At 63.0% G+C, this 57,671-nt stretch carries 48 protein-coding genes, 4 tRNA genes and 1 pseudogene (1 of these 53 running past the window's edge); 27 read left to right on the top strand and 26 right to left on the bottom strand.

The genetic code is table 11. The features are described from left to right. On the bottom strand, nucleotides 1-412 hold the 5' portion of the coding sequence (locus tag FWD29_00265; protein MCL2802378.1) for an AI-2E family transporter. The gene continues 683 nt to the left of window position 1, outside the view; 412 of the gene's 1,095 nt are visible here — the first part of the coding sequence; the start codon lies at nucleotides 410-412; the stop codon falls past the left edge of the window. Between the two features lie 78 nt (nucleotides 413-490). Between FWD29_00265 and FWD29_00260 the strand changes: the two genes are divergently transcribed. Continuing rightward, a tRNA-Leu gene (locus FWD29_00260) sits at nucleotides 491-576 on the top strand. A 36-nt stretch (nucleotides 577-612) separates the two neighbouring features. Here FWD29_00260 and FWD29_00255 read toward each other — a convergent pair. After that, nucleotides 613-963: a S4 domain-containing protein gene (locus FWD29_00255; protein ID MCL2802377.1), complete on the bottom strand. Its 351-nt coding sequence runs from the start codon at nucleotides 961-963 to the stop codon at nucleotides 613-615. 60 nt (nucleotides 964-1,023) lie between these two features. Between FWD29_00255 and proC the strand changes: the two genes are divergently transcribed. The 4 genes and pseudogenes from proC to FWD29_00235 all read left to right on the top strand — a co-directional run bounded on the left by proC (nucleotide 1,024) and on the right by FWD29_00235 (nucleotide 3,924). Continuing rightward, nucleotides 1,024-1,827 (top strand): pyrroline-5-carboxylate reductase, encoded by an 804-nt coding sequence (proC, locus tag FWD29_00250; GenBank protein ID MCL2802376.1) that lies wholly within the window; start codon nucleotides 1,024-1,026, stop codon nucleotides 1,825-1,827. A 77-nt stretch (nucleotides 1,828-1,904) separates the two neighbouring features. Next, a pseudogene (locus FWD29_00245) lies at nucleotides 1,905-2,318 on the top strand (low molecular weight phosphotyrosine protein phosphatase). Beyond that, nucleotides 2,316-3,290 (top strand): NUDIX domain-containing protein, encoded by a 975-nt coding sequence (locus tag FWD29_00240; GenBank protein ID MCL2802375.1) that lies wholly within the window; start codon nucleotides 2,316-2,318, stop codon nucleotides 3,288-3,290. Before FWD29_00245 ends, FWD29_00240 begins: the two are co-directional and overlap by 3 nt. Nucleotides 3,291-3,312: 22 nt before the next feature. Beyond that, a complete protein-coding gene (locus tag FWD29_00235) occupies nucleotides 3,313-3,924 on the top strand; it encodes a GNAT family N-acetyltransferase (GenBank protein MCL2802374.1) in 612 nt (203 codons plus the stop codon). A gap of 64 nt (nucleotides 3,925-3,988) precedes the next feature. On the opposite strand, the gene FWD29_00230 is transcribed toward FWD29_00235, so the two are convergent. Further along, nucleotides 3,989-5,263, bottom strand: a complete 1,275-nt coding sequence (locus FWD29_00230; GenBank protein ID MCL2802373.1) for a sodium:proton exchanger — start codon at nucleotides 5,261-5,263, stop codon at nucleotides 3,989-3,991. A gap of 227 nt (nucleotides 5,264-5,490) precedes the next feature. Between FWD29_00230 and FWD29_00225 the strand changes: the two genes are divergently transcribed. Beyond that, nucleotides 5,491-6,810, top strand: coding sequence for a M20/M25/M40 family metallo-hydrolase (locus tag FWD29_00225; GenBank protein MCL2802372.1), 1,320 nt, complete (start codon nucleotides 5,491-5,493; stop codon nucleotides 6,808-6,810). Between the two features lie 54 nt (nucleotides 6,811-6,864). Continuing rightward, on the top strand, nucleotides 6,865-7,155 hold the full coding sequence (locus FWD29_00220) for a hypothetical protein (GenBank protein ID MCL2802371.1): 291 nt from the start codon (nucleotides 6,865-6,867) through the stop codon (nucleotides 7,153-7,155). A gap of 29 nt (nucleotides 7,156-7,184) precedes the next feature. Here FWD29_00220 and FWD29_00215 read toward each other — a convergent pair whose 3' ends face one another. Continuing rightward, nucleotides 7,185-8,135, bottom strand: a complete 951-nt coding sequence (locus tag FWD29_00215) for an aldo/keto reductase (protein MCL2802370.1) — start codon at nucleotides 8,133-8,135, stop codon at nucleotides 7,185-7,187. 32 nt (nucleotides 8,136-8,167) lie between these two features. Here FWD29_00215 and FWD29_00210 point away from each other — a divergent pair, with 32 nt between their 5' ends. Together FWD29_00210 and mshC are read left to right on the top strand one after the other, a co-directional pair. After that, nucleotides 8,168-9,028 (top strand): undecaprenyl-diphosphate phosphatase, encoded by an 861-nt coding sequence (locus FWD29_00210; protein ID MCL2802369.1) that lies wholly within the window; start codon nucleotides 8,168-8,170, stop codon nucleotides 9,026-9,028. Nucleotides 9,029-9,038: 10 nt separating this feature from the next. After that, on the top strand, nucleotides 9,039-10,301 hold the full coding sequence (gene mshC, locus FWD29_00205; GenBank protein ID MCL2802368.1) for a cysteine--1-D-myo-inosityl 2-amino-2-deoxy-alpha-D-glucopyranoside ligase: 1,263 nt from the start codon (nucleotides 9,039-9,041) through the stop codon (nucleotides 10,299-10,301). A gap of 59 nt (nucleotides 10,302-10,360) precedes the next feature. On the opposite strand, the gene FWD29_00200 is transcribed toward mshC, so the two are convergent. Further along, the gene (locus FWD29_00200) at nucleotides 10,361-11,200 is read right to left on the bottom strand and encodes a PAC2 family protein (GenBank protein MCL2802367.1); all 840 of its coding nucleotides are present in this window, start codon (nucleotides 11,198-11,200) and stop codon (nucleotides 10,361-10,363) included. Between the two features lie 62 nt (nucleotides 11,201-11,262). On the opposite strand from FWD29_00200, the gene FWD29_00195 reads away from it, so the two are divergent. The 10 genes from FWD29_00195 to ribH are packed head-to-tail and all read left to right on the top strand — an operon-like array spanning nucleotide 11,263 to nucleotide 24,345. Next, nucleotides 11,263-14,832 carry a homocysteine S-methyltransferase family protein gene (locus tag FWD29_00195; protein MCL2802366.1) on the top strand — a complete coding sequence of 1,190 codons (3,570 nt, stop codon included), beginning with the start codon at nucleotides 11,263-11,265 and terminating at the stop codon, nucleotides 14,830-14,832. Next, nucleotides 14,833-15,513, top strand: coding sequence for an HAD family phosphatase (locus FWD29_00190; GenBank protein ID MCL2802365.1), 681 nt, complete (start codon nucleotides 14,833-14,835; stop codon nucleotides 15,511-15,513). A gap of 48 nt (nucleotides 15,514-15,561) precedes the next feature. Further along, nucleotides 15,562-17,676, top strand: coding sequence for a primosomal protein N' (locus FWD29_00185; protein MCL2802364.1), 2,115 nt, complete (start codon nucleotides 15,562-15,564; stop codon nucleotides 17,674-17,676). A 9-nt stretch (nucleotides 17,677-17,685) separates the two neighbouring features. Beyond that, nucleotides 17,686-18,630, top strand: a complete 945-nt coding sequence (gene fmt, locus FWD29_00180; GenBank protein MCL2802363.1) for a methionyl-tRNA formyltransferase — start codon at nucleotides 17,686-17,688, stop codon at nucleotides 18,628-18,630. Continuing rightward, complete coding sequence (locus FWD29_00175; GenBank protein ID MCL2802362.1) at nucleotides 18,627-20,180, top strand: rRNA small subunit methyltransferase B; 1,554 nt, start codon at nucleotides 18,627-18,629, stop codon at nucleotides 20,178-20,180. Before fmt ends, FWD29_00175 begins: the two co-directional genes overlap by 4 nt. Nucleotides 20,181-20,190: 10 nt before the next feature. Further along, complete coding sequence (gene rpe, locus FWD29_00170; protein MCL2802361.1) at nucleotides 20,191-20,919, top strand: ribulose-phosphate 3-epimerase; 729 nt, start codon at nucleotides 20,191-20,193, stop codon at nucleotides 20,917-20,919. A gap of 4 nt (nucleotides 20,920-20,923) precedes the next feature. Further along, the gene (gene ribD / locus FWD29_00165; GenBank protein MCL2802360.1) at nucleotides 20,924-21,946 is read left to right on the top strand and encodes a bifunctional diaminohydroxyphosphoribosylaminopyrimidine deaminase/5-amino-6-(5-phosphoribosylamino)uracil reductase RibD; all 1,023 of its coding nucleotides are present in this window, start codon (nucleotides 20,924-20,926) and stop codon (nucleotides 21,944-21,946) included. 10 nt (nucleotides 21,947-21,956) lie between these two features. Continuing rightward, nucleotides 21,957-22,562, top strand: a complete 606-nt coding sequence (locus FWD29_00160; protein MCL2802359.1) for a riboflavin synthase — start codon at nucleotides 21,957-21,959, stop codon at nucleotides 22,560-22,562. After that, nucleotides 22,559-23,866, top strand: a complete 1,308-nt coding sequence (gene ribA, locus FWD29_00155; GenBank protein MCL2802358.1) for a GTP cyclohydrolase II — start codon at nucleotides 22,559-22,561, stop codon at nucleotides 23,864-23,866. The genes FWD29_00160 and ribA overlap by 4 nt, the downstream gene beginning before the upstream one ends. Further along, complete coding sequence (gene ribH, locus FWD29_00150) at nucleotides 23,863-24,345, top strand: 6,7-dimethyl-8-ribityllumazine synthase (GenBank protein MCL2802357.1); 483 nt, start codon at nucleotides 23,863-23,865, stop codon at nucleotides 24,343-24,345. Before ribA ends, ribH begins: the two co-directional genes overlap by 4 nt. A gap of 41 nt (nucleotides 24,346-24,386) precedes the next feature. Here the strand turns inward: ribH and hisG are convergent, their stop codons facing one another. The 3 genes from hisG to FWD29_00135 are packed head-to-tail and all read right to left on the bottom strand — an operon-like array spanning nucleotide 24,387 to nucleotide 26,742. Further along, on the bottom strand, nucleotides 24,387-25,235 hold the full coding sequence (gene hisG / locus FWD29_00145; protein ID MCL2802356.1) for an ATP phosphoribosyltransferase: 849 nt from the start codon (nucleotides 25,233-25,235) through the stop codon (nucleotides 24,387-24,389). After that, nucleotides 25,236-25,499 (bottom strand): phosphoribosyl-ATP diphosphatase, encoded by a 264-nt coding sequence (locus tag FWD29_00140; GenBank protein ID MCL2802355.1) that lies wholly within the window; start codon nucleotides 25,497-25,499, stop codon nucleotides 25,236-25,238. A 10-nt stretch (nucleotides 25,500-25,509) separates the two neighbouring features. Then, complete coding sequence (locus FWD29_00135) at nucleotides 25,510-26,742, bottom strand: DUF3866 family protein (protein ID MCL2802354.1); 1,233 nt, start codon at nucleotides 26,740-26,742, stop codon at nucleotides 25,510-25,512. Between the two features lie 26 nt (nucleotides 26,743-26,768). Between FWD29_00135 and FWD29_00130 the strand changes: the two genes are divergently transcribed. From FWD29_00130 to lnt, 5 genes are all read left to right on the top strand, one after another. Next, nucleotides 26,769-28,763, top strand: coding sequence for a WYL domain-containing protein (locus tag FWD29_00130; protein MCL2802353.1), 1,995 nt, complete (start codon nucleotides 26,769-26,771; stop codon nucleotides 28,761-28,763). A gap of 11 nt (nucleotides 28,764-28,774) precedes the next feature. Continuing rightward, nucleotides 28,775-29,098, top strand: a complete 324-nt coding sequence (locus FWD29_00125; protein ID MCL2802352.1) for a hypothetical protein — start codon at nucleotides 28,775-28,777, stop codon at nucleotides 29,096-29,098. A 22-nt stretch (nucleotides 29,099-29,120) separates the two neighbouring features. Beyond that, on the top strand, nucleotides 29,121-30,050 hold the full coding sequence (locus tag FWD29_00120; GenBank protein MCL2802351.1) for a diacylglycerol kinase family lipid kinase: 930 nt from the start codon (nucleotides 29,121-29,123) through the stop codon (nucleotides 30,048-30,050). A gap of 65 nt (nucleotides 30,051-30,115) precedes the next feature. Beyond that, complete coding sequence (locus FWD29_00115; GenBank protein ID MCL2802350.1) at nucleotides 30,116-32,395, top strand: DEAD/DEAH box helicase; 2,280 nt, start codon at nucleotides 30,116-30,118, stop codon at nucleotides 32,393-32,395. A gap of 288 nt (nucleotides 32,396-32,683) precedes the next feature. Continuing rightward, entirely contained in the window at nucleotides 32,684-34,393 is a 1,710-nt protein-coding gene (lnt, locus tag FWD29_00110) for an apolipoprotein N-acyltransferase (protein ID MCL2802349.1), read from the top strand. An 18-nt stretch (nucleotides 34,394-34,411) separates the two neighbouring features. Here lnt and FWD29_00105 read toward each other — a convergent pair whose 3' ends face one another. Further along, nucleotides 34,412-34,762: an RNA polymerase-binding protein RbpA gene (locus FWD29_00105; GenBank protein MCL2802348.1), complete on the bottom strand. Its 351-nt coding sequence runs from the start codon at nucleotides 34,760-34,762 to the stop codon at nucleotides 34,412-34,414. A 531-nt stretch (nucleotides 34,763-35,293) separates the two neighbouring features. Between FWD29_00105 and FWD29_00100 the strand changes: the two genes are divergently transcribed. After that, nucleotides 35,294-35,731 (top strand): DUF4065 domain-containing protein, encoded by a 438-nt coding sequence (locus FWD29_00100; protein ID MCL2802347.1) that lies wholly within the window; start codon nucleotides 35,294-35,296, stop codon nucleotides 35,729-35,731. A gap of 42 nt (nucleotides 35,732-35,773) precedes the next feature. Here the strand turns inward: FWD29_00100 and FWD29_00095 are convergent, their stop codons facing one another. The 10 genes from FWD29_00095 to FWD29_00050 form a co-directional block, all read right to left on the bottom strand. After that, a complete protein-coding gene (locus FWD29_00095; protein MCL2802346.1) occupies nucleotides 35,774-36,043 on the bottom strand; it encodes a DUF3467 domain-containing protein in 270 nt (89 codons plus the stop codon). 1,118 nt (nucleotides 36,044-37,161) lie between these two features. Further along, nucleotides 37,162-37,488: a hypothetical protein gene (locus FWD29_00090; protein MCL2802345.1), complete on the bottom strand. Its 327-nt coding sequence runs from the start codon at nucleotides 37,486-37,488 to the stop codon at nucleotides 37,162-37,164. Nucleotides 37,489-37,655: 167 nt separating this feature from the next. Then, nucleotides 37,656-37,865, bottom strand: coding sequence for a hypothetical protein (locus FWD29_00085; GenBank protein ID MCL2802344.1), 210 nt, complete (start codon nucleotides 37,863-37,865; stop codon nucleotides 37,656-37,658). 672 nt (nucleotides 37,866-38,537) lie between these two features. Further along, nucleotides 38,538-38,738, bottom strand: coding sequence for a hypothetical protein (locus tag FWD29_00080; GenBank protein ID MCL2802343.1), 201 nt, complete (start codon nucleotides 38,736-38,738; stop codon nucleotides 38,538-38,540). A 237-nt stretch (nucleotides 38,739-38,975) separates the two neighbouring features. Then, nucleotides 38,976-39,051, bottom strand: a tRNA-Asn gene (locus FWD29_00075). Between the two features lie 26 nt (nucleotides 39,052-39,077). Continuing rightward, on the bottom strand, nucleotides 39,078-39,620 hold the full coding sequence (locus FWD29_00070; protein ID MCL2802342.1) for a hypothetical protein: 543 nt from the start codon (nucleotides 39,618-39,620) through the stop codon (nucleotides 39,078-39,080). Nucleotides 39,621-39,642: 22 nt separating this feature from the next. Next, a tRNA-Ile gene (locus tag FWD29_00065) sits at nucleotides 39,643-39,716 on the bottom strand. Between the two features lie 50 nt (nucleotides 39,717-39,766). Then, complete coding sequence (locus FWD29_00060; GenBank protein MCL2802341.1) at nucleotides 39,767-40,132, bottom strand: hypothetical protein; 366 nt, start codon at nucleotides 40,130-40,132, stop codon at nucleotides 39,767-39,769. A 40-nt stretch (nucleotides 40,133-40,172) separates the two neighbouring features. Beyond that, nucleotides 40,173-42,212 (bottom strand): DNA primase, encoded by a 2,040-nt coding sequence (dnaG, locus tag FWD29_00055; protein MCL2802340.1) that lies wholly within the window; start codon nucleotides 42,210-42,212, stop codon nucleotides 40,173-40,175. 83 nt (nucleotides 42,213-42,295) lie between these two features. After that, the gene (locus FWD29_00050) at nucleotides 42,296-43,546 is read right to left on the bottom strand and encodes a deoxyguanosinetriphosphate triphosphohydrolase (GenBank protein MCL2802339.1); all 1,251 of its coding nucleotides are present in this window, start codon (nucleotides 43,544-43,546) and stop codon (nucleotides 42,296-42,298) included. Between the two features lie 351 nt (nucleotides 43,547-43,897). On the opposite strand from FWD29_00050, the gene FWD29_00045 reads away from it, so the two are divergent. Continuing rightward, the gene (locus tag FWD29_00045) at nucleotides 43,898-45,256 is read left to right on the top strand and encodes a peptidoglycan DD-metalloendopeptidase family protein (protein MCL2802338.1); all 1,359 of its coding nucleotides are present in this window, start codon (nucleotides 43,898-43,900) and stop codon (nucleotides 45,254-45,256) included. A 128-nt stretch (nucleotides 45,257-45,384) separates the two neighbouring features. On the opposite strand, the gene uvrA is transcribed toward FWD29_00045, so the two are convergent. The 7 genes from uvrA to FWD29_00010 form a co-directional block, all read right to left on the bottom strand. Beyond that, nucleotides 45,385-48,246, bottom strand: a complete 2,862-nt coding sequence (gene uvrA / locus FWD29_00040; GenBank protein MCL2802337.1) for an excinuclease ABC subunit UvrA — start codon at nucleotides 48,244-48,246, stop codon at nucleotides 45,385-45,387. A gap of 51 nt (nucleotides 48,247-48,297) precedes the next feature. Further along, nucleotides 48,298-50,355 carry an excinuclease ABC subunit UvrB gene (uvrB, locus tag FWD29_00035; protein MCL2802336.1) on the bottom strand — a complete coding sequence of 686 codons (2,058 nt, stop codon included), beginning with the start codon at nucleotides 50,353-50,355 and terminating at the stop codon, nucleotides 48,298-48,300. Between the two features lie 57 nt (nucleotides 50,356-50,412). Then, the gene (gene coaE, locus FWD29_00030) at nucleotides 50,413-51,015 is read right to left on the bottom strand and encodes a dephospho-CoA kinase (GenBank protein ID MCL2802335.1); all 603 of its coding nucleotides are present in this window, start codon (nucleotides 51,013-51,015) and stop codon (nucleotides 50,413-50,415) included. Between the two features lie 4 nt (nucleotides 51,016-51,019). After that, nucleotides 51,020-52,498 carry a 30S ribosomal protein S1 gene (gene rpsA, locus FWD29_00025; protein ID MCL2802334.1) on the bottom strand — a complete coding sequence of 493 codons (1,479 nt, stop codon included), beginning with the start codon at nucleotides 52,496-52,498 and terminating at the stop codon, nucleotides 51,020-51,022. 241 nt (nucleotides 52,499-52,739) lie between these two features. After that, a complete protein-coding gene (locus FWD29_00020) occupies nucleotides 52,740-53,762 on the bottom strand; it encodes a 6-phosphofructokinase (protein ID MCL2802333.1) in 1,023 nt (340 codons plus the stop codon). A gap of 273 nt (nucleotides 53,763-54,035) precedes the next feature. Next, nucleotides 54,036-56,771 carry a DNA polymerase I gene (gene polA / locus FWD29_00015; GenBank protein ID MCL2802332.1) on the bottom strand — a complete coding sequence of 912 codons (2,736 nt, stop codon included), beginning with the start codon at nucleotides 56,769-56,771 and terminating at the stop codon, nucleotides 54,036-54,038. Between the two features lie 67 nt (nucleotides 56,772-56,838). Further along, nucleotides 56,839-57,447: a response regulator gene (locus FWD29_00010; GenBank protein ID MCL2802331.1), complete on the bottom strand. Its 609-nt coding sequence runs from the start codon at nucleotides 57,445-57,447 to the stop codon at nucleotides 56,839-56,841. Nucleotides 57,448-57,473: 26 nt separating this feature from the next. Between FWD29_00010 and FWD29_00005 the strand changes: the two genes are divergently transcribed. Next, a tRNA-Leu gene (locus FWD29_00005) sits at nucleotides 57,474-57,547 on the top strand. Nucleotides 57,548-57,671: the final 124 nt, after the last annotated feature.

Raw genomic sequence — 57,671 nt, 5'->3', positions numbered from 1 at the left:
GCGACTGGCCAAGCTGAGCCAGATCGAACCCCTCAGCCCGCCAGGGCAGGCGCTGGATCCAGGCATCAATTTCGCCTAGGCCAGACAGCAGCTCGTTCCACAACTGCTGGAATTGGTTCGAAACGGACATAGTAATGAAAATGCCGATCCCACCTAAGCCGGCCAGGGCGATGACATAGGCCAGCACAGTGGCCAAGGCTCTGGGCATGATGCGGTCTAGCAGGTCGGCCAGGGGCCGCAAGGCGGCGGTGATGACGGCTGCCAAGAACATCGACACCGCCACAAGCTGGACCATAGAGACGGCGTAAACCACCACGCCGACGGCCGCCGCGATGACCAACAGGCGCCAGGCGTAACCAGCCGAAAGCCGCAGCCCCCTAGGCACATCAGAGCTGGGTGGCGCAGTTGTCACGCAGCCAGTTTGCCCCAGCGCCGGCGGGGGTGGAGGCGCGGCGCGCCGTGGTATGTTGTCCTGGCTCACCGCAGGTCAGTCCGAGTGGCGGAATTGGCAGACGCGCTAGCTTGAGGTGCTAGTGCCCTAAACGGGGCATGGGGGTTCAAGTCCCCCCTCGGACACCGCTCTGATCAGGCGAAACATGGTGGAGTTGGGGATCAATTGGACGAACGGCCGCGCAGCTTGTCGAGCTGGCGGCGCTGGGCCTTGGTGGGCCGGCCGCTGCCGGGTTGGCGCACGGCGAAGGTAGCGCCTTCCCGGCTGGAGCGCCCAGGCGGCGGGGGAGAGTGGTCATCGTAGGCCTCGACCGCCAGAGCCGCACCGACCCGTTTCACCAGTAACTGCCTTGCCACCACGATCCGCTCGCGCCGCCCACCGCGAACATGAACCTGGTCACCCAAGCCCACGCCGGTAGCCGGTTTGGCCCGTTCACCATTGACCCGGACGTGACCGGCTTTGCAAGCCGCAGCTGAAGCCGAGCGGGACGGAAACAACCGCACCGACCACATCCACGAATCGAGCCTGACCTTTTCCACCACACCATTGCACCACAACGTAGAGTTGGCGCCATGCGATACGGATTCATTGGAACCGGCGCCATGGCTGGGGCCATCATCGGCGCCCTGGTCAACGACGGTTATGCCCTGCCCAGCGAAATCTGCGCTTATGACCTTGACGAGGGTCGCCTGCAGCAAGTCGCCTCAAGCACAGGTATTGAGGCCATGGCCGGAAACCAAGAAGTGGCCGAGGCCAGCCCAACGGTTATCTTGGCGGTCAAACCGGCCTTCATGGACCAGGTCTTGCGCGAAATGGCGACCCAAATCGTGGCCCGGCGCCGCTTGGTCGTTTCAATTGCCGCCGGAGTCAAGCTGGCCAGGCTGGAGAGTTGGCTTAGCCCAAAGGTCCCGATCATCAGGGCCATGCCAAACCTAAACGTCAAGGTGGGCGCCGGTATGACCGCGGTGGCGCCTAATGCCGCCGTAAACCCAGCTCAGGTCAGGGACACACTTGAGCTGTTCGCCGGCATGGGCCAAGCAGTCCAAATCGAAGAACGCCTTTTCGGCGCTTTCACCGCCGTGGCCGGGTCGTCACCAGCTTGGGTTTTCCTCATGGTTGAGGCCCTGGCGCGAGGTGCCCTGGCGGCCGGCATGTCCAAGGCCCAGGCCCTTGAGGTCGCCACCCAAGCCGTGCTCGGCTCAGCCAAACTGCTCAGCGCCAGCCAACTTCACCCCTGGGCGCTGATTGACCAGGTCTCCTCACCCGGCGGCACTACGGTGGCCGGTTTGACCGAGTTAGAGGAGCGTGGCTTTTCCGCGGCGGTAGTGGCGGCGGTGGCCGCCACGGTCAAGCGCGAAGCCGAACTGGCCGGATAGGGGCCCAGGTCACGTGGAAGAATGATTCGGTGATCCAGCTACAGGCGGTATGCACAGGCAACATTTGCCGTTCGCCTATGGCCGAGGTAGTCATCCAAGCCAACCTGGAGCGCCAGGGGCTTTTGGAACAAGTGGCAGTGGCCTCGTCGGGTATCTCCAGTGAAGAACACGGCAACCCAATCGACCCCAGGGCGAAACGCGCCTTGGCCGCCAGGGGCTACAGCCTTCCCGCGGGCCATCAGGCCCACCGGATCACCGACAGCGAACTGGCCACCACAGACGTTATTTTGGCCATGACCTACCACCATTATCAAGCCCTGCTGCGCCGCGGGGCCGACCCGTCGCGTCTGCGCATGCTGCGCCAATTTGACCGGTCGCTGCCGGGCCAAGTGCCTAGCGCCGCCATCGACATTGACGACCCTTGGTACGGCGGGCCTGATGATTTCGAAGCCGCCCTGGACCAGATCGAAGCAGCCATGCCAGGGGTCATGCGCCGGGTCAATCACCTCATTTCCAGAGCCAAGTCGAACCAGGTTACGGTCGACCCGGCCGACGGCTGGCACTTTTGCGCCGATTGCGACAACTACCACTGGGGCCAATTCGGCGCTGCCGGTCTGCTGATCCATTTCGACGGCTCAGTCCTACTTCAGCTCAGGTCGCCGGCCTCGCATCACGGTTCGACCTGGGGACTTCCAGGCGGTGCCCGCCAGCAGGGCGAAAAACCCCTGGCCGCCGCGCTTCGCGAAGCTGGAGAGGAGATCACGTTCGACCTAAACCAGGTCCAAGCCGAATCGTGGTCGATCGCCCAGCATGATGGCTGGTCCTACACCACGGTGGTGGCCCGAGCCTCCAACCGGTTCGAGTCCCAGGCGGGTAACTGGGAGACCTCCGAGGTCCGCTGGTTTGAGGCCGCTGAGCTGGCATCCCACCAGCTTCACCCCGGTTTCGACCAGGCCTGGCCGTCTTTGCAGCCGCTATTGGGGGCCAGCGCCTGCTTGATTGTGGACGGCGCCAACCTGGTTGGCTCCAAGCCCGATGGCTGGTGGAAAGACCGCGCCGGCGCGGCAGTCAGGCTGCGTGACGAACTGGCGGTGATGGCGCAGCGCGGTTTGGCGGCGGCCAGTTTGCCGCAGTCCGATGCCGCTTTCTCACCTAATCGAGCCATCTTGCCGCCGGCGGAGCAACCTTTGGGGTTAACAGCGCCGGCCGGTTGGTGGCCCAGGATTGTACTGGTACTCGAAGGCCAGGCCCGTGGCGCCGGTCAACTGCCGGGCCTGAGAGTGGTCGACGCCCCAGGCGAAGGCGACGCGGAAATTGTCCGCCAAACCGAACTGGCCCTGGCTGACGCGACCAATTCCGCCGGTCCGGTGGTCGTGGCCACTGCCGATAAGGCCCTAATCGCACAGGTCACGGCCGCCGGGGCCTCAGTCATTTCGCCCGGCGCGTTGCGCCGCGCAATGTGACCTGGTGATTTAGGCTTGAGGCGTGAACCCATACGGCCTTTCGGCCCGGTTGTGCGAGTTGACGCCAATCATCCCTGCGGATGCCGACCGGGTTTACGAATACTGCCAGGATCCCGAAATCCAGCGCTGGACCGAAGTGCCAGTACCCTACCGGCTGGAGGACGCCGCCAGGTTCACAGTCGACACCTGCGCTAAAGGCTGGGACAACCCGATGACCTCTGTGCGGGTTTGGGGTATCCGGGTGCCGGACGAAAGCGGTCGGCCGGTTCTGGCCGGTAGCGTTGGGCTAAAACCAGACGGCCCCAGCTCGGTCGAGATTGGTTACTTGATAGCGCCGGAGTTTAGGGGCCAAGGAATCTGCACTGCGGCAGTCCAAGTGGTTGTGGCCCACGCGCTTGAACCCGAGCCGGACGGTCTTGGCATGCGACGGGTTCTGTGGCAAGCCATGGTTGGCAACTGGCCGTCCAGGGTGCTGGCTGTGCGTTGCGGCTTCACAGTCGAGGGCACAATTCGGTCACACTGCATTAGCCGGGGCGAGGGCGTTGACATTTGGATTGGCACGCTCCTGGCTTCTGACCTCGAGTCGATGCCGGACCTGTGGGAGCAGCACAACTTGGTGCGCCCCTGGCTCTGATCGGTACCCGCCCAGGTGTAGGATCCGCCGCCAAAGCCAGCTGGAACGGTCTGGAAGCAGGGCGCTAGCTGGCGCTGACAGCCTTGCGGCGGCTCCGGAAGACCCGAAGTGGCTCGGTCACAAGCTGCGGCAAGTGGCGGGCGTGGATCACCAACATGACCAGGGCGACCGCGCCATTGACCGCCGCCACGGTCAGCCGGGCATGTCGATCCGGCAAGGCGAACTCGGCCACAAACGAAGCCAGGATGTACCAGCAAGCCCAACTTGGGATGCGTAGCGAGACCAGAAAGGCGATTACCAACAAGGTCAGCGATGCTGTCAGGGCGAACTCCTGCATCTGGCGACCGGATTCCATGGTCAAGGGCAAAGCCCAACCGCCGCCACCCAACTTGAAGGCGATTGGCAATGAGCCAACTAAGGCCGACCACTGGTTGACAACAGCCGTGGTCAACATGGCGACCGCTGCCGCCGTGCGTCCATGGGCCGCCAGCGTCAAGGCGATAATGAACTCAGGCGCCTCGCTGGCCAACGGAGCCAGCCACTGGATCAACAAGTAGTTGGGCAAACCGAATTGCTCACCAACACTGCGCAACGATTCGACAAACGGGTCGGCCACCAGCAAAATCGTCACGGCGGCCAGCACAAACATGGCCGTGATGACGGTCCAGCGCCGTCGCTTGGCCAGGGCGCCAATCACTTCCGCCACCCCGACCAGCTCAGGTTCTTCAACCTCACCTTGGCTGGCATGCCACAAGAAAAAGGCAAATACCAGGATCAGCACCAGGCCCAGAATGATGTGGATCCGCCCGGTCGCCACGCCCAGCATGGCAACCAAGCTGGCCAAAACCGCGAAGGCCTGAATCGAGCGCTGCTCCGCCGGGATCTCCAGGCTGGCGAAACGTGGCGGCTTGGCCTGAAGCGGCGATAACCCGCTGGCCTGAGGGCTTTGGGCCCGGCGACGTTGCCGCCTGAGACCGAGCAGCACCACTAGAGGCAGGCCCAGTCCAATCACCAGCCTGGTGGCGCCGTTCATATTGGCCGAGGCCTCGGGTATGCGCGAAGGGTCAGCACCAGCTTTGTAAGCCAGTAACACATCGACAACATATTCCGGCAGTAGGGCCACGATCGCCACCAGGGCCAAAGCCAGTGCTCCGGCAATGTCCAATTCAGCTACTTCGACCGCCCAGCCAAGCATGGTCGCAGCGCACCAAACAGCCAGCCCAAAAGCAGCTAGTGCCAGCAGTGGCGGCACCTGCCAAGGGCCCACAGCCAGCGCCAGGCCCGGTATCAAGCCACCAAGGGCCATTGCGATTCTGAGCAGGGCTCCTGAGGTGCGCAACTACTCTCCCAACGGCATTATTCGGCGCGGCCAGACGCCCCAGCCTAACACCGAGGGCGGTGGTCATCGCGGCGCGCCTGACCCCTCTGGGCGGCCAAGGGCCTGAGGTGGGCGGCGCGCAGGCAGCGCCTTGATTGGGGCCGATGCCGGGCGCTGCGGTCAGACGGTTCGGGGCCGTGCCGAGTGGTACCGGCTGGTGGCGATTGGCCAGCCGGTAGGGTGGCCAAGTGGAATCCGATTCGACCGACTTGGCTGCCCAGACGCTGTCGATCTGCCGCGACCTGATTCGGATTGACACCACCAATACCGGCGATGACGGCTCAGTCGGGGAGCGCCTGGCGGCCGAATACGTCCTTGGTTTGCTCCAGGACTTGGGTTATGAACCGCATCTAGTTGAATCAAGACCGAAACGGGCTTCGGTTCTACTGCGGATCGAGGGTAGCCAGGGAAGTAGGCCGGCCTTGGTTTGGCACGGCCACCTTGACGTGGTGCCGGCAATTGCCCAGGAGTGGCAGGTCGACCCCTTCGGAGCCGAGGTCATTGACGGAATACTCTGGGGCCGCGGCGCGGTCGACATGAAAAACGTCGACGCCATGATGTTGGCCGTGGTCAAGCAGTGGGCCTTAACCGGCACCAAGCCGCCGCGGGATATCTTGTTGTGCTTCTTTGCCGATGAGGAATCCGGCGGCAAACTGGGCGCCCATTGGCTAGTTGACCACCAAAGGGAGTTTTTCGAAGGTGCCAACGAGGCCGTCGGCGAGGTGGGCGGCTTTTCGACCAGCTTGGCCGGGCGGCGGACCTACCTGATCCAGACGGCCGAAAAGGGCATTGCCTGGCTACGGCTGGTGGCGAAGGGCACGGCCGGCCACGGTTCTGCCCAAAACCCCGACAACGCTGTCAACCACCTGGTCGATGCCCTGTCCCGGATCGCCCAAGTATCCTGGCCAAGAGAGTTGACACCGACAATGACAGCCCTGCTCGAAGGTGCATCTGAGTTGACCGGCTTGAGGTTTGAACCGGACGACCCAGCCGCCATTGACCAGATCATTGCCGCCTTTGGCCCGGCCGGACGCTGGGTGGCACCTTCGCTTAGCACCAGCTGCAACCTCACTGGGCTTGACGCTGGGTCCAAGGTCAATGTGGTGCCGGGCCGGGCCCAAGCCATGATCGACATTAGGCCCCTGCCCGGCCAGCGTGACCTAGTCTTCGAAACCGTCACCGACCTGGCCGGGCCGCAGGTCAAGGTCGAAACCATCAACGACGACGTGGCCGTCCAAGCCCCCCTGGACCGACCGTTGGTTAGCGCCATGAAAGCGGCGCTGAAAAGGGCCGACCCAAGCGCCGGCATCGTGCCATATATGCTGCCAGCCGGAACTGACGCCAAAGCTCTCAGCCGCCTTTCACTAGCCTGTTACGGTTTCGCACCCCTGCGCCTGCCGGACGGGTTCGACTTCACAGCCATGTTCCACGGAGTCGACGAGCGTGTGCCAGTTGAGGCCCTGGCTTTTGGCGCTGAAGTGCTAGCCGATTTCCTGGCGCAGTGCTGATACTGATGCTCTAGACCTCTGGCTCTAGCGGCCCCGGCGCGGTAGCGTCATGGCATGAACGTCGAACCGCGCGCCGCCTTGGACCGACTGATCGCCGCTCTGGACCAGCACTTTGCGGCCGCCGCCAGTGGCCGAGGTGAAGACGATCCCTCCTTTGTCAGTGCCTATCAGACCCTGATTGATGCGTTCGAGACCTACGACGAAGCGCTCTACGAGGCCCACGGAATCGACACCCCCTTCTTGGTATACGACGAAGATGATGAAGACGGTGGCGACGAGGCCGGTCACGACGAAGACGAAGACGACGAAGACTTCGACTTCGACGAGGAGGAAAACGAAGACTAGCTGACTGGCCGGGCTTAGGTGGGGGCGGCCTAGGCTTCAGGCCCGCTGACCTCGCTGAGAGCCTCATTGATGGCCTGCGGCAGGACCAGATCCGCTTGTTTGAGGGCCACCCTTAGTTGAGGAGCGGTCCGTGCCCCAACAATGGCACTAGCCACTCCTGGCCGGCCGCGGACCCAGGCCAAGGCCACATCGAGTGGCGCCAAAGCCAGCCCTTCGGCTGCTGCCACTACCGCATCGACCACCGCCGCGGCGGCAGAATTGAGGTAGGGCTGGACAAAACCAGCCAAATGGGCCGAGGCGGCGCGTGAATCAGCCGGGATCGAGTGGCGGTACTTGCCGGTTAGAACCCCGCGTCCCAAAGGTGACCAAGCCAGCAGGCCGATGCCGAGTGCGCCGGTGGCCGGCATCAGTTCAGCTTCGATTTGGCGGGCCAACAAGGAGTATTCATTCTGGCTGGCCGCCAGGCCAATACCGCCTTCGAGTTTGGCCGCGGCCACGGCCAGCTGCCAGGCCGGATGGTTAGACAGGCCAACGTAACGGGTCCGGCCCGAGGCCACGGCAAATTCCAGGGCTGAGAGAGTCTCATCCAGCGGGGTCTGCGGGTCTGGGCTCTGAACCAGCCAAAGATCAACGTGGTCAGTGCCAAGCCGCCTCAGTGAAGCGTCAAGGCAGTCCAGTAAGTTGCCACGTGACGCGTCAACTATGGCGCTTTGACCGCGCAGGCGAGTACCAGACTTAGTGCATATGACTAGGTCCTGGCGGCTGGCCACCGAACCTGGTGCCATCAGCTGACCCAGTAGCCTCTCAGCTGCGCCGTCACCATAGGAGGTGGCCGTGTCGACCAGATTGCCGCCTTCGGCCAGGAAATCGGCCAATTGGTCGGCCGCATCCATCTGCTCAGTGTCACGGCCCCAGGTCATGGTGCCAAGACCAATCGAGGACAACCTCAGGCCGCTGCGGCCGAGTTTGCGATACTCCACGCCGGTCAGGCTAACAAGCAAAAGGCCAGCCGGTGTGGGAGACTCGCCAGGTGCAATCCTGGCAGGCGGTGATTCTAGGCCTAATCCAAGGGCTAACCGAGTTCCTGCCTGTCTCATCGTCCGGCCACATTCGGATCTTTAGTGGGCTGTTTGGCTGGGCCGACCCAGGTGCGGCCTTTACCGCCATCATCCAAATTGGTACCGAAGCGGCGGTTTTGCTCTACTTCAGGCAGCAGGTCAAGAAAATCGCCGTGTCTTGGGGCCGGTCAGTGGTGCTGTTCAAGGGCCGGCCGGTTGATGATCACGCCAGAATGGGCTGGCTAATAATTGTCGGCACCTTGCCTGTAGTCATCTTGGGCTGGTTATTCAAAGACTCAATTGAGACCCATTTGCGCTCCTTATGGCTGGTGGCAGCGATGCTAGTGGGCTTCGCCGGGGTCTTGTGGCTGGCCGATAGTTTTCTTGGACACCGACCGGGCAAGGAGCTGAGCCAACTGGGCTGGCGAGACGGCTTGATCTTTGGGCTGGCCCAGTCCTTGGCCCTGATTCCTGGGGTTTCGCGTTCCGGCGGCACAATCTCGGCCGGGCTGTTTATGGGCTACAGCCGCTCGGCCGCGGCCCGCTATTCGTTTCTGTTAGCCATGCCGGCTGTCTTTGGCTCAGCCCTACTCGAATTGGTCCGGTCTTTGGGCGAACCAACAGACGCCAACTTCCCCGGCTGGGGTGGCACCGTGGTGGCGACGATTGTGTCATTCGTGGTTGGCTACTTCGTCATCATCGCCTTCCTCAAGATAGTCTCGACCTTCTCTTTCAAACCGTTCGTCTACTACCGGGTGGCGATTGGCTCGCTAGTGTTGATATTGCTGGCAGCAGGGGTGCTCGCCGCCCAGTAGGCTTAGCTGCGTGCATGCTTGGACTGGGCCTTCGGTTAGCGTCATTCCAGGCACAGGTGATATCCCGCTTATCCTCAACGATGTCACCGGAGCCCTGGAAGCCTCGGCCATCGGAGACACAGCCTCGCTCTATGTTTGCGGCATCACACCCTATGACTCGACCCACCTGGGTCATGCCGCGACCTATTTGGCTTTCGATCTGCTGGTCCGGGCCTGGCGTGACGCCGGCCTGACCATCCAATACGCCCAATGTGTGACCGACATTGACAATCCACTGCTGGAAAGGGCCAGGTCGACCGGCCAAGAGTGGGACAAGATCGCCACCAGCCAAACCAACGTCTACCGCCGCGACATGGCCGCCTTGCGGGTCATCCCACCGGACTACTACCGCGGTGTGATTGAGTCCATGCCAGCCATGATTCAGGCGGTTGAGACTCTACTTGACCGCGGTTGGGCCTACCGCGTCCCGGTTTGGGGCGCCGGTCCTGGTGCCCTGGGAGACGTCTACGCCGATTTGTCGATTGATGCCGACTTTGGCGCCCTGGCCCAACTGCCGGAACACACAATGGACCGCCTCTTTGAAGAACGCGGCGGCGACCCGGACCGGCCGGGCAAACGGGCCCGGCTCGATCCGCTGCTCTGGCGGGCCGCCCGGCTGGGTGAGCCGGTTTGGGACGGGCGTACCTTGGGCAAAGGGCGGCCTGGTTGGCATGTCACCTGTTCGGTTATCGCGACGAGCGAATTGGGCTGCCCGGTTGATGTGCTAGGCGGCGGCAGCGACTTGGTCTTTCCGCACCACGAAATGTCGACCTCCCATGTTCGTGGCATCACCGGGTCTGACCAGCCGGTCCGCCTGACTATGCATACGGGCATGGTGGCCTATGGCGGTCACAAAATGTCTAAGTCTCTGGGCAATTTGGTTTTTGTGCGGGAGTTGCTGTCGCGGGGCATCAACCCAGCGGCTATCCGCCTGGCTCTACTGGCCCATCACTACCGGGACGACTGGGAGTGGACCGGCCACGAATTGGTTCAAGCCGAGGCCCGGTTGGCCCGTTGGCGCGAAGTCATTTTGTCTGGGCGTGAACAAGGCGCCTCGGCCAGCGCTATCGCCGAGATTCGCGCGGCCTTAGCCAACGACCTCGATACCCCAGGCGCTATCGCCGCCATCGATTCGTGGGTGGCGACGGCTCCAAACGCTGCCCAACGCTACCCCTATGCCGGCGCTGACCTGCGCCGCGCCGTCGACGCGCTACTTGGCATCCAGCTCTACTAGCCGCCAGGCCACCAAAAGCCAGATGGCCGCACCAGGCGCGGGCCGGCATCGGGCAGAGGCTAAATGTCCTTCTGGTGCCGGCGCAGGTAACGCTCAAACTCCTTAGCCATGGCTTCGCCGGAGGCGTCCGGCGAGTCGAGAGTGTCCTTGGCCTCCTCCAGCTTGGCGACGTATTGGGCAATCTCGTCTTCCTCGGCCGCCAGCTGGTCAACGTCCTTCTGCCAGGCCTCGGCCGCGGCTTCGAGCTCGGTTGTGAAGTAACTATCACCGGTCAGGCGGGCCACCTCTTTGACCATTGCCAACTGGGCTTTGGGGGAGGGCGCACCGCCAACGTAGTGCGGCACGGCCGCCCACAGGGCCACCGTTGGCAGGGATAGCTCGGACCAGGCGGCCAGTTCCAAGGCTGTCAGGATTCCGGCCGGGCCTTCATAGCTTGACTCCTCCAATTTCAACTGGTCGCGCAGGGCGGTGCTGAATGAAGTGGCCTGGACTGGTACCGGGCGGGTGTGGGGGACATCGGCCAGTAGTGCGCCCAAGGTGAAGAGCTGGTCTACATCGCGTTCTACCAGCACATCAAGGATTTCCTGGCAAAACTCATGCCACCTGAAGGATGGCTCAACTCCGCAGATGAAAATCATGTTCTGCTCATCGAGAGTGCTTTCAAGCAGATCAGTGGTGGGCCAGCGCAGTTCCCTCAGGCCATCGGCGTTGAAACGGGCCACCGGCCGGCTGACCTGAAAGTCGCAGTACTCCTCAGGGTCAATCAGCCCAAATCTGATGGCTTCTCGCTGCTCGGCCATCATTGTGATCGCATCGGTAGCCGCCCCACCGGCATCGTTCCAGCCAGCGAAGGCGGCCACGGCGATAGTCAGTTTTGACTGACGGCGTGATTTGCCCACGGCCCCACACTACCGATGAAAGTGGTGATCCACATCACCCGGTCATCTCTACAATGACCCTCGTGCCAACTGACACTCCAGTCCTTGTTGCCGACGGCGCCTTAGGCACCATGCTGCAACAGGCCGGCTTGACCGCGGCCGACTACCGCGGCACCGACGGCTGCTTGGAAGTGATCAACTTATCCCGGCCAGATCTGGTCCAGTCGATCCACCGGGCCTATTTGGCGGTCGGCGTTGACGCGGTGACGACCAACTCTTTCGGGGCCCATCCGCTAACCCTGGCCGAGCATGGCTTGGCCGGCCAAACTGACCAGCTCAATCGCCTGGCCGCCCAGCTGGCCCGTCAGGCGGTTGACCAGGCCGCTTCGCCTTCCAGCGCCGCCTTGGTGCTCGGCTCGATGGGGCCCGGCTCGAAGCTGCCTTCGCTGGGCCACGTCTCCTTCGCCGAAATGCGTGACGGGTATGCCCTTCAGGCCGCCGGCCTACTTGGGGGCGGCGCCGACCGGCTACTGATTGAGACTTGCCAAGATCCTTTGCAGGCCAAGGCGGCGGTCTTGGGGGCCCGCCTGGCCGATCCCGGAGCCCACCTGACCGTTCACCTCACCATAGAGACCACTGGCACCATGCTGATGGGCACGGAGACCCTGGCGGCCCTGACCACACTCGAAGCCTTGGGCGTTGACGGGATTGGTTTGAATTGCGCCACCGGGCCGGAAGAAATGTCTGAGCATCTGCGCACCCTGGCGCAGAACACTGCCTTGCCGATTAGTGCCATGCCCAACGCCGGGCTGCCCGTCATTGGACCCGACGGTCAGGCCGTCTATGACTTGACCCCTCAGCAGTTAGCCACCTGGCTTGACCGGTTCGTTGACCAATTTGGCCTGGCCATGGTGGGCGGGTGTTGTGGTACCACGCCTGAGCATCTGGCGGCAGTGGTCACACGCTTGGCCGCACGGGCCAGGCGCCCAGCTGGGGGCGACGGTGCCGGCCCGTCTAGGGCCAGCGGCATCGGCCGCGCCAGTCCCAGCCCCCACCTTTCTGCCGAGAGGGAGGTTTGGCCTACTGCCGGCCGCCTGGTGACCGAGCGCGAACCGGCTGGCCGGATTTCGTCCCTGTTCCAGGCAGTCGACCTGAAACAGGACACCAGCTACCTGGTGGTAGGGGAGCGGACCAACGCCAATGGGTCGAAACGCTTCCGCCAAGCCATGGTGGCCGGGGACACTGACACCTGCCTGGCGATTGCCCGGGACCAGGCCGTGGCCGGGGCGCATATCCTCGACCTGTCGGTCGACTATGTTGGCCGCGACGGCCCAGCCGATATGGCCAGGCTGGTCAGGGCCTTGGCCACGACCTCGACGCTGCCGCTGATGATTGATACGACCGAACCGGCCGTGGTCAAAGCCGCCTTAGACAACTACGGCGGGCGGGCCGTGGTCAACTCGGTCAACTACGAATCTGGTGACGGGGCTGACTCCCGCTTTAGGCAAACCATGGCTTTGGTCAAGGCGCATGGTGCGGCTGTGGTTGGACTGGCTATTGACGAACAAGGCCAAGCCCGTACCGCTGAGCGCAAACTGGCTGTGGCCCAACGGCTGGTCGACCAACTCTCCGGCGAGTATGGGCTGGCCCCGAGCGATATTTTGATCGACCCTTTGACCTTTCCGATTGGCACCGGCCAGGACGAAACGCGTCGCGATGGCCTGGCCACGCTTGAGGCCGTCAAAGCCATCAGGGCGGCCAGTCCCAAGGTGGGTTTGATGTTGGGCGTATCGAATGTTTCCTTTGGTCTGTCACCTCAAGCCCGAGTGGTACTCAACTCCGTCTTCTTGGACCAGGCGGTCAAAGCCGGCCTGGATGCGGCCATAGTTAGGCCCGGCGGTATCAAACCGCTGGCCCGCCTGGAGCCGGAGCTGGTTGAGCTGGCCCTTGACCTGCTCTACGACCGGCGCCGGCCTGGCTATGACCCGCTGCTCGAGCTGCTCGAGCGCTGTCAAGATTTGGACCTAAGCCCAAGCGGACCGGTCCTGGAAACCTTGCCCTTGGCCGAGCGCATCGCCCAACGCATTATTGATGGCGCTGCCGACGGGCTGGAAGCGGATCTGGCTGAGGCTCTGGCGGCCGGTCAGGCGCCGCTGGACTTGATCAACGAGCTGTTGCTTGGAGCCATGGCCCAGGTCGGAGTGCTATTTGGCGAGGGCCGGATGCAATTGCCGTTTGTCTTGCGCAGCGCCGAGGTGATGAAGCAGGCCGTGGCCTATTTGGAGGGTCGAATCGAGGCTTCGTCAGTGGGCTCGAAAGGCACGGTGGTGCTAGCGACAGTAGCCGGTGATGTCCACGACATTGGCAAGAACTTGGTCGACATAATCGTCTCCAACAACGGCTTCAAAGTGGTCAACCTGGGGGTCAAACAGCCAATTGGGCGGATCCTGGCCGCGGCGGAAGAATCCGGCGCATTGGCGATTGGCCTGTCCGGCCTGCTGGTCAAGTCGACTCAGGTGATGAAAGCCAATCTTGAAGAAATGAACCTGCGCGGGGTAGCTGGGCGGTGGCCGGTAGTTTTGGGCGGGGCTGCCCTGACCCGATCCTTCGTCGAGACCGAGCTTAGGCAGGTGTTCGAGGGTGAGGTCTACTACGCCAAAGATGCCTTCACCACCCTTGACTACTTCAACCAGTTCGCCGGCCGTGTGGCGGCGGGGACTGACGGGTCTGCTGAGCCTGCCAAAGCTGCCTCTGGCGGGCAGACGGTGGCTGGGCAGCCCCGTCATGCCAAACCTCTAACTCGCGACGAGGTGGCGGCGGGGACTGACGAGTCTGCTGAGTCTGCCAAAGCTCCCTTAGGCGGCAAGGGCGGGAGAGTGGGCCCGGCCGCGGTGCCAACGCCGCCGTTCTGGGGAACCAAGGTGACCAAAGGCATCGCTTTGGCCGCCTACGTCGACCGGATTGACCCCAGGTCGCTGTTTGTTCGCCAATGGGGGCTAAAAGCCGGTGCCGGAGAACGCAGCGTTGAAGAGCTGATCGAAACCGAAGGCTGGCCGCGCTACCGGGCGCTGATAGATGAGGTCAGAGCCAAGGCCGTGGCCCAGGCCGGGGTCATCCATGGCTACTTCCCGGTGCGGGCCGAAGCCGAGACGCTGATTCTGTTTGAACCGACCGATCACGACAGCGAACTTGGCCGTTTGACCTTTCCCCGACAGGCCAACCGCCGGCATCTTTGCCTGACCGACTACTTCGCCCGCGACCGGCTTGATGTCCTAGCTCTGCAAGCCGTCACGGTCGGGGCGGGTTTCACCAAGCTTGGCCAAGACTGGCGGGCAAAGGGACGCTACCGCGACTACGCCGAACTAAACGGTCTGGCGGCCGAGCTAACCGAAGCGCTGGCCGCCTACTGGCACGACCGAATTCGCCTCGAACTTGGCCTGGAAGAGAACCAAGGCGCCCGCTACTCGTTGGGTTACCCGGCTTGTCCTGACGTTTCCGGACGCTTACTGCTGTGCCAGATCCTCGGCGTGTCGCGCATTGGCCTCAAGTTGACCTGCGGTTATCAGCTCGACCCGGCACATGCTACCGAAGCCATGGTGGTACACCACCGAGAAGCCAGCTACTTTTCTGTCAGGCCAACGAAGGAGGCTTAGGTGGGCAGTGAAAACCCTGGCCTGAAGGCCGTCTTGTGGGATCTAGACGGCACCCTGCTTGACACCGAGCCGGCCTGGTTCGAAGCGCAGAGCGCCATGATCGAATCCTTTGGTGGCCGCTGGACGGCAGCTGACCACGCCCCTCTGGTTGGCTCCCACCTACCCGATACCGCCATTGCCCTGCGGGCTAAAGGCGTCGATTTGCCCGGTGAGCAAATCATTGAAGGGTTGCTCGACCAGGTCATCGAAAACGTCCGGCAGACCCGGCCGTTCACGCCTGGATCACTCAAGCTTGTAGCCGGCTGCCGGGCCGCCGGGTTGGCCCAGGCTCTAGTGACTATGTCTTACCGGCGGTTCGCCAACCTGGTGGAGGAAATGGTGCCAGGCGGCTTTGACGCAGTGGTCTGCGGCGATGAGGTCTTGCGCGGCAAGCCCGATGCCGAACCCTACCTGGCAGCGGCCCGCGCCTTGGGTTTAGAGCCGGCTGAATGTCTGGTTATCGAGGACTCGCCAACCGGCGTCACCAGCGCCTTGGCCGCCGGTATGGCCACTGTGGTGGCGCGCGGACTGGTGGTAGTAGATCTGCAAGCAGGGCTCTCACGTGTCGGATCACTGAAGGAGCTTGGGGTCGAGCAGTTGCGGGCCATCCACGGTGGCCTATCGGTCGACACCTGGCAATGACCGGGCCGGTCAGGGCGGCTTGTCCGTGCTTAGTGATGAAATATGACCATGACGGCCAGCCATGGTGAGCAGGGTTCCTTTCCCGGGCTAACGCCCAAACCCCGCCCTGCCCGCCGGCCCAAACCAGCCCCACAGCTGGCCTCCAAGCTGCCGGTGGCCCGCCTGGCACTTGACCTGGAACCGGCCCATCTGGACCGGCTCTTTGACTATGCCGTGCCGGCCAAGCTGTCTGATCAAGCCCAAGTGGGGGTGCGGGTGAGTGTGCGCTTCGCCGGGCGCCGGGTCAAGGGTTACCTGGTGGAGCGGGTGGCCATAAGTGACCACAAAGCCGCTTTGGCGCCACTGGAACGGGTGGTCAGCCCGCTACCGGTTTTGACCAAAGGGCTGTGGCGTCTAGTTGGTCAGGTGGCCCGGCGATATGCCGGCACCAGGGCCAGTGTCTTGCGCCTGGCGATTCCACCGCTCCACCTGGCCACCGAGACATCCCTGGCGTCAACCAATCAGCCGGCGACAACAGGTGGCCCAACTAACCCAGCGGCCGTCGAGGCCATAGCTGCCCGGCCTGAGCTTCAGACCCCGTGGTCGCCATATACCGGCGGAGCCAGCTTGCTACGCCATCTGGCCAGCGGCAGCGCCGTCAAAGTGGCCTGGCTGGCTCTACCTTGGGTGGACCTTGCCCCGGCGTCGGGTGGACCGGGCCAGGCCGCCCCGGCGAGCCTCAGCGCCGGCTTGCCGGCCGGGGTGGTGGCCGCGGTCGCCTCGGTGGCCGCCGGTGGCCGGCAGTCCCTGGTGATCTGCCCAAATGAGCGCCAGGCCAGCCGTCTGCACAAGGCCATAGCAGCCTTCGAGCTGGGCCCGGTGGCACGACTGGTAGCCAGCGATGGCCCGGCCGCCAGGATGACCGGCTACGACCAGATGCGGCGCGGTCAAGCCGTAGTTGGTGTTGGCACGCGGGCAGCGGTTTACCAGCCGATGGCCCGGCCCGGGTTGATTGTGGTGGTCGAGCCAGATGATCCGGCCATGGTTGAGCCGCATGCCCCCTATCCCCATGTCAGGCAGATCGCTGCCCTGGCGGCCAGCGAGTCGGCCTGCTCGTTGATTTACGCTTCGACCAGTCGTTCGGTCGAAATCCAAGCCTGGGTTGACAGCGGCTGGTTGGTTGACGTGGCCGCCCCCAGAGAGCTGGTGCGCCAGGCCAGCGCCCGGGTAGAGGTGCCCGGCCAAGACCGGCTCGAGGCCGAGGGGCCCAGCGGCGCCACCAGGTTGCCGGGCGTGGCCTTCAGTCTGCTGCGCCAGGCCCTGCCAAATGGACCGGTTCTGGTCCAGGTGCCAAGAGCGGGTTATGTTACGGCGCTGGCCTGCGCCAAATGCCGCCAAGTGGCTCGCTGCCCAAGCTGCCAAGGCCCGCTCAGCTTTGAGGGTGCAGATCAAGCAGCCTGGTGCCGCAACTGTGCCTCACCGGCCCCCAGCCTGCTTTGTCGCCAATGCGGTGGCTCAAGCTGGCATCATCTGACAGTTGGCGCTGCTCGCACAGCCCAGGAACTGGGCCGGGCTTTTGGCGCAGTGCCACTGGTCTTTTCGGCGGCCGAGGCCCCAGGCGGAGTGATTGACAGCCTCAGCGATTCCCCGGCCCTGGTCGTGGCGACGCCGGGATCTGAACCAGTGGTCGCCTCAGGTTATGCCGCCGCTGCCCTGCTCGACGGCGGTGCCCTGACCGGCCGGCCACAACTCGATGCCACCACCACGGCCCTGCGGCACTGGACCAGGGCGGCCAGCCTGGTGCGTCCAGCCAGCCAAGGCGGTCGAGTGCTGCTATTGGGTTGGCCTGCACCAGGACCGGCCGGGGCGCTGGTGCGCTGGGATCCCAGCGGCTTCGCCGCCCGCGAGCTGAGCGAACGCCAGCAGCTTGGCTTGCCGCCAGCGACCAAAGCGGTGGTCGTGACCGGGCCGGAACCAGCCCTAGCCACGTTCCAGTTGGGTTTGGATCTGCCCGCCTCGGTCCGCATTTTGGAACCGGGTGCTGCCCGGCCGGGTCGATTGGTTCTGTTGGCGCCCATTGAAGCCGCCGGGGAGGTGATCGATCTCAGTTACAAACGCCTAGGACAGATGCGCCAAAGCCGACCAGGCCAGCTCAGACTCCAGGTCGAGGGTCAAATCGACTAGCCTTCGCATGTGAGGATTGGCTTTGCCGGCACCCCAGAAGTGGCCGTGCCATCGCTTCGGGCACTGGCGGCCCAGCCTGGCCTGGAGTTGCTGGTGGTGATTTCGCGACCAGATGCGCCAACTGGCCGGGGCCGGGCGACCGAACCCAGCCCGGTGTCAAAAACGGCTCTTGAACTGGGGCTGGATCTGCAGCGCCCGGCCAGGCCAAGCGATCCGGCTCTGCTGGCGCGGCTCAAAGCGCTCCAGCTGGACGCCATTGCGGTGGTGGCCTACGGCGCCATGATTCCCGATCAGGCTCTGACAATTCCGCGACACGGCTGGATCAATTTGCATTTCTCGTTGCTGCCGGCCTGGCGTGGGGCGGCGCCGGTCCAGCGGGCCATTGAGCGTGGCGATGACATTGGCGGCGCCACAACCTTCCAGCTTGTTCACGAACTTGACGCCGGACCGGTCTATGGCCACCTGACCTACCGCCTACCACTCAGGGGCACCGCTGGCGAGGTACTGCAAACCCTGGCCCACGATGGGGTTCGCTTGCTGGTCGACACCTTGGCCGCTGTTGCCAATGGTTCGGCCCGGCCCCAAGCCCAGGCGGCCGCGGAGGTCAGCTACGCCCACAAACTGACCCCTGACGACGCTCGAGTCAACTGGAACCGGCCGGCCCAGGCCCTCGACCGGCAGATTCGGGCCTGCACGCCGGCCCCAGGAGCTTGGTCTGAGCACCAGGGACAACGACTGGGCTTGGGTCCACTGGCGTCTTTGGGAGACCGCTTGGCCAAGCGAGTCGACTTGGCGCTTGAACCAGGCCAATTGGACGTCACCAAACATGAAGTCTGGATTGGCACGGCCGATGCCGCCGTCCAGCTCGACCGCGTCAAACCGGCCGGAAAGCGGCCCATGCCGGCGGCTGATTGGGCTCGCGGTCAGCGTCTTAGCAGCGGAGACAGGCTGTGAGCGGCTCAAACCAGCCTGGCTCCCAGCCGCCGGGCAGCCAGGGATCAAACCGGCGCCACCAAGGCCCGTCGCGGCGATTTGAGTCACGACCTGGCGCCCGCGGGCAGGTCCGGCAGTGGGGCGGCGACCAAGTTAGGGCCCGGTCAAAACAGGCGCCATCGCAACGCCAACGCGCCGCCGATGCGCCCCGCCGCGTCGCCTTTGACCTGCTGCGGGCAGTCGACCAAGGCGCCTACGCCAACCTTTGGCTACCCAAAACGCTGAGACAGCGGGACATCTGGGGCCGGGACGCTGCCTTTGCGACCGAATTGGCTTACGGCACCACCCGCCTGCGCGGCTCCTATGACGCCGTCATAGATCAAGTGGCTGGCCGGGCCCGGATTGACCCTGAAGTGAGGGACTGCCTGCGTCTTGGAGTTCACCAGATCGCCAATATGCGCGTGCCAGATCATGCCGCCGTGGCGGCCACTGTGGCCGTGGCCTGTGAGGCCATTGGCATTGGTCCGGCCAATTTCGTCAACGCCATTCTCCGGGCCGTAACCGAGCAGGGCTACGAGGCAGTTTTGGCTGCCATTGCGCCTGACGATGGTTCGGTTGAACATCTAGCCTTGCGCCTGTCCTACCCCGAGTGGGTGGTCAGAGCCCTGCGCCAAGCCCTAATCGGTTCGGGCCGTCAACCAGGCGATCTGGCGGGAGTACTGGCAGCTGGCAATGAGCACACCGCCACCACCCTGGTGGCCAGGCCAACTCTGATTAGCCCAGAACAACTAGCAGAGCAGATTGAACAAAAAACTGGCCGGGCGGCCCAACCCGGCCGGTATTTGCCAACCGCCTTGACCATGTCTCGCGGCGCCCCAGGTGACCTGCCGGCAATTCGACACGGACAGGCCGCTGTCCAAGATGAAGGCTCACAGCTGGTCGCCTGGGCCCTGGCTCAAGCCCCCCTGGCCAGCGATCAAGGCCAGTGGCTTGACCTCTGCGCCGGACCGGGCGGCAAGGCAGCCTTCCTGGCCGGTCTGCTGGCGCAAAGCCAAAAGCCCGGCCTGACACCTCTTTTGACCGCCAACGAACCCCAAGGCCACCGGGCCGACCTGGTGAAACAGGCTCTTCGACAGTTCGAGACCGTTTGCCAGGTTACTCAGCTGGATGGCCGCGACCTGACAGGCTCCTACGACCGGGTGTTGGTCGATGTGCCGTGTACCGGTCTTGGCGCCTTGAGCCGGCGGCCAGAAGCCCGCTGGCGCCACCAACCGCAGGATCTGGGCAGTCTGCGCCCGCTCCAACGCCAGCTTTTGCGGGCCGGCATCGGCGCCACCAAAACGGGCGGATTGACGCTCTACGCCACTTGTTCGCCCCACCTGGCTGAGACCCGCCACGTCATCTCCGATGTGCTCGAGTCAAGCCAGGGCGTCGAAGTTGTTGACCTGGCTCAGGTGCCTCAGCTGGCCGCTACCGGTGCAGTTCAAAGCGATGGAATGGCGCAGTTGTGGACCGACCAGCACGGCACCGACGCCATGTTCCTGGCCCTGCTGCGCAAAGTGGGCGACTAGGCTACCTGATATGTCGATTCGGATTGCGCCTTCAATCCTGGCCGCGGATCTGTCCAACCTGACAGCTGAGATGGGCCGGGTGGCTACGGCTGACCTGATCCACGTTGATGTCATGGACGGAGTTTTTGTGCCCAACTTGACCATGGGACAGCCTGTGGTCGAGCGGCTGGGACAGGTCAGCCCATTGCCACTTGATGTGCATCTGATGATTAGCGAACCGGATCGCTGGGCCCTTGACTTCGCCCTGCCAGGGGTTGAAATGGTGACTTTCCATCTCGAAGCTGCTACGGGGCCAGTTCGCCTGGCCAACCATTTGCACCAGGCCGGTGTCAAAGTGGGTCTGGCCATCAATCCCGGTACACCAGTGGCTTGGCTCGAAGACTTGATCGACGAAATCGACGTCATCCTGGTGATGGGCGTTGAACCTGGTTTTGCCGGGCAGGATTTCATCGAACGCTCAATTGACAAACTGACCCAAGCCCGGGCCTTGGCCGCCCAAGCCAACCACCCGGTTTCGGTTGAACTTGACGGCGGCGCCAACCGCCAACGCATGGCCCGAATAGTCGCCGCCGGGGCGGATATAGTCGTGGCCGGGGCGGCCGTCTTCGGGGCCGAGGACCCGGCCGGTGAGGTGAGCGCCTTGCGCAGGGCAGTTGACGGTCCCAAACCCCGACCAGTCAACAACCACCCCAAACCCGGCCCTAGGCCAGGCCCGCCGCCGAGCCTGGCCTTTCGGTGAGGGTATGAACCTCGACCAAGCCCTCGACCGGACCTTCGAACTGGCGGCCCAGGGCCGCCCTGAGGGGCCCAATCCGCTAGTTGGCTGTGTCATCGTGTCCAATGACGGGCAGTTGCTGGGGCAGGGCTTCCACGCTGGGGCTGGCACCCAACACGCCGAGACGGCCGCGCTTGATGCCGTCAAGCAGGCCGGTTTGAGCCCCAAAGGGGCAACCCTGGTCGTCACATTGGAGCCATGCGCCCACCAGGGCCGGGTTGGACCGTGCGCGCCGGCTTTGGTCCAAGCCGGGATCCGGCGGGTGGTTATGGCCATGGCCGAGTCAAACCCAGACGCTGCCGGCGGGGCGGACCATCTGCGCAGTCACGGCGTGGCGGTGGAGCTGGCCCCAATCGCGGCCCAGGCCAGGGCGCGGGAGCTGAATTTGGCCTGGTGGCATTCGGTTTCCACCGGGCGACCTTTTGTCACACTCAAAATCGCGGCCAGCCTGGACGGTCGCATCGCCGCGCCGGATGGCACCTCGCAGTGGATCACCGGTCGTCAAGCTCGACTTCATGGCCATGGCCTCAGGGCCCAGGTCGGTGCCATCCTAATTGGCAGTGGCACGCTGAGGGCAGACGACCCGGCTCTAAGCGCTCGGGATCCAGATGGTGCGCTGGCGCGCCATCAGCCACTGCGTCTGGTCATGGGGCATCGACCAATTTGGCCCGAGGCGGCCATCTTGGGGCCTGGCGGTGAGACCATCCAGGTGGCGAGCCATGACCCAAACGACGTTTTGCAGGAGCTAGCGCCGCGACAGATCCGCCACCTTCTGATCGAAGGCGGCGCAACTGTGGCTGGAGCCTGGCTTTCGGCCGGGCTGGTCGACCGGGTAATGGCCTATCTGGCGCCGGTAGTCTTGGGCAATGGGCGTCCGGCCGTAGTACAACCCAGTGTGACCAGCCTGAGCCAAGCTTGGCGCTTGGCCACACACCAAGTCACGCAGCTGGGCTCGGATGTCCTGATCGAAGCCAGAAGGCTTGAGGACTAGAAAGGGCAAGATGTTTACCGGACTGGTTGAAGAAATGGGCACTGTGACGCGCTTTGACACGGCTGGCTCTGGCGCCCGGCTCGAGGTCCAAGGACCCGGGGTTCTGCAAGGCGCCGGCCTGGGCGATTCGATCGCCGTGTCCGGGGTTTGCCTAACCGTCTCGGAGCTGGAGGATGACCGTTTCGCGGCCGACGTCATGGCCGAGACCCTGCGCCACACCACCCTTGGCGACATGCGCGCCGGGTCAAGGGTCAACCTGGAGCGGGCACTACCGGCCAATGGGCGCCTGGGCGGCCATATTGTTCTAGGGCACGTTGACGGCACCAGCCAGCTGACTAGCCGGACTGAAGCCAAGGACTGGGATGATTTCGTGTTCGAGTTGCCGCTGGCGCTGGCGCGCTACGCCGCTCGTAAAGGTTCGATCAGCGTTGACGGTGTCTCGCTGACCATTACCGACGTGGTCGACGCTGGGCCGGGCCAGGACAGGGGCAGTTTTGGAGTCTCACTGATTCCGACAACATTGCGTCAAACCAGCCTGGGCCTTTTGCTGCCAGGTGACCGGGTCAACCTCGAAATGGACGTTATCGCCAAATACGTCGAGCGGCTGACTCAATGATCACTACCGGGACTATTGAGCAGGCCCTTGACGAGATCAAAGCCGGCCGGCCGGTCCTAGTTGCTGATGCCTCTGATCGCGAAAACGAGGCCGACGCCATAATCGCTGCTCAGGACGTTTCCGAAGACTGGATTGCCTGGATCATTCGCCACTCTTCGGGTTATCTTTGCGCCCCGATGACGGCGGGGAGGGCTGATGCCTTAGCCCTTCCCTTGATGGTGCCTAACTCCCAAGATCCGCGCCGCACGGCCTACACGGTCACCGTGGACGCCGCCAATGGAGTGACGACGGGCATTTCGGCCGGCGACCGGGCCACCACGCTGCGGGTCTTGGCTGATCCAAAAGCCGGGCCGGGCGAGCTTATCCGTCCGGGCCACGTCCTGCCGCTAAGGGCAGTACCCGGTGGCGTTTTGCACCGAGGTGGCCACACCGAGGCGGCCGTCGATCTTTGCCGCCTGGCCTCAGTCCCGCCGGTGGCCGCCATTGCCGAGCTGGTTCGGGACGACGGAGCCATGATGCGCCTACCCGAGGCCGCCCGTTTGGCCGCCCAAGAGGGCCTGATAGTCATTACCATTGCCGACCTAGTGGCTTGGCGCCGCGCCCACGGCGACTTTGCGCCGGACCTTTCAGATCAAAGCCGGCCTGGCGGCATCGGCCTCAGCCAAAACCCACCAGGCAGCGGTCTGAGCGCCGAAGCCCGCGTAGTGCGCACCAACCAGGCAGCCCTGCCCACCGCCCACGGCGATTTCGACTTGATTGGCTACCGCGACCAAGTCAGTGGCGCCGAGCATGTCGCCCTGGTGCCACCAGACCGCCCTGGCAACCTGGTCCGGGTCCACTCAGAATGCCTGACCGGTGATGCTTTCGGCTCGCAGCGCTGCGACTGCGGCCCACAGCTGGCCCGGGCCATGGCGATGGTGGCTGAACAAGGCGGGGCCGTGGTCTACTTGACCGGCCACGAGGGCCGGGGCATTGGCCTGAGGGCCAAAATCGACGCCTACGCCCTGCAAGACTCCGGGCTCGATACGGTTCAGGCCAACCTTGAACTTGGCTGGCCAGCAGATCGACGCGAATACGGTGCGGCGGCGGCCATTTTGAAGGACCTAGGCCTCGATCAGATCCGGCTGCTAACCAACAACCCAGCCAAAGTTGAAGGCCTGCGGGCCCACGGCACGGTTGTTGAGACTGTCGAACCGATTGTGGCTGGCCTCAACAGCCACAATGTTGACTACCTACGGACCAAGGCCAAGCAAATGGGCCACCGACTGACGGCCCAATTAATTAAGGAGATGACAGCAACATGAGCGGTGGGGCGGGTGTTCCTGGCATTACCGTTGAACCCGGCTGTGGCCAGGGTTTGCGCCTGGTGGTGGTGGCAGCGCAGTGGCACGCTGAGGTGGCTGAGGGGCTTCTGGCTGGCGCGCTGGCCGCGCTCGACCGCTCCGGAGCCGAGGTCGAGGTTATCCGGGTGCCCGGTGCCTTCGAGCTGCCGGTGGCGACGCTAAGGGCGTTGCAGGCCGGGGCCGATGCCGCTGTGGCCCTGGGCGTGGTCATCCAAGGCGAGACGCCGCACTTCGAGTACGTCTGCCGGGCCGCCACCGAGGGCCTAACTCAGGTCGCTTTGACCACCGGTAAAGCCGTCGGTTTTGGCGTCCTGACCGTCGACGATGCCGAACAGGCCATCGACCGGGCCGGGTTGCCGCATTCACGCGAAGACAAAGGTGGTGAAGCTGCCACCGCGGCCTTGCAAACGGCCCTGGTGCTGCGGCAACTGGCAGGCTAGGCGGGGTTTGGAAGCGCCGGCGGCGCAACGCGGTGAACCCCCTACAGGCGGCAGGCCAAGATCTTGGTGATAAGAATGGCCCGGGCGCCAACCTGATAGAGGCGATCCATCAGCTCATTGGTGGCGTTGGCCGGAACCATTGCCCTAACCGCCACCCACTGTTTGTCGTGCAGCGGCGAGACGGTTGGCGATTCCAGCCCGGGTGTGATCGAAACCGCCCGTTCGACCTGGTCAATCGGCACGTCATAGTCCATTAGGACATATCTGCGGGCCACCAACACACCCTGTAAACGCCTAAGTAGGACCTCAAAGGTGTCTGGTTGGCTCAGCGCCGCCTGGCGCCTAATCAGGATGGCCTCGGAATCCAAAATCGATTCGCCAAAGACCGTCAACCCGGCAGCCCTAAGTGTTGTGCCGGTCGAAACGACATCTGCCACGGCATCGGCCACACCCAGTTGGATGGCGCTTTCAACAGCCCCGTCGAGGCGAACTACGGCGGCGTCAATACGCCGGTTCTTCAGATAGCCGGATACTAACCCGGGATAGGCGGTGGCCACCCGCTGGCCTTGGAGTTGCTCGACCTGGTCAATTAGGCCCGGCGGTGCGGCGAAACGGAAAGTCGAGTCGCCAAAGCCCAAGGCCAGCGCCTCAGTGGCGGCCGCCCCAGAATCCATAAGCAGGTCCCGGCCGGTGATGCCGGCATCGACTGTGCCAGCGCCAACATAGACCGCCACGTCGCGAGGTCGAAGATAGAAGAATTCGACCCCGGCTGTCGGGTCGACTAAGACCAATTCGCGGCTTTCGCGCCGTTGGGCGTAACCGGCCGCTTTGAGGATGGCGACGGCCGGTTCTGATAGTGAGCCCTTGTTGGGGATGGCTAGTCGTAGCATTTAGAGCCTCTCAAAGACCATTGTCATCGGTACCGACCGGGCCACCAGGAGCAGCTGGGCGTAGTAGAGCAGCTGGGAGACCTCAAGGGCGACCTGTTCGTCGCTTTCATACTCGGCCGCCATCCAGGCCTCAGCAGCCTCTTCAACCAGCTTTTTGCCGATTTGATGTACGCCCGCATCCAGCAGCCGGGCTGACTCAGAGGTGGCTGGACGCAGCTTTTCCCGTTCGAGCAACTGCTGATATAGCTGGTCAAAGGTCTTCACAAGCTAGAGCCTAGCGGTCGAGGCCGGCAGAGCCACCACACCGCTCGGCTGGGTCGAGTGGTTGGGCGAGGTCTTGGCGCCGGCACAGCCCAGCTAGGTAGCGGCCGGCTGCCGCCGCCGCCAGGAAGGCCGCCGGGTCTTGGTCGAGGCTGCGCCCCATCGTGTTGAAGCCGATGCCGGCATCGGCCAGGGCGCGCATAGCGGCCATCAGCCCGTCAGTAGGAATCCTGACCATCCGGTGACGGCCTCGTGGCGCCACCAGATCCGCCAGGGCGGCCTCGACCGAGTGACCCAATTGGGCCAGCTCACCGGTCAGTTCAGGCAAGACCAAATCCGCCGGCATCAAGGCGACCTGCCCGTAGGCCGTGGTCGAGTGATGGGACAAACCCTGATGCCGTTGACGCCTGTCCGCCCCAGACAGCCTGAGGCAACCGACCGGGCGTCCGCCCAGAATGCCGGCCGCGTTGATGGCCTCACCGGCCGCCAAACCGGAAAAACCCCAAGGTGTGTCCGAACCGAGATTGCCCGGCCCTTGAATAACTACCGCCACATCCGCCTCAACGACGTGGCGGGCGGCCAGTAGGGCGGAGTGGACAGAAACCGCCTCGTAGTCGCCGCCAAAGGCTTGACCTGCGGTAATGACAGAATCGATGAGCCCAAAGTGGCGCAGTTGGTCAACAGCCCGGGACAAGGCCAGCGGTAGGGCGGCGCCATCGGTCATGACATAGGCAATGCGTGGCGCCGGGTGGCCATCCCAAAGCCCGGCGCAAATTGCCGGTAGCGAAGAGTGGAGATCAGCCGTCACTACCGGCATCTGGTCCAGACCCTGCGCCACTTGCAGTACGCCATGATGGGGCGAAAACGGCGAATCGACGCCTTTGGCCACCACTTGGAGGGGCGTATAGCGGGCCTTGACCAAATAGCCAGAGTCTTCGGCAGTCATCTCAGCCTTAGTTTGGCCAGGCAGAGTTGCTACCCGGTCGCTGGGTTTGGTTTTGGCTGGGCCCAGGTGGGGGAGTGGGGGGGTGAGGACAAAGGCCTGACCACCCGTTCCCAGACCCAGCTCCAACGCCCGGCAGTTGAGGTAGACCTGATCTTCAGGTCGCAGCTGTCCAACCAGATCGGTGTAGGCCAAGGCCGGCACCAGTTGGCCACCAACTTGGCAGGTCAACTCCTGGACGCCGGGACGCTCTGCCTCGATGCCCACGACTCGACCCTCCGTCCACTGAATCGGCTCGATCACGCTGACCACCGTATACGGTGGAGAGCGTGCAAGCAGAGCAGGACCCGGCCGTCCGTCTAATCAACCTGGTGGTGGCCCTGCGCGAATCAAAACATGGCCTGACCAAGCAGGCAGTTTTCGCCAAGATCCAGGGTTACGCCGCTGGCCCAGCTGGCGACAAAATGTTCGACCGGGACAAAACGTTGCTGCGGGAAATGGGACTCGGTTTGCGCACCCTGCCCGAGGCTGGCTTTGCCGGCTCAGAGCGCTACACGATTGACCCCGATGGCTACGACATGGCACCGGTTGACTTCACCGCAGAAGAAGGAGCCATCCTGGCTTTGGCCGCCCGGGCCTGGCGCGGCGGCGGATTGGACGAGACGGCCCAAGCCGCCTTGACCAAATTGCGGGCCCTTGGAGTTGAAGGCGGTTCTGGCTCAGTTGACCTGAATCTTGACCCCGCCGGTCACGTCACCGGCCAGTTGTGGCAAGCCATCCAGACCCGACAGGCGGTCGCCTTCGACTACCGCACCGCTTCGACCGGCCAGATCAAACGGCGTCAGGTTGAGCCGTGGCGTCTGATGAGGAGGACCACTGGCTGGTATTTGACCGGCTATGACCGCAGCGCCGGCGCCAGGCGGACCTTCAAGCTTGACCGGCTGGCCGGTCCCGTCACCGCCCAAGGACCCCCTGGCAGCTTTGCAGCTGTCCGGGCCGGCGCCATCGATGATCTTCCGGGCCAGGCCGGGCCGGATGGCTTGCCGGCATCGCCCAGCCAGGCCCGCGTTTTTGTCAGTGCCGAAGCCGCCAGACTACTCAAACTCAAAGGCGCTGCCATTAGGCCCCTCAAACAGCCTGCGCCTCACCCAGGCGATGCGCCTGGGGCTGGGCTGGTGGCAGAAGCAGTCTGGCAGGTCGATGATTTGGTGGCCGCCAGCCGTGAACTAGCCGCCCTAGCCCCGGCTGCCAAGGTCGAATCCCCAACCGAGCTGGCCCAGATGGTCGAGCAGCTTTGCCGCGCCGCCTTCAACCGCCATCAAGGCAAACCAAAAGAGATAAGCCGGTCAATTGCTTCGCCAAAGCCGCCACGCTCGCGCCGGGTGGATTCCACCAGCCAGCGAGTCGGGGAGATGCTCGCCCTGGTCAACTATCTAGCCAACCGCGGGCAGGTTTCTCTCGATGAGCTTGGGCGTCACTTTGACCAAAGCCCCGAAGAGATCCGCTCCTGGCTCTACCTGCTTTGGACCTGCACTGGAAGGCCCGGTTTGGCTGGTGGTGACATGGTCGACTTCCACTTCAACGAGGATGAAACGGAAGTTGCCCTGCAAGACGCCCAACTGCTTGACCAGCCAGTTCGGTTGACAACAACCGAGGCCGCCGTGCTTATGGCCACGCTCAGGGGTTGGTTGAAGGCTAGGAACCTGCCTCAAGCCGAGGCCGCCAAATCGGCTCTGGCCAAACTTGAAGCCGCCTTCGAAGCCGCCGGCCTGGGGCTCGATGTCGAGGTGCCCTGGGCGCCGCCCGCCAGCGACGTTTTGGCCACTGCCCGTGCCGCCATTGTTGATGGCCGGGCCCTGGCGATTGATTATGTTGACGGCCAAGGCCGGGCCAGCCATCGCCAGGTCGACCCACTTAGGTTATTCGCCGACCAAAACCATTGGCTTTTGGCCGCCTGGGACCGGACGGCCGATGACGAGCGGTACTTCCGCCTTGACCGAATTGTCAAAGCGCGGCAGCTGAAGAAGGCCAGTCGGTCGCATGATCCGGGCACTGGCAACCAGGCCGGTGGCTTTTCCGGGACTGGCCAGTATTTGGCCGATGTCGTTTTCGACTCGCCGGTGCGTTGGCGAGCCGAAGCCCTTGAACGCAGCGGCAGCGATGTCGAACTGGACGCAGGTGCCCTGCTGGTTCGCCTCAACGTCGCCTCCGAGGCCTGGCTTAGTGGCCTGGCCCTGGCCTTGGGTGGTCAGGTCGAGGTGCTGACCCCGTCTGTGCTGCGTCAGGCCGTGGCTGAGCGAGCCGGCCTTGGGCTGGACCAGTAGGGTTATGGATCGTGTTGTGGTTCGTCATCTGGGCAAGCTTGCTGCTTGGTTGGGCGGTGGCGGTGGCATTGTCGCTGCGCTGGCTTTGGCGACAGGCCAAAGCGCTGATGGCGGCGCTGGAGGAACTAGGTAGTGCACTTGAACGCTTGGATGGTGGTGGCAACTTCGCCGCCGCTAAGGTCCAGCCAGTCGCCATCAACTTAGACCCAACCCAACTCGACCAGGTTCGGCGTGACCTGCGTAATCGCCGGGCCAGGCGGCGCCAGCGGCGCCAGGCCGCCCACCAATCCACCTACCGCCAATGGGCTGTCCTGGCCGGTTGGCGGGACGAGTGAGGTGGGCTCAACCCTAGGGTTAGTGCTTAACCCGACCGCCGGCAAGGGCAAAGCCACTGGCAGTTGGCCCCACCTGCGGGCCAATTTTGAGGCTCAGGGCCATCGAGTCGTCGATCTGTCCGCCCCCGACCTGGCCGGCGCCACCGCCTCGGCCCGCCAAGCGGTCGTTGACGGACTCGACGCCCTGGTCGTGGCCGGGGGAGACGGTATGGTCCACTTAGGGGTCAACTTGGTGGCCGGGACGTCGTTACCGTTGGGGATTATCGCGCTGGGCACCGGCAACGACGTGGCGCGATCGCTCGGTTTGCCGCGTAGCAGCGCCAAAGCCGGGGCCGATGCCGTTTGCCAGGCTTTGGCCCAGCCGCCTTACCGAGTCGACGCGGTTGAAGTGTCGACTCCTCATCATTCAATGTCTGAATGGTTCTGTGGCGTACTTTCGGCCGGTTTCGATGCGGCAGTCAACGCCAAGGCCAACGCCCTGGCCTGGCCGCGCGGCGAATCTGTCTACGTCAGAGCCCTATTTGCCGAGCTGCGCCGCTACCAGCCCTACGGCTTTGATGTTGAACTGGATGGGCGGCCGTGCTGGTCCGGCCCGGCCGCCCTGGTGGCAGTGGCCAACGGACTCTACTTTGGCGGCGGTATGAAACTGGCACCGCAGGCCGTGATGGATGACGGCCTAATTGACTTGATGGTTGCCGGGCCGCTAACCAAGGCCCAACTTCTGCGAGTCTTCCCCCGGATCTATGGTGGCTCCCATCTGTCCCACCCGGCAGTCAACCTCTTTACCGGCAAAAGCGTCACGATCCGGCCGAGAGCCGATCTTGGAGCCAACCCACCAGATGCTCACACTGACGGTGAGAGAGTTGGCCCGCTGCCCCTGACCTGCACTGTTGTACCTGGCGCGGTCAGGATTCTGCGACCAGTTAGGTTGACGCAAAATGCGCCTCGATAGCCACCGGCGGCCCTCGACAACTGTCCGCCTGCCGCCAAAGTCGCCGGCCGGCATCGGCCAAGGCCATGACTGACCCGGCCGGGGCCTACGCCGCCTTTCGACAGCGTCAAAGCCTGGCGCCGATTGCCGCCTTTGCCGCCAGCCTGGATCTTGAACTGGACCCGTTCCAGCTCGAGGCCTGCCGGGCTTTGCTGCGCGATGAGGGAGTCCTGGTGGCGGCGCCAACCAGCGCCGGCAAAACCTTGGTCGCCCTATTTGGACTGGATCAGGCGGTCAGCCGAGGCGAACGCTGTTTCTACACCACGCCGATCAAAGCCCTGTCCAACCAAAAACACCGCGAGCTATGCGACTACTTCGGCGCCAAACGGGTTGGCCTGCTAACCGGTGACCAGTCGATTCGGCCCGAGGCCGAGGTAGTCGTCATGACCACCGAAGTGCTGCGCAACATGATGTACTCCGACCTCGACGGGCTCGACCGTCTGGGTCTGGTGGTGGTTGATGAGGTGCACTATTTGGCTGACCGGTTCCGCGGCCCGGTTTGGGAGGAAGTCTTGATCCAACTGCCCCCGGCGGTGAAGGTGGTGGCGCTCAGCGCCACAGTCTCCAACGCCGAGGAGTTTGGTGGCTGGCTCGAATTGGTCCGCGGCAATATGCAGGTGGTTGTGTCAGATCGCCGCCCGGTGCCGCTATTCCAGCACGTCATGACGCCCGGTGGGCTAAAGGACCTGTTCGTGGCTACGACCAAAGCTGAGCTTCCGGCCAGGCTCAATCCCGAATTGTTGTCCTTGCGCGGACAACCGGGCCGGCCGGGGCCAAGTGGCAGGCCACGAAGCACGGCCCGTGGCCACTCAGGTGGTCGCAGCCGGCCGGCCCGGGCCAGGCGTGGCGCCAACGGCAACCAGCCCAGAGGCGAAGTGGCCCGAGTGTTGGACCGGGCTGGCTTGGTTCCGGCCATTTATTTCGTCTTTTCCCGCTCTGGCTGTGACCAGGCGGTTGCGGCTTGTTTGCGGTCCGGGCTTGACCTGAACCAAAGCGGCGAAGCCAAACGGGTGCGTCGCATTTTCGAGACGGTGGCGGCCACCTTGCCGCCTGGAGATCTTCCAGTGGTGGGTTACCCCGAGTTGCTTCAGGCCGCCAGCCGAGGGGTTGGGGCTCATCACGCCGGCCTTCTACCCATTTTCAAAGAGGCCGTTGAACTGGCCTTTCAGGAGGGGCTAATCAAGGTGGTATTTGCCACCGAAACCCTCTCCCTGGGTATCAACATGCCGGCCCGAACCGTGGTCATGGACCGGTTGGACAAATGGGACGGGACTTCTCACGCCGACCTAACGCCGGGGGAGTACACCCAGTTGACCGGGCGGGCCGGCCGCCGGGGTCAAGACTTCCAGGGCCACGCCGTGGTGGTGTCCCACCGGGGTTTCGATCCGCAGCGATTGTTGGCCTTGGCCTCAAAGCGGACATACCGCCTGGACAGCGCCTTCAAACCGACCTACAACATGGCGGTCAATCTGATCCGGATGATGGGCACCGAACGCTCCCGGCAGGTGCTGGAGATGTCCTTTGCCCAGTACCAGGCTGACCGATCGGTGGCCCAGTTGGCTCGCGAAGTTCGCCAGCTTGACCATGCTTTGGCTGGCTACAATCAAGCCGCCCAAGGGCAACAAGGTGCCCGCTGGGCCCATCGAATTGCCAAGGCTCAGGCCAAACGTCAAGGCCTAATGAAGGCGATTGACACCCGAACTGGTTCCATTGCCCGCCAATTTGACCAGGTCCAAGCGGTGCTATTGGCCTTGGGCTACTTGGCCAGGCCCGAGGGCGCCGACGCAGCCAACCAGCTGCTTGAGGTGACCGAGGCTGGGCAGATTCTGGCCAGGATCTACTCCGAACGTGATTTGGTGATTGCCGAATGCCTTCGCCGCGGCGTTTTCGACTCCTTGAAACCGTCAGACTTGGCCGGGGTGGTCGCCGCCATGGTTTTTGAGCCTCGCGGGGATTCGACCTCAATTTCAGGCCCGGCCAATCCGGTTATGGCCGCGGCCATCAAACGGGCCGAAAGGGCTTGGCGGGCAGTTGAGGCGGCCGAACTGGCCAACCGGCACCCGGCCACGCCTGGACTGCAGCCTGGCGCCTGCCAGGCCGTCGCCCTGTGGGCGGCAGGGCGAGATTTGGCCGTGGTGTTGCCGGCCTGCGACCTGGTGCCGGGCGACTTTGTCCGCTTGGTCAAACAGGTCATCGACGTCCTTGAACAAATCGGCTTGGCCAGCGGGAATATGAACTTGACGCGGCGCTGTCAGGCCGCCGGCGACCGCCTACACCGGGGCGTAGTGGCGGCCTCAACGGCCTAAACCTCAACCAAAAACTGAGACTCGCCGTGTGACGCTCCGAAGCGTCTTGTCCGGCCAAGCCCAGATCGGTAGATTCGAATGGTGCGGCCTGGCTCGGCTTTCGGTATTGGGTTTATACCAGTCATAGCAACTCCCTGACAGGACGCTCGGACGTGCCCGCACGCCCAGTAGAAAACGACCCGCTGGGTCGGCACGAAGGGTGTGCGGGCTGTCCTCTACCTGGCGACCGGCAGCTACCTTTGGCGCTTAGGCGGGCTTGGCAATAGGCCGATGCCGTAGATTGTGCGGGTGGCAAAGCTCCTAAGTCATCGGCTCGGCACCAGGACCTGGCTGACCAGCTTGTCTCTGGCCGCGGCCGGCGGCGTAACCTGTTTTGCTGCTTTTCCTCCTCTCGACCTGTGGTACTTGGCTCCAGCGGCCTGCGCCCTGTTGGTAGCCGCTCTTGACCGAATGCCGCCGCTACGGGCCTTCCTGCCTGCTTGGTTGTTTGCCACGGCCTGCTATTTGCCGCTGTTTTGGTGGGCCCAGGCGGCGGCCGGACTGCTGCCCTGGTTGGCCCTCTCAGTAGCCTCCGGCGCGATGTTTGCCCTGGTGGGGCCGGCTTGGGCGTTGGCCCGCCGGCTTGTCAACGAGGCTCAGCCACGCCCGGGCAGGACTGCTAGAGCCAAGCCATCGGCCGGCCGTCCATCTGGGCCAAGGCCGGCTAGGGCACTGACCAACTCGGCAGGCCCGGCCCTATTCGACCGGGGCGCCAAAGGCGCACCGATTCTGGCGGCGGCAGTTTTCGCCACCGTGGTGGCCGGAGTCGATACTCTGCGCAGTTTTGTGCCATTTGGCGGCTTCGGCTGGGGCCGGTTGGCCTTTTCCCAGGCTGGCTCGCCTATGGGGCGGTGGGCCTGGCTGGCTGGCAGCCCTTGGGTCAGCTGGTCAGTTGCTTTTGCCGGCGCCCTAGTTTTCGCTGCGGCCCGGGCTGTGGCCCAGCGTCGCTTCCGCCTGGTGGCAGTAATTGGCGCTGGACTTGCTGGTGCCGTGGCTGCGCCAATTCTGTTCCCTTTGACCGATTCGGCCGAGGTGGGTCAGTTGCGACTTGGCGTGGTCCAAGGCAACGTCGCAGTAACAGATGAAGGTCTCTTCGCCCATCAGCGGGAGGTCTTAGACAACCATGTTGCCGGAACCAAGCAATTGGCCGGCGAGCCGATTGACCTGGTTATTTGGCCTGAGAACGCCACCGACATTGACCCCCAAACCGACCCCGAAGCCTGGGCCGCCATCGATAGCGCCGCCCAGTTGGTCGATGCGCCGATTCTGCTCGGTTCGATGGAGTACACCGAGACGTCCCATCGCTACAACTTGGGCATCCTTTGGCTTCCTGGCCAGGGCCCGGTGGCGAAGTACGCCAAGCGCCACCCGGCGCCCTTCGCCGAATACATCCCTGGCCGGTCGTTCTTTCGCCACTTCACCACCAAGGTCGATCTGATCGGCACCGATATGCTGGCCGGCAGTTCAGTTGGCCTGTTTGACGTGCCGATCAAGAGCCTTGGACGCGACGTGCGAGTCGGTGATGTGATCTGCTTCGAGGTCGCCTATGACTCCCTTGTGGCCCAGACCGTGCAAGGCGGGGCCGAACTGATCATTGTCCAGACCAACAACGCCTCATTCGGCCGGACCAGTGAGTCAACCCAGCAGCTGGCCATGTCCCGCTTGCGAGCCATCGAACTGGGCCGGGCGACGATCCAGGCCTCTACCGTTGGAGTCAGCGCGGCCATTAGCCCAAGTGGCCAAGTCAGCCATCAAACCGAACTGTTTCAGCCGGCTGTCTTCACCGCCACTGTGCCACTGCGTACCAGCCGCACCCCGGCCAGCGGAATTGTTGGCCCAATCAGCTGGGCCCTGATGGTCGTGGCCGGAGCCGGAGTCCTGACCGGCTTGGTTCATGGTCGCTCTCGACAACTGTCACCACCGCCACGACCGCCTAAGCCAGCCAGGCAGGCCAGCTGACTCAAGGCGAAGTAACCCCTAGTAGCAGGTGGTGGCGGGCAAACGCCCTGAGCGCAGAAGCTCGAGGCGCTCTTCTAGCAGCGCCTCGAGTTCTTCGACCGACCGTCGCTCCAGCAACATGTCCCAATGGGTTCGTTGCCTCTTGACTATGTGGTTGGTCGTTCTATCCAGGCCCCTCAAGTGTCCAATCCGGCCACAGCGGCATTGCCAGTGGTCTGGTGGTACCGCTTCGACGAATAGAGGCAAGATGATCACGTGGCCGGCAGGACAGTCATAGGTCGAGTTGAGACGCTCGGCCCACTTGACACCTTCTTTGCTCTCTAAGGACTGGCACCCAAGCCCCACACCCCGCATCGAACGTTCAGCCACTTGACTTTGCCTCCTCTCGTGGCCTTTCCATGGAAAGACCTAACGCCACGCTCCGGCAGTCAATCGAGACCCGCTGGTCACCGATTGAAAGTCCAATGATCCCATTGCGCAGAACCCGCCAGGGCGCCGGTCGGCACTGCTTCGCCGCCATGGCCCATGAATCCGGCCGCAGCCGGGCCGTAACTCCAGGTCAGCTCGCCACAGACACGGCAATATGGGCAGCAAAGTGTGACCAATCTCACAGCGACTCGATCCGTGCCAATACTGACCGATTCACCCACCCAACCACCTCGCGCCGATAATGGACATTATGTCCGTTTGGGGGAATTGGGGGCTACACCCACCTCAGGCGCCTGGCGACCACAGCCCGGATGGCCACCCTCCCCTGCGCTGTGCGCCATTTCGCGTCTGGCGGATTCGGCTTGGGCCGATTTTGCAGTTCAGGCTGGCTCGCGCTGGAATAGGCCGGGCCTGGCCGGTGTTGTGATTGGTGGTAACTACCAATTCGCGCGCCTGGCGTAGGAGGTTCTAATGGCAGCGATCCTCGATGTGGCGGCCTATATTCTGCAACAGAACGGCACCATGACAACCGCCAAGCTGCATAAGCTCTGCTACTACTGCCAAGGTCACCATCTGGCTTGGGACGGCGCTGAGCTCTTCGACTCATCGATTGAAGCCTGGGCCACCGGCCCGGTTTGCCCTGATTTGTGGGTCTGCCACCAAGGTCTTTTCCAACTGCCGCCGGGGCAAATCCCAGGCGAACCTGATCTGATCACAGGACCAGAGAAACGCACCATCAGTGCGGTTTTGGCCACCTATGGTCACCTAACCGGACGTGAACTATCCCTGATGACTCACCACGAACGGCCCTTCATCAAGGCTCGGGGCCACTTCCGTCACAACAACCGCAAACTGGCCCAGATCGACCACCAGGTCATGCGGGAGTTCTTCCAGGACCGAGTGCACTAAGCACCCCAGATGAGCACCTGGCCGGCAAAGCCAACCGCTTGGCTACTTCTTCTTGTTGGCTTCTTTTTCCCAAGCGGAAAGCTGCTGTTCTAGCGCCTTCATTAGCTCAAAGACCTGCGGCGGCGGTATGCGCACGCGCGAGACCACAGTGGCGTCAAGCACCAGGGCGTCATCCTCGTTTCGCGGCGGTTCGGTTAGAGTCGAAAAGTCGAGCACAAACGCGTCCGAGGTATGCCAGGCCCTGACAAAGTCGGCGAAGACACCACCAGCCAATTCGGTTGGAAGCTTGATCTGAATTCGTTGTTCGGGCACGAGGCTCCCCTTGTCAGCGACTACCAACTCCCCCGCTCCCGCGACTTGACCCGAACCAGTGTAGGCCCAACGTCCCTGCCAGCGGAGACAGGCGAGTGACCTGCATGTATGCAGGATTGGAGCCTACCACATGTGCCCTTGAGTGCCCTTGGGTGCCCCACCGATCAGCCACGTATCTCCCTCGAGACTGGCTAGCATTTGCAGGGCAGTAGGTGCCGCTCGTGGCCAATTGGTCCAAAGAGACTTGCCGTCAAAGAAGCTCCTGGGGTCGAATCGACACGCTCTCCAGCGGACGGTTGCGCGCACGCCGCACCGTGCCCCCAACCTAACCCACACACTCAACCAAGAGACCCTGCCCGCGCCCGCGGGGCAGGCCTACACCGCCGACCGAACCTTCACGAGCCGCGAAGACGCCAACGCCTGGCGAATCGAAGCCAAAGCTGACATGCCACGGGTGTGTCTGGCTGCCAGAACCGGGTGAGGGCGAGCTAATCATCGAGGCCATGCCCGAACGGCTGAGGCTTGCGATCCAACTCTTGCTTTGGGTTGGGCCACGCAACGGCGAAGTGGGAGCTTTACAGCGCGGCGACCCTATGCTCTCCGGGGAGAATCCCGGTCTGCTAGTCCGCCGCAACGTCACCTAGGTCAAGGGCGGCCGGCATATCGGGTCACCTACGACCAGGACCGGGCAACGGCGGGTGCCGATTCCATCGAACCTCCTCGGACCGATCCGGGGGCACTAGGACGAACCCGTCGGCCCTACCGATGGTGCTTGGCTGCTTCCCGGCCAAGGTGGACTGCCCGTCTCGGAGACCACGTTCAGGGGCCATTGAGACCGGGCCCGCCGCAAGTCTGGTATCGGCCCTGGGCAGCGAAGCCCGGACGATCCTGGCGTGACCCCTCGCACGCTGAGGCGTGATTGTGCGACCATGCTCCACGTTCACGGTGGCGCCAGTGACCGGCAGGTGATGGGGACCCCCGACCAGGTCGATCTGGGCATGGTCCGTCTGTACGTTGAGGATGTGAGATCTTCGCGGTCAGAGGCGGCAGAGCGGATGGCTAGTGCGCTCGCCAGTGTCGAAACGGGCTAGGGGAGCGCCACTCCCCCACTAGATGGGCTACCGCTTCTCTTCGACGCTGATGCTGTACCCACCAACGCCCGACGTATTGAAGTAGATGTAGTACCGGCCGGGTTCCTCTTTGGCGATCTCTTTGCCTTGGCCTCCGAAGGATTCGACGTCGACGGAGGGCACCCTGTGATTGCCGTCGGCGTCTTGGGTGAGAGTTTCGTCTTCAGGCAGGATGTAAAGCCATCCGTTGCCACCCGCGGACGTTGTGGAAATGTCATAGGTCACTGTGACCTTGTCGGCGGTGATCTCGAATACGTCGCTTTGGGCGACCTTTGCGTTGTCGCCGAAGGTGCCTTCCAGGGTGGTCAGCGTCACCTATTCTTGCGTTGCGGCGGGTTTTCCAGTGTCTGTGGTGCTGTCCGCGCCTTTCTGGGGCTGGGTCGTGACGTTGAGCGTGCATCCAGTGATTGCCAGGGAAATGCCAAGAGCGATCAAAACGACGGGGGTTCGCCTCATGGGGTAAGCCTTGTCTCGACGGCGAGTCAAGTTCGGCTTGATTCCGCCAGCCGGATGAGGTCTCTGATCGTGCCGATCAGGAAGCCGAGCCCGATAATGGCGATGACGCCGGCAATGAGCGTGATCGCTAAGAATGGGGTGGGTTCTTGCACCATCGAGGTTGAGGCATAGCCGGAGCGAAGGGTCGTCCGTTTAGACGCCGGCGCGCAAAACCCAGCGATCGCGCCAAAGACCACGGCTACCCAGGCTGACGTGCTGAACCGTTGGCCCAGGTTCTTCCGCGGTGTATGTGGGCCGGCAACTGCGCCACCCTCGTCGCCCATTCCCACATGGCGCACAAGGCGGTTGTGGGGCGCCTGCGTCGCTGTCTTTTTGGGCGGTCGGGGGAATTGCTCGCGCCGGGGGTCTCGCTCATGCGCCGAGGCTAGACCCGAACAAGATGCCTCATCGCCCAGTCTCGCCACAGGGTGACCAGCCGGGCTGTCACGTCGAGTTGTTTGGCAATCCCGCCAGGGTGGGGCCCGCAGGCACGCCCGCATCTTGGTAGTGGTCTGGGTCGATCAGTAGCTTGGCCGAGTACAGGTCGGCCTGTGTTTCGCCACGACAACGGTCGGTGCGGTTGCGCCAGTCGTGGCCGTGCTCCCGGTGGCCGCATTCGTGGGCCAGCTCGTTGCTGGCGCCTGTCGCTGAGACCTGTTTCGCCAGGCTGTTTGCCTACTGGTGCGGTGACCAGAGCCACAACGCCGCGGCGGGTGGACGCGGGGGGCGTTTTCGTCGTGGATCCGGCCAACCACTAGATCAATGGCCTGACGATACGATACGTGTCGTTGCCTTCTGCCGCTTGAACCCGGCGCTCTGTGCGCCCGCTCCAGCGGAAACGCCCCCACTCTCACATTAGCCGGGCCGCTCTAGCGGCCCGCTGGTGTCATTAGGTAAGCAGGTAGTAGTCCAGCTTGGATAGCGGCCAGACGCGCCGCCTGACCCTCAGCCAAGCCCTTGTGATAGTCGGGCGCCAGCAACTTGCCTTTGCGCGGCTGGAATGCTTCTCCATACTGGTACCCATCACGGTAGCCACTGATAGCCTGATCCTGTGGCCCTTGATTACTCATGATCCTATTGTGCCCCACGGTCGAAGAGTGACAGCCACCCTGGCTTTGGTCGCCTCTACATGGTTCTACCGCTAGAGCGGGCCACCTTGATTAGCTCGCAAGCCGCCCTGACCGTGGCCCGCCTACCGTCGCAGGTAACAAGTGCCCAAACTCGAGCGTGTCTCCCACAAATGTCCCACAGAATCCCGTGTTGCAACGCGATTCGGGGTGTCAGTGCTGGTCAGAGCTATTACGGCATGGCTCCCGCGACTGGACTCGAACCAGTAACCCTCTGATTAACAGTCAGATGCTCTGCCGATTGAGCTACGCGGGACCGGCGGGGCTGCCAAGCACAGTAGGCTACCAGGTCTGAGGTGTCAGCCCGACTCGCTCGCCCAGACGCTGACCCAGTTCTGCCACCGCTTGTTTGACCTCCGGGGCTTCGGCGTCAAGCTCGGGCGGCACGATTATCTGAATCTCCAACTCGTCGTCGTGAGCGCGGCGCAGGGCACCACGGATCTGACCACCGGGAACCTTGACGTGTTCGGTCATAACGACCGAGGCCCAGAGCCTCTCGGTCAGAACCTCGACCAGGTGATGGTCCGCTTTCGGTAAGAAAGCTCTAGTTGGCTCCGACTGGTCGATTCTGTGAACCACCAGCTCGGTGCCGACGCGCCGGCCTTTTTCGCCCCGCTGGCGCCGCACCGCTACCCGCTCAATTTCCAACCAATTGATGTGAGCCAACCGCGCCCGGCAATCTGGTCCGCTCAGGGCCAGCCCGCGCGATGTCACCACCAGCCAGCCCTCCGCGCCATCGGCCACTTCCAGGCAAACCGGGCAGGCGCACATAACCTTGGCCCCGGCCGGCAGCCCCAACGCCGCCAGGACCTTTCCTGGGGGCACGGACGGCCTAAGCTGCACCACGTGGGCCAGGTGGGGCTTGAACCCACGACCGACGGATTATGAGTCCGTTGCTCTGACCGGCTGAGCTACTGGCCCTAGGGAGCTGGTAAACAAATCCCCGGCCCCCAACCCTACAACCTCGCCGGTTAGGTAAGGAGAAGGGTGAGATGAACCGCGCCAGCCAACCCGCCAGCCAAGATCAGGCCAAATGAGACAGCGTTGTTGAAGGCATTGGCCGGATGCCTACGGAACCCAAGATGCACAACAAGGTGAGCTACCAAGAAAACGTCGATGACGTAGCTCAAGGTCCGCACGTGGCTTGACAGCAGCAGAGCCACGACCACCGCATAAAGCGGAATATGGGCCAACATGAAGACCCGATAGGCCACTTCGTCCGCCATGGACTTCAACCCGGCAAACATAAGCCATTCGCGACGGCGGATGGCATCCATTTCGTGAGCCAAAAGCAGGGCTAGTCCAAGGGCAAATATCAGGTTCGATGCGTCTGTCAAAACTGGGCCTTTCTTTCTCCTAGCAACCTGGCCAATCCGGCTAGTAGTCGCCTTGTTCCAGGCGCAAGCTGTCGCGTTGGCGCCGCAGTTCAGCCAATTGCCGCAGCATGGCCTCAGAACCGGCTTGGCCAGCCTGACCGGTGCTGCCATCGGCCTGGCGCAGCCGCCGGTCAAGATCTGCTATCTGGTGGGTCAGCCCCATCTCAACCAGCGAGTCTGTCGCCCCAATCACGTAGGCTTCCAGGCCGGCCTCGGTGGTTGGCAACGGTTCGACCGCCAGCTGGGTGATAGCCGGGCGCACTGCTTGGGCCGCTTGGTCGCTGACACGGGCCAGCCAGGCTTTGGCAACGGCATCGACCGCTGCCTGGGCCTCTGCCTTGAGCTCAGCTTCAGACGGGGTTTTGGCCCCGGCCTCGGCCGCGGCCTTGATCTTGGTTTCAACAGCGGCTTTGGCCGCGGCTTCGGCCTCAGATCTGGCCACGGCTACTCCCCTGGCCGCCTGGATGGCGTCCAAGATGGCGGCCAGGGTTGGCGTTTTTAGGTCTGAGCCGCTCAGTTGGTCAAAACTGGGCGGTACCAGGTTAGGGTGCTGCAGCGCCGCGGCGATGGCGAAGTGCTCGGCTCGGATCACCGGATCGGCTGGGATGACCCCCCGCCCAGGGCCTGATGCCGTCTCCCCCGCTTCTGAAAGCCGCTGCGGGCGACCTCGGGCCGCCTTGACCTCCCGCATTACCAGGGAGTAGTCGGCGCCAACCCAGCCGGCCAACTGCCGGGTGTAGTCCATCCGGATAACATCGTCGCGGATACCGGCCACAATTGGCGCCCCGGCTCTCAGGCCAGCCGCCCGGCCTTCTGCCGTGTCCAGATCGAGGGCATCAAGGGCCACTCGGATAGCGAACTTGAACATCGGCTGAGCCGTGGCCACCAGGTCTTTTAGCGCATCATCGCCTTGGTCGTACCAGAGATCGCATGGGTCCATGCCGCCGGGCACAATCGCCACAAAGGTCTGGGCGTAGAAGCTTTGGTCACCCTGAAAAGCCCGCAGAGCGGCCTTTTGCCCGGCCGCGTCGCCGTCAAAGGTGAAGACAACTCGCCCGCCCCGAGCTCCGCCATCGGCCGTAATGACCCCGCTAGATGGATCGCCAAAGTCGCCTAGCAGCCGCCTAACCACCCTGATGTGGTCTTGGCCAAAGGCCGTACCGCAGGTCGCCACGGCCTCACGCACACCGGCCAGGTAGGCGGCCATGACGTCGGTGTAACCCTCCACCACCACGACTTGCCGCTTAGCTGAAATATCCTGTTTGGCCAGGTTGACCCCGTAGAGGATCTGGGATTTCTTGTATAGCGGGGTCTCAGGGGTGTTGAGGTATTTGGGGCCCTGGTCATCCTCGGCCAGCCGCCGGGCGCCAAAGCCAACAACCTGATTGGTGACGTCGCGGATGGGCCACATCAGCCGCCCCCTAAAGCGGTCGTAAACGCCACGCTGTCCCTGGGTGACCAGGCCGGCTGCCAGCAGCTCGGCATGAGTAAAGCTGTTATTGGTCAGATGCCGCAGCAGCGAATCCCAGCCTTCCGGTGAGTAGCCCAGACCAAAGGTTTCGGCGTCATCTTTGCCGAAACCACGCCCGCGCAGGAAGTTGCGTCCGAGCACAGCCGCCGGGCTGTCGAGTTGTGAGGCGTAGTATTTGGCTGCCAGCCGGTTGGCCTCGAACAGCCGGGAACGGCTCGGGGCGGTCGATTCGCTGGCCGGCCCGGCGCCGGCATCGGGCCCGGTCGTTTCATAGCGCAGCTGCACGCCAAAGCGCAAAGCCAGGTATTCGACGGCCTCAACGAAACCCAGCATGTCCGAGCGCATGACGAAGTTGATGGTGTCGCCGCCCTCACTGCAACCGAAGCAGTGCCATAGCCCCACAGCCGGGCGGACGTGAAATGAGGCCGTGCGCTCGTCGTGGAAGGGGCAAAGACCCTTGAGTGAGCCGACGCCAGCGGGCTTCAGGGAGACCCTCTCCCCCACTATCACCTCGATGCGGGCAGAGCTGCGCACTTCCTCGATGTCTTCGCTGCGGATGCGCCGGGCCACGCCCTCAGTCTAAGGGTGACCGCCTTGGCGGAGAGACCAACCGGTCGGCGCCTGTGGACGACACAGCCAGTGGGGCATGGCTGCTAGCTGGCCAGGCGGTCAAGCATCAACGAAGCTGAGGCGTCGGTCAGCGAGGCGATCTGGTCAACTACTACCCTGCCTCGCTCCCGGTCAGTACTGGCTAGTTCGAAATCTGCCAGGAATTCCGGCTCAAGACGGTCCGCTTGGGCCGCCAGGCCCTGGTAAAGGGCTTCGATGACGGCGCGTTGTTCGACGTAAACCGGGTCTGCCAGGCGCGGTTGCATGACCTGGTGGGCGGCCAGGGCTTTGAGCACGGCGATCTCCGCCAGCGTTTTTGGTGGCACTATGACCTGAGCGGCGTAGCGGGTCAAAGGCCCTTGGCCGAATCGGCGCCTGGTGGCCGCCACTGTGGCCAGGCAGAACCGGCCAATTAAGCCGCTCGTCATATCCTTCAAACTGGCCAGGTCGCGGCGGGTACCGTCCCAACGGCTGACCCAAAACGGCAGCTCAATAAGCCTCAGGGCAGCCTGTTCGAGCGTTTCGGCGGCAGCCTCCGGGGCATATTGGGCCAGCGCCAGTTCAACCACCGCCTGGCGCAATTCGCCCCCTGCCAGGCCCAACGGTTCGATCGAACCACCCACCACGCCGTCTTCGACGTCGTGAACGCAATAGGCAATATCGTCTGACAGGTCCATGACCTGGGCCTCGACGCAGCGCTGGCCTGCTGGCGCGCCCAGGCGCAGCCACTCGAAGACCTCCGCATCGGTTTGGTAATGGCCAAACTTGCCTGCCGCGGCGCCACAGGGCACCTGGCCAGCCGCCCAAGGGTATTTGACCGCAGCGTCAAGGCTGGCCCGGGTCAGGTTCAGTCCAACCGAACGCCCGCGCCAGTAGACCTTAGCCTCCAGCCGGGTAAGCAGCCTCAGCGTTTGGGCGTTGCCTTCGAAGCCGCCGATGCCGGCTGCCGCAGCGTTGAGCGCCCGCTCGCCATTGTGGCCAAATGGCGGGTGGCCTAGATCGTGGGCCAGGCAGGCCGTTTCGACCACATCCGGGTCGCAACCCAGCGCCTGACCGAGCTCACGGCCAACCTGGGCCACTTCCAGAGAATGGGTCAACCGGGTGCGGATGAAGTCGTCGCCAATCGGGTGATCGGCTCGCCGCCAGGGCGTGCGAACCTGGGTTTTGGCGCCAAGGCGACGCAGCGCGGCCGAATGCAGCAGACGGGCCCGGTCGCGAGCAAAGTCGGTCCGGCTCGAGGTCTTGGCGGCTTCAGGCGCCCAACGGGCCGTATCGTACGCGCCGTATCGACTCACTGGTCAAAGATAGCCCGGGCAGGCACTTCACCGCCGGGCAGCCAATGTGACCTGTGCCACAACCCCAGACATCTGCGTAGTTTCGCTTTGCATAGACGCCTCTAATCTGCCAGAATCGTCGCTTGATAACCGGCCTAGGGCGGACCCCTGAGCTCGACGGCCGCACAACGCAGAACCGAAAGGCACCGTTAGCGCAAGGCAATGCTTGATACCGCCACGTCGCCAACGCCCATAACAAGAAGGCAGCTCCGAGAGGCCCGGCAAGACCCGGCCCCGGGGCTGAGTGATTCCGTTTTGCCGGGCCCTTCCACCTCTGCCAAGCTGCCCAGCAAAACCAGTCACGACCAGCCTTTGACCAGGTCAGCCCTTCGTCAAGAACGCCAGGCCGACCGCCCCCAGCCTGTCGCCAAATGGACCAAGTTGGTCCGTGACAACACCTGGGCCCTGGCCGCCGCGGCCGCCGCCATCATGGTGGTGGGCAGCGGTTTCGTGGCCGGTGAGACAACCCAGGCGACCGGTTCTGACAGCATCGATGCGCTGGTGCCACTGCGCCAGACGGCCGAGCTGGTATCGCGTCGCAATGTGGCCCAGGTGTCATCGCGTTCTATGACGGCCCGCCTGGAAAGTGAACCGGTCGAGGCTTCTATCAATGAGACCCAGGCCTCAAACGCCGCTCTGGTGCTGGCGCTCGATTTGCCCGAACTAGCCGCCGAAGAATCCATCACCATCCGCCGGTCTGCTGGCGACCAGCCGCCGGCCACCCCGGTCGAAGGAGTCGAGGTCGAGCTAGCTGAGGGCACCAATCAGGTGGTCGATGAGGGCCTCAGCCCGGACACGACCTACTCCTACACCGCCTTCTTGCACCGTCCTGACGCCAAACCTGAGGTCGTTGGTCGCCTGGTAGCCACCACCAGCCTGTACCCAACAGAGCTTCAGCCCGGCACTTCCCTAATCACCGGTGAACGGCTGGTCAGCCCGGACAATGCCTACTTCTTCACCGTTACTGATGAAGGCCTGGCGGTCTTGTTCAATAACCGGAACCAGAAGATCTGGTCCCTAGGAGCCGATCCGGTTAGCCAAGCCGAGGTCGTCATGGGTGTCGATGGCGAATTGGCAGTCAACGGCCCTGAAGGGGCAGTGTGGCAATCCAACACCGACGCTGCCGGTGCCAGACTGACGCTAAGCGACGCCGGAGAGCTCCAACTGGTCCAAAATGGCGCCGTCGTCTGGTCTTCAGCTGAGCATGGCGAGTCTCTTCACGGTGGCGATTCGCCCTACACCGTCTCCGCCTCCGGCTGGACCCAGCCGGCCGCCGGCAAACTCAGTTCTCGCTTTGGTGGCCGCAATCACCCGATCTTTGGCGGCTACCGGCAACATGAAGGCGTCGACCTACTGGGCGGCGGCCGGGGCGATCCGATTTACGCCGCCCACGATGGCGTGGTTGAAGAAGTCCGCTGCGACTCCGGTGGCAACTGGACCTTGATAATTGACCACGGCGATGGCATAACCACTCGCTACCTGCACTGGGACGGCATGAACAACGTCCTGGTGGCCAAAGGCGACACCGTGGTGGCCGGCCAACACGTCGCCAATATTGGTAACTCTGGCAACTCAACCGGCCCACATTTGCACTTCGAGGTCCGGGTCAATGGCACGGCGGTCGAACCGCTTGGTTTCCTGACCGACCACGGCGTCAACCTGGCGCTCTAGGCGGCCGGCGAACAATTCCCGCCGGTGGCGTCCTTGGCGGGCGGCGCCCGGCTTCGTTGATCGACGCGCATCATTCTCAAATCCTCGACGAACTCGCGCCGGCGGGCTCCTGGACGGTCTGGGTGAACCTAGCCAGTCAACGCCGCTGGCTCCAGCCCCGCCGCCAGGAACTGTCCGGTGAACGACTGGTCGTTGCGGGCGACATCCTCAGGGGTGCCTTCCGCTACCACCAGCCCACCGCCGGAACCGCCCTCTGGCCCCAGGTCGATCACCCAATCTGCCGCTTTGATGACGTCGAGGTTATGTTCAATCACGATGACCGTGTTGCCCTTTTCGACCAGTCCTTGTAGCACCCGCAAGAGCTTGCGGATGTCCTCGAAGTGCAAACCGGTAGTTGGCTCATCTAGCACATACAGGCTTCTGCCGTTCGACCGGCGCTGCAGCTCGCTGGCCAGTTTGACCCGCTGCGCCTCGCCGCCTGACAGCGTTGGCGCACTTTGACCCAGGCGGACGTAACCCAGGCCAACCGAAACCAGGGTGTTGAGGTGGCGCGCGATGGCGGGGATGGCCTGGAAGAACTCTGCCGCCTCTTCGATTGGCATGGCCAGGACATCTGCCACGGTTTTACCGGCGTAGTGGACTTCGAGCGTCTCGCGGTTGTAGCGGTCGCCGTGACAAACCTCACAAGGCACGTAGACATCTGGCAAGAAGTTCATCTCGATCCGAATGGTGCCATCACCGCGGCAGGATTCGCAGCGCCCGCCTTTGACGTTGAAACTGAAACGACCTGGACCATAGCCACGTAGCTTGGCCTGAGAGGTCTGAGCGAAGAGCTTGCGGATGTGGTCCCACAGCCCGGTATAGGTGGCCGGATTGGAGCGCGGCGTGCGGCCAATTGGCGCCTGGTCGACATGGACCACCTTGTCCAGGTGTTCCAAACCGATGACAGCCTTGTGGCGGCCGGGCACCTGTTTGGCGCCGTTCAGCTTTTGGGCCAAAACCCTAAACAGGATCGCGTTGACCAGGGTCGACTTGCCAGACCCTGAGACTCCGGTGACGGCGGTGAGGACTCCCAGCGGGAAAGTGACGTCAATTGAGCGCAGGTTGTGTTCCCGCGCCCCAGTGATGCCCACAACCCGGGCTTGGTCCACTTGACGCCGCGCCGGTGGCTGGCCCACTTGACGCCGCCCGGCCAGGTAGTCGCCGGTGATGGAACCCGGTTCGCCGGCTAGTCCCGCCACCGGGCCGGAGTAGACAATCTCGCCGCCGTGTTCACCCGCCCCTGGACCAATATCAACTACCCAGTCGGCAGAATCAATGGTCTCTTGGTCGTGTTCCACCACAATCAAGGTGTTGCCCAGGTCGCGCAGCCGTTTGAGCGTGGCGATGAGCCGTTTGTTGTCCCGTTGGTGCAGGCCAATCGAGGGTTCATCGAGCACATAGAGCACACCAACTAGGCCCGAGCCAATCTGGGTGGCCAAACGGATACGTTGGGCCTCTCCCCCGGACAAGGTGGCGGCCGGCCGGCTCAAGCTCAGATAGTTCAAACCAACATCTAGCAAGAAACCCAGGCGGGCGTCGATCTCCTTGACCACCTGGTGGGCTATTTGGCGTTGGCGCGAGGTCAGTTTGAGCTGGTTCAAGAAGGCCCGGCACCGGTCAATTGGCAGTTCGCAGACATCGGCAATCGACCGTCCGCCCAACAGCACGGCCAGGACTTCCGGTTTGAGCCGACTGCCCTGACAGGCCGGGCAGGGCACCTCTCGCATATAGGCCTCGTACTTATCCCGGGCGTAGTCAGATTCTGTCTCCTTGTGACGCCGTTCGATCTGGGAGATGACGCCCTCGAAACCGGTCGAGTAGGACCGTTGGCGACCCCAGCGGTTGCGATAGCTGACGTGAACCTTGTGGTTGAGGCCGTAAAGGACGGCCTCCTTGGCCCGGATTGGCAATGACCGCCAGGGTGCTTCTAGTGAGAAGTCCAGCTCTGTCGACAGCGAGTGCAACAACCTCAAGTAGTAGTCCCAGCTTGAACCACTGCCCCAGGCCGCAATAGCACCTTCAAGGATGCTCAGATCGTCATTCGGCACCACCAATTCAGGATCGACTTCAAGCCTGAAACCGATGCCGGTGCACTGCGGGCAGGCCCCATAGGGTGCATTGAAGCTGAAGGTTCTTGGTTCAATCGATTCCAGGGCTAGTTCATGCTCGTTGGGGCAGGCCCGTTTTTCAGAGTAACGCCGCTCCCGCCCAGGGTCGTCGACGGCCAAATCAACCAGATCAGCCACCACCACACCGCCGGATAGGTCCAAGGCTGTTTCGACCGAATCGTTGAAACGGGACCGGTTGCCCGGTGCCACCACCAGCCGGTCAACCACAGCTTCGATGGTGTGCCGCAGCTTCTTGTCCAGTGACGGAGGCTGAGCCACCTCAAAGACTTCACCATCGACTTTGACCCGGACAAAACCCTTGGCCGCCAGTTCCTTGAAGACCTCGGAGTACTCGCCTTTGCGGTCACGCACCATTGGCGCCAGGAGCTGGAAACGGGTCCCCACTTCCAGGCTGAGCAACTGGTCGACGATTTGTTGGGCACTTTGGGCCATGATCAGCTCGCCGCATTCAGGACAATGCGCCTCACCCGCCCGGGCAAACAGTAACCGCAGGTAGTCGTAGACTTCGGTGATGGTGCCAACGGTCGAACGGGGGTTGCGATTGGTCGCCTTTTGGTCGATTGAGACCGCTGGGCTGAGACCCTCAATCAGGTCGACATCCGGTTTGTCCATCTGACCAAGGAATTGCCGGGCATAGGCTGACAGCGATTCGACGTAGCGGCGCTGCCCCTCTGCGAAGATCGTGTCGAAGGCCAGTGATGACTTACCCGAACCCGAAAGCCCAGTAAACACAATCAACGAGTTACGCGGGATATCAACCGTCGCGTCCTTCAGATTGTGCTCACGGGCCCCATGGACTACGAGCCGCTGGTCACTCACTCGACCAATGCTAGAGCCCACCACGGACACGGTATGGGCCAACCCAATCACCTAGGCCGTAGCTTCACGGATCTGGCGTAGCTCTTGTTTGAGCGATTTGATCTCATCACGCAGGCGGGCCGCCAATTCGAACTGAAGGTTGTCAGCAGCACTGAGCATTTGGGCGTTCAGATCCTCAATCTCTGTCAGTAGTTGATCAACCACCACTCCCCCGCGCTCCTTGCTGCCAGCCCTCTGGCGCGTGCCTGTGACCTGGGCCAACGCCTCGGTGTCCGCGTTCTCCCGCATCAGCATGTCGGTAATATCCGCGATGCGCTTGCGGATGGGCTGGGGATCGATCCCGTTGACATCGTTATAGGCCATCTGTTTGGCTCTGCGGCGTTCGGTTTCCTCAATGGCCTGGCTCATTGCCGGAGTGACTGCATCGGCATACATCACCACCGATCCTGAGACGTTTCGGGCCGCCCGCCCAATGGTCTGAATCAACGAGGTGGCCGAGCGCAGGAAGCCTTGTTTGTCCGCGTCCAGGATCGCCACCAGTGACACCTCCGGCAAATCCAGCCCCTCTCGCAGCAGGTTGATGCCGACCAACACATCAAACTCGCCTTGGCGCAGCTCGCGCAGCAGCTCAACCCGCCGCAACGTCTCAACGTCGGAATGTAGATAGCGCACTTTGACCCCGGCGCCAAGCAGATAGTCCGTCAGATGCTCGGCCATTTTCTTGGTCAGGGTTGTCACCAAGACCCGCTCACCAGCCGATTCGCGGTCCCTGATGCGTCCAAGCAGGTCGTCGATTTGACCCTCCGTGGGACAGACCTCAACCCGAGGGTCTACTAAACCGGTGGGGCGAATGATCTGCTCGACCGCGCCATCAGACAAGGCCAACTCATACGGCCCAGGTGTGGCCGAAAGGTAGATGGTTTGGCCAATCCGCTCCAAGAACTCCTCCCAGCGCAGCGGCCGGTTGTCCATGGCCGAGGGCAGGCGAAAGCCGTGGTCCACCAGCGTCCGCTTGCGCGACATATCGCCTTCATACATGGCCCCGACCTGCGGCACAGTGACATGCGACTCGTCAATCACCAGCAAAAAGTCATCAGGGAAAAAGTCCAGCAGTGTGTTGGGTGGTGTGCCCGCCTCCCGGCCATCGATGTGGCGCGAATAGTTCTCAATCCCGGCGCACGAGCCAATTTGGCGCATCATTTCCAGATCAAAGCTGGTCCGCATCCGCAGGCGTTGGCACTCCAGGTGCTGATTTAGCGCTTCCAACTGTTCAAGGCGCTCGGCTAGTTCCGCCTCAATTGACCGGGTCGCTTGCTCCATCCGTTCCGGCCCAGCCACGTAATGCGAAGCCGGAAAGATGGCGACTGATTGCTGAGAGCTGATGCGCTGCCCGCTCAGCGGGTGCAGCGTCGACAGCGCCTCGACTTGGTCGCCAAAGAACTCAATCCGGATGGCCAGCTCTTCATACATCGGGATGATCTCGACCGTGTCTCCGCGCACCCGGAAGGTGCCCCTGGTGAACGCCATGTCGTTGCGCTGGTATTGCATGGTCACAAACTGGCGCAGCAGCTGGTCGCGCTCTACCCGGTCCCCGACCGAAAGGCCAACCATTCGGGCGACGTACTCCTCCGGCGTGCCCAGCCCGTAAATGCAGCTAACCGAGGCCACCACAACAACATCACGCCGGGTTAGCAACGACGAGGTGGCCGAGTGCCGCAGACGTTCAACCTCATCGTTGATCGATGAGTCTTTCTCGATGTAGGTGTCGGTTTGCGGCACATAGGCTTCTGGCTGGTAGTAGTCGTAGTAGGAGACGAAGTACTCAATCGCGTTATTCGGCATCAACTCGCGAAACTCGGTGGCCAGCTGCGCCGCCAGGGTTTTGTTCGGTTCCAGCAGCAGAGTTGGCCGTTGCAGGCGTTCAATCAGCCAAGCGGTGGTGGCGGATTTGCCAGTGCCGGTGGCGCCCAGCAGGACCACGTCCTTTTCACCGGCTTCGATGCGCCGGGCCAGTTCGTCAATCGCCTCGGGTTGGTCGCCCGATGGCGTTAGCTCGGTTATGACCTCAAAGGGCCTTAGGGGCGCGCCAGCTATGACCAAGCGATCCATGGTCCAACCGTAGCGGGCACCACAGACACCGGTCCCGCCCGGCCTTGCGCAAGTGGGTCAGGTACAGGTCGAGAGCCAGTGGTTGTACAGGGCCTCGACTTGCTGCCTCAGTTCGCCCCGAGTACCGGATCCATCTAGTACATCGGTCGCGATGGCCAGCCTCTCGGCCTGGCTGGCCTGGGCTTTGACCCGGGAGTCAAAGTCCTCTGGGCGCATGCCCCGATCTTCAATGGCTCGTTGACGGCGCAGAGCCAGGGGCGTGTCGACCACTACGACGCGGTCGAATTCGCCGGCCCGTCCGCCTTCAGCCAGCAGCGGGATGTCATGTACAACTACCGCCACGCCAGCAGCCTGGGCCTCAGCCTCAAGCTGCTGGGACCGAGTTTGGATCAGCGGGTGGATGATGCCTTCCAACCGACGCCGAGCCGCCGGATCAGCAAAGACCAACTGGCCCAAGGCCGGACGGTCCAATTGACCGGTGGCGGTCAAGACGCCATCGCCAAAGGCCGCCACCACCTGCGCCAAACCGGCGCTGCCAGGCTCTACTACGACCCGGGCCAATTCGTCGGCGTCAGTGACGCAGGCACCGAGGTCGGCAAAATGTTTCAGAGCGGCCGATTTGCCAGCCGCAATGCCCCCTGTCAGGGCTGCCCGCAGCAACTGCCTACTCGCCGGTTAGCTTCTCACGCAAGGCGGCTAGGGCTTCGTCGCTAGCCAATGTGCCGCCAGCCGGGTCGGCTGCGACATCGGAAGAGTAGTTGGTGGCCGTGCCTTCTTCGACGGCAGCCTCCTGGTCCGCCCGGCGGGCATCTTGGACCTGCGCCTTATGGGCCAGCCAGCGGGATTGGGCGTCAGCGTAGGCCTGCTCCCAGGCTTCGCGTTGCGACTCGAAGCCATCCATCCACTCGTTCGAAACCGGGTCGAAGCCCTCTGGGTACTTGTAGTTGCCCTCGTCGTCGTATTCGGCTGCCATGCCATACAAGGCTGGGTCGAAGGTCGTCTCATCGCCTTCGGGATCAATGCCGTCGTTGGCCTGCTTCAACGACAGCGAGATCCGCCGCCGCTCCAGGTCAATGTCAATCACTTTGACAAACACGGTCGAACCGACTTTGACCACCTGTTCGGGTGCTTCGACGTGGCGCACGGCCAGTTCAGAAATGTGGACGAGGCCTTCAATGCCGTCCTCGACCGAAACGAAAGCGCCAAAGGGCACCAGTTTGGTGACTTTGCCGGGAACAACTTGCCCAATGCCGTGCGTCCGGGCGAATAGTTGCCATGGGTCTTCCTGGGTCGCTTTGAGGGACAGCGACACTCGCTCGCGGTCCATTTCGACGCTGAGCACCTCGACAGTAACCTCTTGGCCAACCTCAACAACCTCGGCCGGATGGTCGACATGCTTCCATGACAACTCCGAAACGTGGACTAGCCCGTCCACACCGCCCAAATCGACAAAGGCGCCAAAATTGACGATCGAAGAAACCACGCCAGTGCGCACCTGGCCCTCTTTGAGCTGTTCCAAGAAAGTTGAACGGACTTCGCTTTGGGTCTGTTCGAGCCAGGCGCGGCGAGACAGCACCACGTTGTTTCGGTTCTTGTCCAATTCAATGATCTTGGCGTCAAGCTCCTTGCCAACATACGGCATCAGATCACGTACCCGGCGCATCTCCACGAGCGAGGCTGGTAGGAAACCACGCAGGCCAATGTCGACTATCAAACCGCCTTTGACCACCTCAATTACGGTACCGGTGACAACGCCATCGGCCTCTTTGACCTTTTCGATGGCGCCCCAAGCCCGCTCGTATTGGGCCCGCTTCTTTGACAGAATGAGCCGGCCTTCTTTGTCTTCCTTTTGCAGGACCAGGGCTTCGATCTTTTCGCCAACGTCAACCACCTCAGAGGGGTCGATGTCATGTTTGATCGACAGTTCCCGCGACGGGATAACGCCTTCGGTTTTGTAGCCAATGTCCAAAAGGACCTCGTCGCGGTCGACCTTGACCACGGTGCCCTCAACAATGTCACCATCGTTGAAGTACTTGATTGTGCCGTCAATTGCGGCTAGTAGTTCCTCGCTTGAACCGACGTCATTGACGGCTACTTCGGGAACTGGGGCTTCGGTTACTGGGGCTGGTAGGGGTGTTGACATTAAGCTGTTGACTCGATTACTTACTTGGTTGACATGGACAAACGCTCCTGGCAGGCCTGTGCCGGCAGCAGCGCGTTGGCAGTCTAGCAGTGGATACGGCCTTGAAAGAGTTCAGTGCCTTTCCATCCACCAGGTGTTATGCGACTGTTACATAGGCTGCCGCGCCACGGCTGCCCAGGCCCGATGCCGCCGCTTTGATCCGTGCTTTAGCCCGGTTTGCATAGAGCCCGGTTGGTTTGGCTCACCAAAGGGCTTGAGCGGTCTTGATCAAATCCGCCGGCACCGCTTTGACTTTGCCGGCAACCTCGGCCAGGGGCACCAATTTGACCCGTTCTCCCACCAGAGCCGTCATCACGCCAAAGTGGCCGGCTTTCAGGGCGTCGACAGCGGCCATCCCAAAGCGTGACCCTAGTACGCGGTCGGTGGCGGTTGGCGTGCCGCCGCGCTGGACGTGGCCCAGGACGGTCAGGCGCGTGTCATAACCGGTGCGTTCCCGCAATTCGTGGGCCAGCCGTTCGCCGATCGAACCCTTATGGCCGCCTTGCCCTTCGCCAGCCACATTGAGGTCCATGGCCGTGCCGGGAGCTGGGATGGCGCCTTCGGCCACGACTGTGATCGAAAACGAGGCATGCGATTTGTGGCGACGCCGGATAAAGGCGGCCACCTCTTCGATGTCGAATGGCGCCTCCGGCGTCAAGATGAGGTCGCCGCCGGCAGCCATGCCGGCATTGACGGCGATCCAACCGACAGTGTGCCCCATTACCTCGACCACCATGACCCGGTTGTGAGACTCAGCGGTGGTGTGGAGGCGATCAATGGCTTCGGTGGCAATGTTGAGGGCAGTGTGGAAGCCAATCGACAGGTCGGTGCCCTCGACATCGTTGTCGATTGTTTTAGGAATGCCAACCAGTTTGACCCCAGCCTTGGCCACCTTCTGAGCCGCTTTGAGCGTGCCGTCGCCGCCGATACAGACCAGGCCCTCGACTCTCTCGGCCTCTAGAGTCGACAAAACCGCCTCGATTCCGCCTTCATGCTTATGCGGATGGAAGCGGGCCGTACCCAACATGGTCCCGCCCCTGGGCAAAATGCCGCGGACATCCTCGCGGTTGAGCGGCATCAGCTGCCCTTCGACCACACCTTGCCAGCCGTTTCTGAAACCCACAACCGAAAAGCCATACTCAAGTTCCGCCCGCTTGACCACAGCCCTGATGGCCGCGTTTAGTCCAGGGACGTCTCCCCCGCCAGTCAACACACCAATGCGCACGCTTTAGTCCCATCCGATCGATTCAGCGGGAAGGTCACCGGTGGTCAGGAGACTGGTCAACAATCCCCCAGTTCCAGCTGCCTAGCCCGAGGCCGTCAAATCCGCCGCTTGTGGCGACGGCCCAATCCTAGATCAGCCGCCTGGGCTTTGCTCGGACAGCTGGGTAGGCGGTGTTTTGCGCCTCAAGGCGGCACCAAGCCGGCAGCGTGCCGACAGCAGGCCGCTCTATTGGCAATCCAGCTCTTATGCCGACCACCTGGCCTGGGCCGAAGGTTAGTGCGCGGCGGTGCGCCAGTTGGAACCACGACCGACCGACACTGCCAGGGGCACCGACAGCTCGGCCGCCGCGCCCATTTCTTGGTTTAGCAGCGCCTCCATTGCCGCCGCTTCCCCGGTGGCGACCTCGCAGACAAGTTCATCGTGCACCTGCAGCAGCATGCGTGAAGCCAGTTCTTGTTGGTCCAATGCCGCTTCGACCCGCAGCATCGCCACTTTGACGATATCTGCCGCTGACCCTTGAATAGGTGCGTTCAAGGCGGCCCGCTCAGCCATCTCGCGGCGCTGACGATTGGTGCTGGTCAGATCCGGCAAGTACCGCCGCCGCCCCATAATGGTTTCGGTGTAGCCATTGCGCCGAGCCTGCTCCACTATCCCGGCCAGCAGGTCGCGAACTCCGCCAAAGCGCCGGAAGTAGTCATCCATTAGATCCTCGGCCTCACCAGGGCTTATCCCTAGTTGGCGTGACAAGCCGTAGGCGCTGAGCCCATAGGCCAGGCCGTAGCTCATGGCCTTGATGCGGGAACGCTGAGCTGAAGTAACCGCCTCCGGTTTGACCGCAAAGACCGTGGCCGCCATGGTGGCATGTAAGTCCTCGCCTTGTCGAAAAGCTTCGATCAGGGCTTCGTCACCCGAAAGATGAGCCATAATGCGCATTTCAATCTGCGAGTAGTCCGCCGTCATCAGATCCTCGAAGCCCGCCCCGGCGACAAAGGCTTCACGCACCCGCTGGCCGGTTTCGGTTCTCACCGGTATGTTCTGCAGGTTCGGATCGGCGCTGGCCAGGCGTCCGGTGGCGGCTGCCGTTTGGCTAAAGGTGGTGTGGATTCGTTCATCCTCGCCAATCGAGTCGATCAAGCTAGAGACCATCTGGCCGATTTTGGTGACATCGCGGTGCGCTAGTAGGTGCTCCAAGAAAGGATGACCGGTCTTGACGAATAACTCAGCCAAAGACGCGGCGTTGGTCGAATAGCCGGTTTTGATGCGTTTTGTCTTAGGCATGCCCAACTGCTCAAACAGCACTGTCTGCAGCGCCTTGGGGCTGGCCAAGTTGACCTCCTGCCCACCAAGCGCCTGGTAGGCCGCGTCTTTGGCCGCCAGGGCCCGGGCCTGCAGGTCCGCCTGGAGTAACTCCAGCGCCATCCGGTCCACGGCTATGCCGGTAGCCTCCATTTGGGCCAGCACCGGCACCAGCGGCATTTCGACCGCCTCGAATAGGCTGCTCGCCGCCTGAGCTGCCATTAGGCCGTTCAGTGGCACCGCCAAGGCGGCGGCTGCCGCCGCTCGGTTGGCCCAAACCTGGCCTTGGGCGCCCAGCTGAGCTCCAGCGGCATTGGTTGCCTCATCACCGGCGGCATCAAGGTCCAGCGCTCCTTGGGCTCCCTGTGCCGGGCCCTCGGCCAGTTCTGCCGCCAGATAGTGTTGCGCCAGGCCGGCCAGATCCAACCCTCGCCTGTCTGGCAGACACAAATAGGCTGCCAAAGCCGGGTCGAAGACCACTCCTTCTAGCTGCCAGCCCCGCCCGGCCAGTTGGTGCCGAGCCGTCTTGGACTGATGCAGGGCCTTGGGCACTTTCGGGTTGGCCAGCCAGGCGGTCAGCGCCACTTCGTCTTCTTGGCCAAGTCCGGTCAAGCCCAGCACCACCGCTGCGCCGTCTGGCCGAGCCAGTGCCAGCACCTCCGCTTCGCCTTGTCCTTTGCCGACATGCCCATCGACCGCCAGGCCCCAAGGCGGGCCACCCTCATCGGCCGGCCCGGCAAGGAATCCACCCAAACGGCCACGGGCCACTTTGATCAAGCCGGGAGGGCGCCACGGCGAGTCTTCTTCTGGCTCGGTGGGGCCGGCACCGTGCCCCGACCAATAGTCCGCCTGGAGCACCCGGGCCCGCAAACGCCCAAACTCCAGGGCGTCGAACAGCGTGTCCAAAGACGGCCGGTCGATTTCCCCTGGCACCAACTCCGCCACGCCAACAGGCAGGTCGAGGTCACGGCGCAAGGCGTTCAGCTCGCGCACCCAATGGACTTGGTCCAGGTGGTCGCGCAACGACTGGCCAACCTTGCCAGTTAGCTGGGCCGCGTTGGCCTCAATTCCGGCCAGCGAGCCATAGGTTTGAATCCATTTGGCGGCAGTCTTTGGACCCACCCCTGGTACGCCGGGCAGGTTGTCTGACTGCTCCCCCACTAACGCCGCCAGGTCGGGATACTGCTCAGGTGTGACACCATACTTGGCCTCTACCTCGGCCCTGGTCAGCTGGCTCATTTCACTCGACCGGAACTGCGGGTAGAGCACGGACACGCCCGGCTCGATCAGCTGAAAAGTGTCCCTGTCGCCTGAGGCTACTAGCACTTCCAGGCCGGCCTGCCGCCCATTAGTGGACCAAGTCGCCATTATGTCGTCGGCTTCAAAACCCTCTAGGTCAAGGTGGCGAATTCCAATTGCGTCCAACACCTCCTTGATCAGGGGCACTTGGCCAATGAAAGCCTGAGGAGTCTCTCCCCTACCAGCCTTGTAATCAGGGAAAATGTCGGTTCTGAAGGAGTGGCGCGAGCGGTCAAAGGCGACCCCAATATGGCTTGGCCTGTGCCGACTCAATAGGCCCAACAGCATGGTGACGAAGCCGTAGACGGCATTGGTGGCCTGCCCGGTTTTGGTGGCAAAGTTGTCCGCCGGCAGGGCGTAGAAGGCGCGGAAGGCCCAAGAGTGGCCGTCAATCACCAGCAGCTTCTGCGTCATCGGTCCAGACTATTGGCTGGTACGGACATCGGGTTGTCCGAGAGGCAAGCAGATGGGCAGAAGGCGGTCAGTCGTCGTCGCTCATTTGCTCGATAACCGCGTCGGCCACATCACGCATGGTCAGGCGCCGGTTCATCGAGGTCTTCTGGATCCAGCGGAAGGCTTCTGGTTCGCTCAGATCCATTTTCGCCATCAAAAGGCCCTTGGCCCGTTCGACCCGCTTGCGGGTTTCGAGGCGTTCGGAGATGTCATGAACCTCAGCTTCGAGGGCTTGGATCTCGCTGTAGCGGCCCCGGGCGATCTCAATCGCCGGTAGCAGGTCGCCCGCAGTAAACGGCTTGACCACATAGGCCATGGCACCGGCTTCACGCGCCCGCTCGACCAATTCTTTCTGGCTGAAGGCTGTCAGCATGACCACGGGCGCGAGTCGCTTGGCGTGAATCTTTTCGGCCGCGGTCAGCCCGTCCATTACCGGCATTTTGACGTCCATGACGACCACGTCCGGCTCGAGCTCTTCAGTCAGGCGAACTGCCTCCTCGCCATTGGCCGCTTCGCCAACTACCTCAAACCCGGCTTCGCGTAGGGTTTCGACCGCATCCAGGCGGATTAGAGCCTCATCCTCGGCCACCACGATGCGGCCAGCCGAGTCCTTGCCGTTTGCGTCTTTACCAGTCACAGCATGTAGCCTAGTGTGCTGGCACCGCCCTGGTGGCCCAACTGGCAGAGGCAGTCGGCTCAAACCCGGCACGGTGTGGGTTCGAATCCCACCCAGGGCACAATGTGATGTCTCGGGACATAGGAAACCGGTGAACCCACGAAACGTGGGTTCGCCGCGTTTTTGTCTAGCCTTGTGGTTGATAGTTCCTGGTGGGATCGAGTACTAGTTGACGGAGTATTTCT

It is taken from the genome of Micrococcales bacterium, assembly GCA_009784895.1.
Taxonomy (GTDB): domain Bacteria; phylum Actinomycetota; class Actinomycetes; order Actinomycetales; family WQXJ01; genus WQXJ01.
Note: the sequence above shows the minus strand (reverse complement) of the source record. Positions and strands in the feature narration are given on the sequence as shown.

What these genes read in the sequence shown, in the direction of transcription:
- FWD29_00255 (MCL2802377.1), bottom strand. Translation starts at nt 963, where the DNA reads ATGTGGTCGGTGCGGTTGTTTCCGTCCCGCTCGGCTTCAGCTGCGGCT.
- proC (MCL2802376.1), top strand. Translation starts at nt 1,024, where the DNA reads ATGCGATACGGATTCATTGGAACCGGCGCCATGGCTGGGGCCATCATC.
- FWD29_00240 (MCL2802375.1), top strand. Translation starts at nt 2,316, where the DNA reads ATGCGCCGGGTCAATCACCTCATTTCCAGAGCCAAGTCGAACCAGGTT.
- FWD29_00220 (MCL2802371.1), top strand. Translation starts at nt 6,865, where the DNA reads ATGAACGTCGAACCGCGCGCCGCCTTGGACCGACTGATCGCCGCTCTG.
- FWD29_00185 (MCL2802364.1), top strand. Translation starts at nt 15,562, where the DNA reads ATGACGGCCAGCCATGGTGAGCAGGGTTCCTTTCCCGGGCTAACGCCC.
- rpe (MCL2802361.1), top strand. Translation starts at nt 20,191, where the DNA reads ATGTCGATTCGGATTGCGCCTTCAATCCTGGCCGCGGATCTGTCCAAC.
- ribD (MCL2802360.1), top strand. Translation starts at nt 20,924, where the DNA reads ATGAACCTCGACCAAGCCCTCGACCGGACCTTCGAACTGGCGGCCCAG.
- FWD29_00160 (MCL2802359.1), top strand. Translation starts at nt 21,957, where the DNA reads ATGTTTACCGGACTGGTTGAAGAAATGGGCACTGTGACGCGCTTTGAC.
- ribA (MCL2802358.1), top strand. Translation starts at nt 22,559, where the DNA reads ATGATCACTACCGGGACTATTGAGCAGGCCCTTGACGAGATCAAAGCC.
- ribH (MCL2802357.1), top strand. Translation starts at nt 23,863, where the DNA reads ATGAGCGGTGGGGCGGGTGTTCCTGGCATTACCGTTGAACCCGGCTGT.
- hisG (MCL2802356.1), bottom strand. Translation starts at nt 25,235, where the DNA reads ATGCTACGACTAGCCATCCCCAACAAGGGCTCACTATCAGAACCGGCC.
- FWD29_00115 (MCL2802350.1), top strand. Translation starts at nt 30,116, where the DNA reads ATGACTGACCCGGCCGGGGCCTACGCCGCCTTTCGACAGCGTCAAAGC.
- FWD29_00100 (MCL2802347.1), top strand. Translation starts at nt 35,294, where the DNA reads ATGGCAGCGATCCTCGATGTGGCGGCCTATATTCTGCAACAGAACGGC.
- FWD29_00080 (MCL2802343.1), bottom strand. Translation starts at nt 38,738, where the DNA reads ATGAGTAATCAAGGGCCACAGGATCAGGCTATCAGTGGCTACCGTGAT.
- uvrB (MCL2802336.1), bottom strand. Translation starts at nt 50,355, where the DNA reads ATGGATCGCTTGGTCATAGCTGGCGCGCCCCTAAGGCCCTTTGAGGTC.
- rpsA (MCL2802334.1), bottom strand. Translation starts at nt 52,498, where the DNA reads ATGTCAACACCCCTACCAGCCCCAGTAACCGAAGCCCCAGTTCCCGAA.
- polA (MCL2802332.1), bottom strand. Translation starts at nt 56,771, where the DNA reads ATGACGCAGAAGCTGCTGGTGATTGACGGCCACTCTTGGGCCTTCCGC.